Origin of the sequence: Bradyrhizobium sp. ORS 111 (assembly GCF_045571485.1) — a bacterium.
Classification (GTDB): domain Bacteria; phylum Pseudomonadota; class Alphaproteobacteria; order Rhizobiales; family Xanthobacteraceae; genus Bradyrhizobium.
On sequence record NZ_CP120701.1, the window covers coordinates 6553980 to 6609109 of the forward strand.

Below are 55130 nucleotides of genomic sequence, written 5' to 3' on the forward strand. Positions count from 1 at the left end.
AGCGCAAGCGCTGGAAAAATACATCGGCTCGCGCCACACGTTCGCAATTGGGGCGACCGACCCTCGTATCCTCTCGATAGCGGATATCCTGACCTTTTATGAGACGTTGAAACGACCCCGGTCGCAGGACTCCCGGAAACTCGCAGACCATGAGCTATTGCTCATTCGCTTGCTCGATCTGAACGCATTTTTCGGTGCGAAGAAGATCTCAGAGCTTAAGGCGCAGCTCTGCCGGGACTTTGTCGACTGGTCGACCGGCGCTCCGAACCAGAACAATAGAGCGGCCGGTATTACACCGCGCGCCGGAACTGTCTCGGATCAAACGGCGCGGCGGCGGCTAGAAGATCTGCGTGCCGCGATTAACGCCTACCATGCCGAGCACACGCTTAGCATCGTGCCAAAGGTTACGTTGCCGCCAAAGGCAGACGGCCGGCAGCGTTGGCTAACGCGAAACGAGGCCGCTCGTCTATTCGGTGCAGCGATGGGCTACGTTTGGGATGTCGCGCGTGGTCACTGGAAGAGCACTCTGAACGGGCGCCTGATCCGCCGTGAGCGCTGGATCATCAATCGGCGTCGGCCGGCAGCACGCTTTATTCTCATCGGGCTGTACAGCGCCAGGCGAGAGGAGACGATCCGCCGGACACAATGGATGGCGACCACTACGCATCCATGGTTGAACCTCAATGCCATGATCTATCAGGGTCGAGGCAGCGACGAACAAGCCACCAAGAAGCGGCGTCCTCCAACAAAAATTGCCAATCGACTACGACCACATTTGGTGCGCTGGCGTTCTATCGACGCGCGGCGTTCGGCCAAACTGCGCGCGGCGGGGCTGATGAAGGATGGCGAGGAAATCCGCTTCGTCGTCAACCGCATGCATGACGGCCAGCCTCTCGCTGGAAAGATCCGCTCCGCCTGGGAGGGAATCCTTGAGGATGCAGGGCTTGGCGATGAAGTCGTGCGGCACTCGCTCCGACATACCGCGGCTACGTGGCAAATGCAGGCAGGTACCGATCTGTGGGAAGCCGCTGGATGGCTTGGTATGACCGTCGAGCAGCTCGAGCAAAACTACGGCCATCATCATCCGGACTTCCAAGAGGAAGCGGCAGAGGCTTTCGGGGGACGCCGCTAGCTCAACATTCGAGCTTCGACCTCAAGCGTCGACGCGCGCGTCGCGGGCCTCCCGCCACCGAATGCCGATTATCACGACTAAGAGTTCCCGGACGTCGCCCCCACACCTCAAGGGGCGAGGACCGCCACCCTGATGATACTGCCAGCACCAGAAAGAATGGCATCAAATGGCCGCGCAACGGTGTAAGATGACCCAATTCGTTGCGCATTTCGTTGCGCCATCAGACCGGCGAAACTATAAGCCATTGAAAGAATGGTCGGAGTGGCAGGATTCGAACCTGCGACCCCTGCGTCCCGAACGCAGTGCTCTACCGGGCTGAGCCACACTCCGACTAAGAGGCCCGGCTTATAGCGTCGGGTTTCAGGGACCGCAAGCTACCCAGTTGAGGATTTAGTCACAGTGGATACAGGCCTGAAAACGCTCGTTCTGCCCGCCGGTGCGGCCGCAACCGCGACGGCCGCGGGGGTGTTGGCCGAGGGCGGCCTGGTGGCCTTCCCGACCGAGACCGTCTACGGGCTTGGCGCCGATGCCGGCAATGCGGCTGCGATCGCGCGCCTTTACCAGGCCAAGGGCCGGCCGGCCTTCAATCCGCTGATCGCCCATGTCGCCGATCTGGCCGCCGCCCGGCGGATCGCCCTGTTCAATGGGCAGGCCTTGCGGCTTGCGGAAGCGTTCTGGCCGGGCCCGCTAACCCTGGTGCTGCCGCGGGCCCTGTCCTGCCCGGTGGCGGAGCTGGCTACCGCCGGCCTCGAAACTGTCGCGATTCGCGTCCCGGCCCACAAGATGGCGCGCGAGATCATCAAGACCTTCGGCGGTGCCGTGGTGGCGCCCTCCGCCAATCTCTCCGGCCATGTGTCGCCGACCACGGCCGAGCATGTGAACGGCGACCTCGCCGGCCGTATCGATCTGATCGTCGACGGCGGCCCGGTCGAGGTCGGGGTGGAATCGACCATCGTCGGCTGCTTCTCGGACCCGGTGCTGCTACGGCCTGGCGGCCTGCCGCGCGCCGAGATCGAGCGCGTGCTCGGCCTTCCCCTGCAATCGCCACCGCCGGGCGCGGAGGGCGAGGATGGCCAGCCAGTCGCGCCGGGCATGCTCGCCTCGCACTACGCGCCGCGTACGCCGGTCCGGCTCAACGCCAGCGACGTCCATGTCGGCGAAGCGCTGCTGGCGTTCGGGCCGACCAAGGTCGCGCGGGCCGCATACGCTTCCGTCGTGATGAACCTGTCCGAGCGCGGCGATCTCGCTGAGGCCGCCGCCAACCTTTTCGGTTACCTGCGCACGCTCGACAGAATAAACGCCGATGCCATCGCGGTGATGCCGATTCCGGATGATGGCCTCGGCGAAGCCATCAACGACCGGCTGCGCCGCGCGGCCGTCGGCCGGGCATGACCCGAACACGGAACCGCCGCTCGGACAGACCCACAATCATGGAGATCAGCGCGTGATGCGGCTGCCGCAATGGCATCATGCTCGATATCGGGAGTGAAAGACCAAGAACAATGAATATCGTCCAGCCTGCCATGCCCCCGCTTCCATCAGACCTGATCCAGAAATTCCGCGCCATCGTCGGCGAGAAATATGCGGTGACCGATGCCGCCGATATCGCGCCTTACCTCACCGAGGAGCGCAACCTGTTCCAGGGCCGCTCGCCGCTGGTGCTGCGCCCGGGCTCGACCGCCGAAGTCGCCGCGATCTGCAAGCTCGCGAGCGAGCACCGCATCGCGCTGGTGCCGCAGGGCGGCAACACGGGCCTGGTCGGCGGCCAGACGCCGCACAATGGCGAAGTGGTCGTCTCGATGCGCCGCATGGACCAGATCCGCGAGGTCGACACTGAATCCAACACCATGACCTGCGAAGCCGGCGTGGTGCTGCAGGTCGCCCAGCAGAAAGCCGGCGAGGTCGATCGGCTGTTTCCGCTTTCGCTCGGCGCGGAAGGCAGTTGCACCATCGGCGGCAATCTCTCGACCAATGCCGGCGGCACCACGGCGCTGGCCTATGGCGTTGCGCGCGAGATGGCGCTCGGAGTCGAGGTCGTGCTGGCGGACGGCCGTGTGCTGAACGCGCTGTCCAAGCTGAAAAAGGACAACACCGGCTACGACCTGCGCAACCTCTTCATCGGCGCAGAAGGTACGCTCGGCATCATCACCGCGGCGACGCTGAAGCTGTTTCCGAAGCCACGCGCGATCGAGACTGCGTTTGTCGGGTTGAAATCGCCGGCCGCGGCGCTCAAGCTGTTGTCGATCTCGCGCAACGAGGCCGCCGGCGCACTGACCAGTTTCGAACTGCTCGCCGACATCGCGGTGGAGTTCTCGATCCGCCATGGCATCGACATCCGCGATCCGCTTCAGACCAAGCATCCCTGGTACGTGCTGATGGAGCTGTCGTCGTCACGCGACGACGCCCGCGACACGCTGGAGGCCATCCTCACCAAGGGCATGGAAGACGGCATCGTCGACGACGCCGTGATCGCCGCCAATCTGAGCCAGCGCCAGGCGTTCTGGAAGCTGCGCGACGAGATGTCGGGCGCGCAGAAGCCCGAGGGCGGCTCGATCAAGCATGACGTCTCGGTGCCGGTCGCCGCGGTCCCCGCCTTCATCGAGGAGGCAAACGCGGCGGTGGTGAAGCTGATCCCGGGGTCGCGGCCGGTGCCGTTCGGCCATCTCGGCGACGGCAACATCCACTACAATGTCAGCCAGCCGGTCGGCGGCAATGCGGCCGATTTCCTGGCGCGCTGGCACGACGTCAACGCCGTGGTGTTCGAGATCGTGCTGCGCATGGGCGGCTCGATCTCGGCCGAGCACGGCATCGGCGTGCTCAAGCGCGACGAGCTTCCCGACGTGAAGGACAAGGTCGCGATCGAGCTGATGCGGTCCATCAAGACGATGCTCGATCCGCTCGGCATCATGAACCCGGGCAAAGTGCTGTGACCGCGACCGCATCATTGCCCGCTCTTACCATTGCTCTGATCACAGATCACGACGTCGCCGACGTCGTCGCGCTGTGGCAGGCTTGCGGCCTGACCCGGCCGTGGAACGATCCCACGGCCGACATCGCGCTGGCGCGGCGCGGGCCGAATTCGGCCGTGCTGGTTGGCCGCGACGGCGGCGCGCTCGTGGCAACCGTGATGGTCGGCCACGACGGTCATCGCGGCTGGGTCTATTACGTGGCGGTCGATCCCGGCCGGCAGGGCAACGGCCTTGGCCGCACCATCATGGCGGCGGCGGAAGACTGGCTGCGCGATGCCGGCGTGCCGAAGCTGCAACTGCTGGTCCGGCGCGAGAACGCCAAGGCGGGCGCATTCTACCAATCACTCGGCTTTGAGGAATCGACCTCGGTGATGTTCGCCAAATGGCTTGACGGCCGCGAAGCGACGACATGACGGAGTCAGATCGACAAATGAGATGGGCTCCTGCCGCGTCGATGGGTCACCTCTCCCCTTGTGGGAGAGGTCGGATCGCATCGCAAGATGCGACCCGGGTGAGGGGTCACGGCGCGGTGATGCCCTCGCGCGAGGTGTACCGATGAGCATTGCCGACCGCGTTCGCGTCAAGGACGTTCAGCTTCTCTCGAAGCGTCGCTACGAGCTGAAGAGCGCGACGCTCGACTACCGACGCGCCAATGGCGAGTGGCAGACTCAGGTGCGCGAGGTCTACGACCGCGGCAACGGCGCGGCGCTGCTGCCCTACAATCTCAAGACGCGCACCGTCGTGCTGGTGCGGCAATTCCGCTACCCTGCCTTCGCCAACGGCTATGACGACCTCTTGATCGAGGTCGCCGCCGGCATGCTCGACGACGCTGAGCCGGAGCTGCGCATCCGCGCCGAGGTGGAAGAAGAGACCGGCTACCGGCTCGTGCACGTGCGCAAGGTGTTCGAGGCCTTCACAAGCCCGGGCGCCGTGACCGAGAAGCTGCATTGCTTCGTCGCCGAATATGACGCCACGATGCGGATCGGCGATGGCGGTGGGCTCGCCGACGAGGGCGAGGACATCGAGGTGCTCGACCTGTCGATCGACGAGGCGCTCGCCATGATCAGCGACGGCCGCATTGTCGATGCCAAGACCATCATGCTGCTGCAATACGCAGCGCTGCATCTGTTCAGGTGAAATGCCGGATTGCCGGAGCAGCGTCATCCCGTTTGTGGCGGGACGACATCACACCCGACGAGCGACGGCGTTGCGTTATCGCATCGTGATCGCAAGACCGCTCAGATCGGCGTTCGCCATCAGGCCCACCTGCTGGCCGGTCAGCTCGAGCACCGCGCCCTTCTGGTTGGTGAGCACGATTGCGCGGGCGCCGCGGCCAAGCGCCAGCCCGGCGCCCGCCGCGCCGTAGACGCCGGCGACGTCGGAGGGACGGTTGATGTTGCTGACGCGGCCGCGCAGCACGGTCTTCGAGCCGCCGAACACCAGGCCGTAGTCGAGCCCGCCGGTGGAGAGCGGATAGCTGCGGCCGCGGAAGGTCAGCATGCCCGTGCCGCCGGAGCCGCCGATGAACCATCCGGCCTTGTATATGGTGAGCTGGATGAAGCCGCTGTCGGCATGCGCTGCGGAGGACAAGGCGGCGCCTGCGAACGCCGTCAGTGCGACCAGCGCGGCACGAAGGGCGGATGACAATCTCACTGTGCGGACTCCCCAAAGTTTGCTCACGTCGCGACGCGGATACGAATCACCACGCGCCAACTGTAGCAATCGCGTATGGCGGTGCAATTTGGGGGGCGGCCGCGCTTGCGCGCAAGCCGCGTTGAACCTGCTTCCGGGGTTGCAACACTCACGGCCGCGGCGCCCGCCCGTACGTTATCCGGCATGGCGATGCCGCGTCAGTGATGCTTGATCAGTGCGTCGCGGGCGGCGGCAAGTTCGAGGAACGCCGGGCCGTTGCCGCCGCCATCCGGATGCACCGTCTTCGCAGCGCGCTTGAAGGCCTGATGAATCTCCGTCGCGGCCAGGCGCCGGCCGAGCGGCAGGCCAAGCAATTGCCGGTATTGGTCTTCCTGCGTCAAAATCTTCGGCGCGAGGCCGCGCCGGCCGAACTGCGGCGCGGACAGCATGTGCAGCGCATCGCTGATGATGCCGAGGCGACGTCGCGCCATCTCCTTGGTGCGGCGATCGGCCGATCTCGCCGCGGCGTGGCGCAGCACGGGCAGCACCTGTGCGGCCGCCTGCCGCAGCGTCTCATCGATGTCGGTCGCGGCGATGTCGGCCACCATCCGGACCATCGCGGCGTAGTCGGGATCGGACGCCGCACAGAAGCGTTCGATCGCAAGTCTCCACTGTCTGATACGCGGGTCCATGTTCGGGTCCGTGCCGTCATCCGAATCTGGATGACAGCAACGCGCAAACACCGCTTGGCGTTTCGATTGGCGCAGTTTTGAATAGTGTTGTCGACAACGCACAACAAACGAGGAACGCCATGCCCCTACTCGACAATCACATCGCCGTCGTCACCGGCGCGGGCTCCGGCATCGGCCGCGCAATCGCCGTGGGCTACGGCCGCGAGGGCGCGCGCGTCGTGCTGCTCGACATCGATGGCGACGCGGCGGCGGAGGCGGCCAAGGAGATTCGCGGCGCCGGCGGCAAGGCCGACAGCTTCGCGCTCGACGTCACCAATCGCGACGCCTGCATCGCGATGGCACAGCAGGTGGCCGACAAGATCGGGCCGGTCTCCATCCTGGTGAACAATGCCGGCATCGCACGCCGCAACGGCATGCTCGGCACGAACGAGGCCGTGATCAAGGATTGGGAGGACATCATCTCGATCAACCTCAACGGCGTCTTCAACGTGACACACGCCTTCCTCGCGCCGCTGCGCAAGAACAGAGGACGCATCGTCAACATCGGCTCGATCCAATCCTTCGTGCATCTGCGCACGCCGAGCTCGCCCGCCTATACCGCCTCCAAGCATGGCGTACTCGGCCTCACCAAGGCACTTGCCGCCGAGCTCGGCAAGGATGGCGTGCGCGTCAATGCGATCGGCCCGGGATTCATCGAGACGCCGCTGAACGAGAAGGTGCGCGCCACCAATCCGGATCTGGTGAAGGTTTTCATGGATCACACGCCGCTCGGCCGCCCCGGCAAGCCGGACGACATTGTGGGACCCGCGATCTTCCTGGCCTCCGATATGTCGGCCTACGTCTCCGGGTCGATCGTGATGGTCGACGGCGGCTATCGCACGTTGTGACGACGGGAACCCAATCGTGGCGATTTCGAGGTATTTTCCATGACGCCGCAGACGCTTAGTGGGTATTAAGGAGTTGTTAACCAAACTGGCACACCGTGAAACTACGGGCTTTGGGGTAGTTCGATTCTCGATGTTTCCGCTTCATCGGTGAGGCGGGCGTTGATCGGGAGGTGTCAATGTCCTACGCGTCCACCCTGCCTGCGCCGGAAGCTATGCTGCTGCCGTCGCTGGCTCCAAATGAAATCGTGCCACTGCTGATCGGTGCGACCGTCGATGAGGTCGAACGGGAGCTCGTGCTGCAGACGCTGGCACGCTGTGACGGCAACCGCACCCGCGCTGCGCGCGTGCTCGGGCTGTCAGTCCGGACTTTGCGGAACAAGATCCGCGAATACTCCGCCGACGGCATCGAGGTGCCGCCGCATTCCGACAACGGGGCGGGATAGCGGCTCAGATCGGCAGATCGATCGCAAGACGCCGCCAACGCGACAGTAGCGGGCTGTCATCGCGGCCGAGATAGCTTGCGAGGCAGACCTCGGTCGCCGCGGTCCGTTGCAGCGTCCGCGTCACCAGCGCGGTCGCGTAGTCCCAGTACGCCCGGCGGCCGCGAGGGTTCTCTTCGATCAGCGATTTTGCGAGGATCTCGACGTAGATCGTCGTAACGGTCTTCTGCCAGAGGCGGCCCGCCTTCATCGCCGGGCGGAGCACGCCGTTCCGGGCATGCCACATCAGCCAGTAGTCCTCTTCCACGCCGGCCCAGGCCGATGATGGTAACGACGGGTCAAGGCACGGCGAGCGGCATGGCAGCGGCTGCCTCGTGCGCGCGTCACAGAAGAACGAATAACCAAGCTTGTGATACCAGCCCACCCGCAGGAATTTTCGGATCGCCGCCTGTTCATGGGCCTCTAGCAATCGTCCGCCCGAACGTTCGAGATCGGTGATGAGCGACTCCAGCCTGTCGCGATCGAATGGTTCGACTTCGAGCACCACGCCGATATTGCGCGGAAACAATTCGTCGAGCATGTCGACCATCTCGCGATAGAATGTTCGCGCCAGGCCACCGCCACGCCACGCCCTGTGCACGCCGACATGATTGCAGAAGATCAGGCGGCTTGCATGGTCGTAGGTGAAGAAGCCGAACCCGATCGCGCGCTCCGCAGCGCGCAGGATGAAGAAGCGTGAGTCGAGACGGTACGACATTCTTCGACCGCCAACCACGAAGCCTCGCCGCTCGCCGATATCATCTGACAACACCCAGCGCACGATATCGTCCGAATCGTCGCGCTCGCTCGCCGGAAACAGCTCTTCGTAGAGTTCGAGGACGCCGCTGTCGCGGAAGGTCGAGTCGTCGACGACATCGTGTCGCGTGACCACGATATCGAGCGCAGGTCCGCCTGCGGCTTCGCCGGGCATGTCGTTCAGAATTCGCAACGCGTCCTCCGCTGCCCGCACACCGAATTATGACTGTTGATCGCTTGCATCAGCATCGGCCGCCAGAATTGAAGCTGTCATCCAACCTCTGTTACAACCGACTTGAAATCGCGACGGAGCATATCAGTGGCTGACGACACGACCTCCCGCCAGGGGCCGCGGGGACCACAGGGGCCGCAAGGCCGTCAGGGTGAGCCGGGACGTCCCGGTCCACAGGGACACCCGGGGCGGCCGGGACCGGAAGGGCCACGCGGCAAGCCGGGTCCACAGGGAAAGGCGGGAGCAGTCGGCAAGGCGGGACCACAGGGTAAGCCCGGGGCGCCGGGCAAGGCAGGCCCGCAAGGCGTCCGCGGCGAGCCCGGCCCGCAAGGTCCGCAGGGCCCCGCGGGTCCGCGCGGCGAAGCCGGACCGCCCGGTCAGTTGCCGTCGATTGATCAGGTGATGCCATGGCTACACATGATCTTCGACGCCTGGGAGGACTACAAGCGCACCAAGGAGCGCGAAGCGGCCGAGCAGGCCGAGCACGACGCAGCCGAACGTGCCGCTGCTGAGGCGATCGCCCTCGACGTCGACGCCGGGGATTTCGGCGATGATGATGATGACGACGATCGCAAGAAAAAGAAGAAGCGCCGCAAGGATAAGAACAAGTAACACGTCTCGTCCCCTTAAAGCGCGATGAGATCGGGAATCGTCATCGCGCTTCAGCTCCTTGTTTGAGCATGATCTCCGCGCAAACGCTCCGCGTTTGTCGCGAGGGGAAACAGCTTCGCACTCTTCCGGATCATGCTCTAGCTTCGCGGGCACTCCTTGTAGCCGAACCGGTCGATGATCATCGCGCCCGGGATCGCGTGGAATTCCAGCGTCTCCATGTAGTGATGCGCCAGCACGTACTGCCGCAGCGCGGGCTTGTAGGCATTCAGCATCCGCTGGGTCGATGTGGGATTGATGTTGCGCTGGCGATCGTGGCCGGCGTGAAATAGCAGCGTCGCGCTGCGCTCGACGCAAACATTGCGCAGCCCGAGGAATAGCGTGCAGTTCGACTGACAATGTCCTTTGATACGGAATAGCTCGCCGGTCGCGTTGGCCCGGTCGATCTCGGGCTGGAATTTTCCGATCCAGCCGCCCATGCCGTAGCCCTCGGACGTGCCGGCACAGGCGGCCGACGACGCCAACGCAACGACCAGTGCAATGATGATGCGCATGGCGTGCCCTCAGTTCGCAACAGACAACGCCCGTTAGAGCCGCTTTGCAAGCGCGCCGTGGCGCTCGGCGGTCGGCAGCGCGAAACGAGATGGATGAACCGGAAGACCCAGCGCATGGCGTAGCGCCAGGCGATGCTTGCGAACGCTCCGCAGATCGTCGGGATGAACGCCTGTGAATGTTCGCCTCAGCCGAACCGCAGACGGGAGCGCTCCCTCGCCTTTTCCGCCTCGATCTCGCGGTCGCGCGCCGGCGCCGTGGTCTGCAATGAGATCAAAAGCTTTCGCGCGGCTTCGGAGACCTCAGTCACGGCAAGGTTGAATGCGGCCTCGTTCGCCTGCGACGGCTTGTTGAAGCCGGACAGTTTGCGCACGAACTGTAGCGCCGAGGCGTGAATCTCCTCCTCCGTGGCAGGCGGCTCGAAATTGAACAACGTCTTGATGTTGCGGCACATGATGGTCTCCCTCACCCCCAAGCTGCTTGGGCGGCTGCCCTCAGGACGATCGGCTGCTGCAAAATACGACATCGTGGTTTATTCTGGCACCCCTCATCGTCCACGGTTTAGCGAGGTTCCCGATGAGCCACGTGATCTATAAGGTCGTACAGCACGACGGCGGCTGGGCCTATACCGTCAACGGGGTGTTTTCGGAACCGTTTCCAACGCGTGCCGCAGCGCTCGCGGCCGCGCGACGGGCCGCGACCGAACAGCGCGTCCCTGGGCGCACCGAGGCGATCCAGTACGAAACTTCCGACGGCAAGTGGATGACCGAGACCGCTGCCGGCAATGATCGCCCCGAGACGGATGTCGAGGAGGGCCGCTAAGGCATCTGCACGTCGTCAAAACGGAACCTGCACGCCAAGCCGATCGAAGAACGCCCGTCCCCGATCCGTGATCCGCAACGCACGTGGAATGCGATGCGGTGTGACACAGCGCGCCGCGAGCAGTCGCACGAGCACTGCATTGGCAAACGGACCGGCGAGATGCGGCACGCGCTCGGTCCAATCGTTGCAGAGCCGCAGATGGGGCTGCCGCGCGGGATCGAAATCGATCTCCTCGGCCCGACACCAGGCCAGCCCCTGCTCCGTGACCTGTCCGCTGCGGCCTTCGACGATGACGAGTCGGCGGCGGATCAGCGCGTTCGACAGCAGCACGCCGAGCTGACCCGCCAAATGATGGTAACAGGTGCGAGATCGCCTGAGCTGCTCGGCCGGCATTGCACGTCCGCGCGCGGCATTGGTTCTGGCGGCCAGATCGACCAAGGTCTCGATCAGCGCCGCCACGTCGTCGTCCCTGATCCGGTAGTATCTGAACCTGCCCTGCGCCCACACCGACAGCACGCGCGCATCGACCAGCTTCTGCAGGTGTGCACTTGCGCTTTGCGGTGAGATGCCGGCAATGACGGCGAGTTCGCCTGCGGGCAAAGCCTTGCCATCGGCGAGCGCACTGACCATCGCCTCGCGCGCCGGATCGCCGAGCGCCTCCGCGATCCGCGAAAATCCTGTCTGCACGGATTGCGATGAACCCATGGCATCGTCCTCCAGTTCGCTCAGCGTCCCAACCATACGACATGAAACTCATTTCAGATTTTCCTGAAACATCAGGACCGCCTGTTGGCCGAAATTGGTGCCGTTCAACAGAACTGCAAGGGAACAATCATGACAGCCGACAAGAACGACGCAGAACGCATCTACCGGCTCTGGGACGAAGCCCTCGGCAACAAGGACCTGGAGGCGGCGCTGGCGCTCTATGCACCGGACGCTTCGATCGAAAGCCCGCTGGTTCAGCACCTGATGCAGACGAACGAAGGGATCGTCCGCGGCAAGGACAGGCTGCGCGAGTTCATCACACGGGTGTTCCGGACCAGCCCGCCGCAGCGCAGGCGCTTCAAGCAGGGCTTCTTTACCGACGGCCGGGTCATCACCTGGGAATATCCCCGGCAGTCTCCGGACGGCAATCAGATGGATCTCATCGAGGTCATGGAAATCAAGGACGGCCTGATCCAGTCCCACCGGGTCTACTGGGGATGGTACGCGCTCAACATCTTGAAGGGAGGCTAGGTCGATAATTCTCGCCCGGTCGCGCGGCGCGCCACTCGGACGGATGCTTCCGCCATGATAGGCTTGCGCCCACGCGGCTGGACAAAGACGCCGCGCCCGGGGAGAAGCACGATGATCCGTTTGTGCGCGGCGCTTGTGGCCGCTCTCGTCTCGATGTCGGTATCGGCTGCAGACTATCCCGCGCCGCAGGACGGCGAGTGGACCGCGAGGGACTTCAAGTTTCACACTGGCGAGATCATGCCGGAGCTGCGGCTGCACTACACCACGATCGGCGCGCCGAGCGGACAGCCGGTACTGGTGCTGCACGGCTCCGGCGGCTCGGCCGTCAGCATGCTGACACCGACTTTCGCGGGCGAATTGTTCGGGCCCGGGCAGCCGCTGGACGCATCGAAATATTACATCATCATTCCCGACGGCATCGGGCACGGCAAATCGTCGAAGCCGTCGGATGCGATGCGGACGAGCTTCCCGAAATACGACTACAACGACATGGTCGACGCGCAGTACCGGCTCGTGACCGAGGGTCTCGGCGTCAAGCACCTGCGGCTCGTGATCGGCAACTCGATGGGCGGGATGCACACCTGGATCTGGGGCGTGCGCTATCCGCAGATGATGGACATCCTGGTACCGATGGCCTCGCAGCCGACCGCGATGGCGGCGCGCAACTGGATCCTGCGGCGGACGATGCTGGATACGATCCGCAACGATCCCGACTACAACAACGGCAACTATATGAGCCAGCCGCGAATGATGAAATTCGCGATCGCGGCCTACCGCTTCGCGAGCGCCGGCGGTACGCTCGCCTACCAGGCCCTGGCGCCGACCGCGACGCAGGCCGACAACATGGTCGATGAGCAACTGGCGCAGCCGGTGACATCAGATGCCAACGACTTCATCTATCAATGGGAAGCCTCGCACGACTACGATCCGTCCGCGGGAATGGAGAAGATCGAGGCGACACTGCTCGCGATCAACGCCGCCGATGACGAACGCAATCCACCGGAGACCGGCGTCACCGAGGCCGCTGTGAAGCGGATCAAGCACGGCAGTATCTATTTGATCCCGGCCAGCTCCGAGACGCGCGGTCACCTCACCACCGGCAGTGCCAGGTTCTATGCCCGGCAGTTGCAGGAGTTGCTGCAGACTGCGCCGCAGCGGACGATGTAACGATCGCGATCAGTCGATGATGCAGGACCGCTGCGCAAGATAGCGCTGCGCCTGCCTGACACGATTGGAGATGGCCGGCGGGCCCGCCGGTTTCGGCTTCGTCCGCGGAGCTGGAGCCTGGAATCACTCAAGCGCAGGATGACGCGGGCGGCTTCGGGTGTTACGCTGAGCTCAACATCACACCGGGAGAGCACCGTGACCGATCTTGCCGCAGCCGACCTCGCCGCGATCTATCCGCAGCCGACCGCGCGCGTGATCGCCAAAGCGCGTCCTAGCATCGACGCACATGCACGAAAATTCATCGAGATGTCGCCGTTCTGCGTGCTGGCAACGTCCGGCTCCGATGGCAGCGTCGATGCATCGCCGCGCGGAGGCACGCCTGGGTTCGTCAGCGTGACCGGACCAAACCAGCTCCTGCTGCCGGACCGCTCCGGCAACAACCGCATCGACAGTTTCCGCAACATCGTCGAAGGCTCGGGTCTGCTACAGTTGATCTTCTTCGTCCCCGGCATCGACGAGACGCTGCGCGTGGGCGGCATGGGCCGGCTGTCGGGCGATCCCGATCTGCTGGCGTCGATGATCGAGTTCGGCAAGCCGCCGCGTGCGGTGCTGCGGGTCGACGTCAAAGAAGCCTATTTCCACTGCGGCAAGGCGTTGATGCGCTCGAAATTGTGGGCGGCGGAGACCCGCGTCGAGCGCAAGGTATTCCCGAGCATCAGCCAAGTGATCCATGAGCAGACCGCGCTCGGCGAACCGGAGACCCAGGAGACCGTCTACGAGCGCTACAAGACCCAACTCTGACGCGACACGGGTCGCCTTCCGGGATTTTGAGACAAGTTTCCGTATTAAGATTACTTCTTAACTAATAATTAAGGATCGGTTTGCGGACGCAACGGGGCACGGCTTAGCGTCCGCACGAGTTCGTAACGCAAGAGCTGGTGCGTGCCATGACCTATAAAATCTATCGGGCGCTGGTTGCGTCCGCCGGCGTTGCCGCGCTGATGTTTGGGTGCGCGACCGAGACTTTCGCAAGATCAGGAGCGGCGGCGCGCGGCGCGTTTGCTGCACCCCATCCGGCCTTCCGTCATCATGGACGTATCCCCGGCGCGTTCTGGCCGGCCACGGTCGGCTTTGATTCCGGTCCGGCCGGGGAGCCACTCGTCGAGACCGCGCCGCCGATCTCGAACGACGTCCGTTACACCTACACCTATGACGTTCCCTGGGACTGGGCGCATCGCTATCCGCCGGCGGTGGTGCCGTCGGACCGCCCTTATGTCTCGAGCTGCCCGACCGAGAGCGTCACTGTTCCTGGACGCGGCGGAGACCATACTGTCAACATCACCCGGTGCTACTGACGCGCGGGGATCGAGCCGGCATCACAAGCAAAAAGGCCGCCCCTTTGGGCGGCCTTTCGCAATTCTGAGATTGATGTCGAGTCCCGCGGACGCCGGTCAGGACTCATCGCCCTTCAGATGGCCGACGTGCTTCTGGGTATAGAGCTCGAGGCCGATGCGCTTGATCAGGTCGAGCTGGGTCTCGAGGAAGTCGATGTGATCCTCCTCGTCCTTCATCAATTCCTCGAACAGATCGCGGCTGACATAGTCCTTGACGCCGTGGCAGTAGGTCGCCGCCTCCTGGTACAGCGCGCGTGCGGCGATTTCGGACGCGAGATCGCACTCGATGATTTCCTGGACGTTCTGGCCGATCTTCAGGGGATCGAGCACCTGCAAGTTCGGAAAGCCCTCAAGGAACAGAATGCGAGCGACGAGTTTGTCGGCGTGCTCCATCTCCTCGATGGATTCCTTGCGCCAGACCTTGGCCATCTCCAACAGGCCCCAATTGTCCAGCATCCGGTAATGCAGCCAGTACTGGTTGATGGCGGTCAGTTCGCTGCGCAGCCCCCTGTTGAGATAGTCGATGACTTTCGGGTCGCCTTGCATGATCCACTCCACCTGTCGCGGCCAAAATCGGCCAGAATCCAATTTAGAATGCTTCTAAGTCAGATCGCTGACAAGGGCAACCCTCCGCAGAAGGCGTGGATAATCCTGACGGCAGGCGATTTGGCGAGGGATCAGCAGGCCGCGAGCGCGAATTCGGCTGGCTCGGTGGTCTCGTCGTTGGCCGCGTGCGGGCAACCGGCACAGCAGGCCTTGGCGCAGGGGCCAAGCGCCTCATCGATAATGGCCTTGATCGTGCGGGCACACCGGCCGCATTCGGCACTGCAGCCGAGACAGCCGTACATCTGCTTGGCATTTCGCGTCAGGGACCCGCCGGCATTTACGGCGTCGCGGACATCTTGGTCGCTGAGGACGTTACAGGAACAGACAATCATCAGGAAAGGCAGGTCCATCGGTGATGCTTGCCATTATCGATATTGTCGGCATCGCCGGGATGCAAAAGGAAAAAGCGCTTTTTGAAGCAATTCCAAACTGATGCGGGATTCATATTGGAACGAGTCTAAACCGGGCGCGACCTCCACGAGCTTCGTGGCCGTCGCAAAGGCTCGGCGTGCTCAATCGCTGCTTCCACCGCTCCCGCCATCGCCACCAATTGAATCGCCGCTTGTGCCGAGGGGCGCCCCTGTGAGCCCCCCTCACCGCCCGAGCCGCAGCTCGACCCGTCGAACACGTATTCGTGGCCAAATGAGGCGGCTCCGTTCATTGATCGTTCAAGCGAAATATGGAACCTTCGAGCCGACAGATCGCTCACACGCTGTCCTTGCTCCCGAGAGGAAAGGTGAGGCCATGAAGAAGACTTTGCTGGCGCTTTGCGCCGCCGCCACCCTTGCGGTTTCGGCCGTGGCGGTCCCCGCCCCTGCCCACGCACAACGCGGTGTCGCCGCCGGCGTCGCTGCGGGCTTGATTGGCGGCGCCATCGTCGGCGGCGCGATCGCATCACAGAACGGCTACTATTACGGCCCCGGCTATTACGCGCCACCGGCCTATGTCGCAGGACCGGGATACTACGGCCCGGATTGCTATTGGCAGCGTCAGCGCTTCTGGGATGGCTACGGCTGGCGTGTCCGCAACGTCAGGGTCTGCGATTAATCCCCGTTCATCTCGATTAAATCGAACCAGACGTCCCGGAGAGCCGACTGTTTTCCGGGACGTCCGCTTTATGGGGCCCGAAAAAACCGCTTTCTTGGCCGATAGAGCGCCGGACGTTTACTTTCGATTGACTGTTCTGCGCTGTTTAGCAAGACAGCAGTTCGAACCAGCGTGTGAGTCACCTCAAACCCGGCGTCGGACCACGGCGCCCCCCTTCCAGGAGAGCCAAAGACATGAAGAAGACTTTAGCTGCCCTTGTCGCCGTCACCACGATTGCCGGTTCGCTGGCCGTTGCCCCGGCCGCCAAGGCTGGCGACGGCGCAGTCGCGGCCGGCGTTGCCGGTGGCCTGATCGGCGGCGCCCTGCTGGGCGGCGCCATTGCGGCGAGCCGTCCCGCCCCGGTCTATGTCGCGCCGGCGCCGGTTTATGTCGAAGAAGCCCCATGCCGCTGGGTTCGCGAGCGGTTCTGGGACGGCTACGGCTGGCGCTTCCGTCGCGTCCAGGTTTGCGACTGATCCAGCAACGCAGCTTCATTTGCTTCGAAAACCCGGCCTTGTCTGGCCGGGTTTTTCTTTGGTCACGGATGCGGTTCGGGAATTCCGTGCCGGAGGCTCAACACCCGCAGGATAGCGTCCCTACCTTCGACGAACCGGTGGCCATTCGCGCGGCCGGTTTCCAACCCGGCCTCGGCATCGTCTCCAAGCACGAGCACCGGAAGCGACTGGTTCTCGCCGCCGATCAATTCGGCAACCTCGCGCCGCGGCCGAGGCCAAGCGATCCGCTCAACGTCGATCGCAGCGGCCAGTTGCGGAAACGATGCAAGCACCCCTTCCAGCAACGCGCAGTGCCAGCAATAGAAGCGCTGCCCTGGGAAGGCCGGATCTTCGAAACCGGGCTTGAGAAGAAACAGCCTGTCGCGCACCGTGTTTCCCCCACGAGTGTCTATCAGAGTTAGGATCGAAACGGTTCGGCCACAGACACCATTCACCTCTCCCCGACGGGGAGAGGTGAACCTGCGTTGCCGCTCCAGCTCAACTTCATGTCATCACTCTCTAGTGTTGCCCCCGCATCGCGCGCAGCACCGTGTCGCTCGGCCAGCAATCGACCTTTAGTCCGGCCTGCTTCTGATAGGCGCCGAGCGCGGCGCGGGTCAGCATTCCGGCCTTGCCGTCGAGCTTGTCCTTGTAGAGGCCGATCCGCGTCAATTCACGCTGCATCGCCTCGACATCGGCGGAGCGCAGTTGCGTCGACGCCGACCACGGCGTCGCGAACGGCAGCGGGCTGGTCATGCGGTCGGCCAAATGGCCGACAAATAGCACGTAGAGGTCGGAGAAATTGTACTCCTTGATTACGAAGTAGTTCTTCGTGGTCAGGAAGGCGGGACCGTAGATGCCCTCCGGCTGCAGCAGCGAGGCGGGCTGCGCCTGCTCGGCGGCGCTGAGCTTCAGCCCGCGCACCGGCACGAAACCGGCATGGAGCCATTGGCCGATCGGCTTTGTCACCTCGGGCACGCCCATCGTGCAATCGACATCGGCCGGCGCCTTGACCTCGTAAGCCCAGCGCACGCCGGGCTGCCAGCCCTTGTTGACGAGCTGCTGCGCGGCGGAGGCGAGCGCGTCCGGCACCGAATGCCAGATGTCGACGCGGCCGTCGCCGTCAAGATCGACGCCGTGCTTGTAATATTCGGACGGCAGGAACTGGGTGTAGCCAGTCGCGCCGGCCCAGGAGGAGGTCAGTTCCTTGCGCCTCACCACCCCCTCGCCGAGGATCTTCAGCGCGAGGATGAATTCGCCGCGGTACTGATCCTTGCGGCGGCCGACATAGGCCTGCGTCGCGACTACGCGCAGCGTGTCGTAAGGCAGCGAATAGCGGCCATAGTCGGTCTCGCGGCCCCAGATCGCCAGCACGACCGGAGCCGGCACGCCGAAGCGCTTCTCGATCGCATCGAGCGCCGGGCGATACTTCTGCAGCAGCTTCTGCCCTTCCGTCGCAAGCCGCGCGATCGAGGCTTCCCTGACGTAATCGGCCGGCACCTGCACGAACTCGGCCTGCGCCGGCGCACCAGTCTTGGGACGCCCGGGCAAAATGAGGTCGGGCAGCTTGTAGTCGGGCTCGAGCCCACGGGTCTCGCGCTCGAAGGTTGCGCGCGACACGCCGGCGGCCTGTGCTTCCGGCCACAGCGAGGCAATGAACTGGGTGAAGGCGGCGTCGGCGGCGCGCGCGGGCGAGACGATCAGCCAGGAGAAAAGCAGAAGCCCGAAGGCAAGCGCGCGGAGAAAGGTCAAATCCAACAGCCTGTTCACGCAGCGGTCCAATGGGCACGCCGTCCGGCAACACCCGTCATGTTCGTACCGTGAGCCTTATCACGGCACCGGATGGCTGTGAACCGCGGGCCAGCCCGAGGACCGCGCTCAATGCGCGGCCTGCTGCTTGGCTCCCTCGATCGAGTCGTTCGACAGCTTGTCGACGATGGCGATGCCGATCGCCGACAGGATGAAAACGCAATGGATGATGGTCTGCCACATCACGCCGGTCTCGGTGTAGTTGCCCTTGCCCGACGTCAACGCGCCCGCCTCGATGAAGGTGCGCAGCAGATGGATCGAGGAGATGCCGATGATCGCCATCGCCAGCTTGATCTTCAGCACGCTGGCATTGACGTGGCTGAGCCATTCCGGCTCGTCGGGATGACCCTGCAGATTGAGGCGCGACACGAAGGTCTCATAACCGCCGACGATCACCATCACCAGCAGGTTCGAGATCATCACGACGTCGATCAGGCCGAGGACGGCCAGCATGATCTGCTGTTCGCTGAAATCGAAGGCATGGGCGAACAGGTGCCACAGCTCCTTCAGGAACAGCACCACGTAGACGCCCTGGGCAATGATGAGGCCGACATAGAGCGGCAATTGCAGCCAGCGCGATCCGAAGATCAGCATGGGAACAGGACGCAGCGACCGGCCCTTCAGGGGCGCGCGCACGTCGGAAATGGCGGACATGTCGTATAGCTCGCGGAATTTGGATTGCGGTGCGCTCTATCTACGCAATCGCGGGCCGTTGAAAAGCGACAACTGGCCGCAGATTGCGCCGCGATCCGGTCACGGTCTTACCGCCGCTTCAGCCCTTTCCGCCGGCCACAGGTCGGCAGCGCGGCATCGTCTTCACTTGTCGAGCTCAGCTCTGTGAACGAATGGCGACAACCATGTCCAATTCGATGGGCGCGCCTCGCGGTAGCTCGGCAACGCCGATCGAGGTGCGTGCGTGGCGCCCGCGCTCGCCGAGACGTTCGATGAGCCGATCCGAGGCGCCGTTCACGACTTGTGATTGCTGGGTGAATCCTGGCGCCGAGGCGACATACCCCGCGACCTTCAAGACTTGGACGATCTTGTCCTCGCCGCCCGCGGCGTGGCTGACGGCGGATATGCAGAGATCAGCGCACAACGCGGCAGCTTCCTGGGCAGCGTTAATATCGACGGCGGCTCCGACCTTGCCCGAGTAAAGAAGGTCTTCGCCGCGGCGAGGCAACTGACCACTCACATAGGCAAGTCCGCCATGGATCACGACCGGAACGTAGTTTCCTCCGGGCTTGTTCACGCCAGCAGGGCCATCCGTAGACATTCTGTGTCACCCTTCTGCCTCGTGCGGGGCATCCTCGACAGGTCCGACGACCGTCGCGGCCGCCCGATCACCGCGTCAGCTTCTTGTACTTCACGCGATGCGGAATGATGCTGTCCTGGCCGAGCCGGCGCATCTTGTCCTTCTCATAGTCCTGGAAGTTACCCTCGAACCATTCGACATGGCTGTCGCCCTCGAAGGCCAGGATGTGGGTCGCGATGCGGTCAAGGAACCAGCGATCGTGGCTGATGATGACGGCGCAGCCGGCAAAATCCTCCAGCGCCTCTTCCAGCGCGCGCAGCGTATCGACGTCGAGATCGTTGGTCGGTTCGTCGAGCAGCAGGACGTTGGCGCCCGACTTCAGCATCTTGGCGAGATGCACGCGGTTGCGCTCGCCGCCGGAGAGCGCGCCGACCTTCTTCTGCTGGTCCGCGCCCTTGAAGTTGAAGGCCGAGCAATAGCCGCGTGAATTGACTTCCTTCTTGCCGAGCAGGATCAATTCGTTGCCGCCTGAGATCTCCTCCCACACGGTCTTGCTGCCGTCGAGCGCATCGCGCGACTGGTCGACATAGCCGAGGTGCACGGTCTCGCCGACCGTGATGGTGCCTTTGTCCGGCGTCTCCTGCTTGGTAATCATCTTGAACAGCGTGGTCTTGCCGGCGCCGTTCGCGCCGATCACCCCGACGATGCCGCCGGGCGGCAACTTGAAGGTGAGATCGTCGATCAGCAGGCGGTCGCCGAAGCCCTTGCTGAGGCCTTCGAAGTCGACCACGTTGGCACCGAGCCGCTCGGCAACCGGAATGATAATCTGCGCGGCCTGGGTCTGCTTCTCGCTCGCCTTCTTGAGCAGTTCCTCGTAGCGCTGGTAGCGAGCCTTCGACTTGGCCTGACGCGCCTTCGGCGAGGAGGCGACCCATTCCTGCTCGCGGGCCAGCGTCTTCTGATGCGCGGCCTCCTCGCGGCCCTCCTGCTCGAGCCGCTTCTGCTTCTGCACCAGCCAGGACGAGTAGTTGCCCTCATAGGGAATGCCGCGGCCGCGGTCGAGCTCGAGAATCCAGCCGGTGACGTTGTCGAGGAAGTAGCGGTCGTGGGTGACGATCAGGATCGCGCCCGGATAGTTCCGCAGATGGCTTTCCAGCCACGACACCGACTCGGCGTCGAGATGGTTGGTCGGCTCGTCGAGCAGCAGCAGGTCCGGCTGGTCGAGCAGGAGGCGGCACAGCGCGACGCGGCGGCGTTCGCCGCCCGAGAGCTTGGTGACGTCGGCATCATCAGGCGGACAACGCAGCGCATCCATCGCCTGGTCGACCTTGCTGTCGAGATCCCACAGGCCCTGGGCCTCGATCTCGTCCTGCAGCTTGGTCATCTCGTCCGCGGTCTCGTCGGAGTAGTTGACGGCGAGCTCGTTGTAGCGGTCGAGGATCGCCTTCTGCTTGGCGACGCCTTGCATGACGTTTTCGCGAACCGAGAGATCAGGGTCGAGATGCGGCTCCTGCTCGAGATAGCCGACACGGGCGCCATCGGCGACCCAGGCTTCGCCGGTATATTCCTTGTCGAGGCCCGCCATGATCTTGAGCAGCGTCGACTTGCCCGAGCCGTTGACGCCGAGTACGCCGATCTTGGCGTCCGGATAGAAGCTCAGATGGATGTTATCGAGCACCTTGCGGGTCGGGTAGCTCTTGGTCAGACCCTGCATGAAATAGATGAACTGGCGCGCCATCCGCTGTCCCTGGAATTGATCCGATTTGTGGAAATTTTGCTGCCGCCGATGTAACGGCCAGCCCCCGAAAGCGCAACCGCGGGCCGGCGTTTTCCGCTCCGTCGCCACGCGCGGTTACCGGTTCGACACCATGTGCGAGCCGGACCACGACAATTGAAACTATCTTTTAATAAATCAGGCCAAAACTCGTTCTCAGGCGCCGGAAATGGCGTTTTTCGCGGCAAAACCGCGATCGAAAGAGTAGAGGCCGCGTCATGGCTACCATCACTTCGGCATCTTTCCGGCATCCGGCGACCAGAAGCGAGACCGGGCTGTTCAACGAATTCCGTGCCTTCTGGCGCGCCTTCATTGCCAAGGCGTTCGATCCCTATCGGCCGGAACTGCACTATATGCGCGGCCCCGGCCCGGCCTGGCGCGCCAAGCACGTCGCCGTGTCACCCGCGGTGCAATCGATGCTCGCCGAAATCCGGACCGCGAAGGCGCAGAAGTCCTCTCCGTCAGCATAACAGCCGTCACCACGGCCGCTTGCGCGCCCGCCGATTGCGCGCGACCATGGCGAACTGCCGGCGGCGCATTGTCGCCGTCGCCCTCGCCATGAACGGACCTGCCAATGACGCGGCTTAGCTGTGCAATCCTCGACGACTATTTTGATCTCGCGCTTTCGGTCGCCGACTGGTCTCGGATCAAGGATCGCGTCGACGTCACGACCTTCCACAAGCCGTTTGCCGGCGAGGCCGAGACGGCGGCGAAACTGAGGGATTTCGACATCATCTGCGCGATGCGCGAGCGCACACCGTTTCCGCGTTCGCTGATCGAGGCGCTGCCGAAGCTGAAGCTCTTGATCACCTCGGGCATGCGTAACGCCGCGATCGATATGGACGCCGTCAAGGATCGCAACATCACGCTGTGCGGCACGCAGTATAACCGCGATCCCACGGCGGCCCTGGCGATGGGCCTGATCCTGGAACTCACCCGCGGCATCGGCCGCGAGAATGCGCGGATGCACGCTGGCGAAGCCTGGCAGACCTTCGCCGGCACCGAGATCGAGGGCAAGACGCTCGGCATCATCGGCCTCGGCAAGCTCGGCAGCAAGGTTGCCGCCATGGCCAAGCCCTTCGGCATGAACGTCATCGCCTGGAGCCCCAACCTCACGCCCGAGAAGTGCAAGGAGGTCGGCGTCGGCTACGCCAGCAAGGATGAGCTGTTCGCGACGGCAGACATCATCACCATCCATGTCGTGCTGAGCCCACGCTCGCGCGGACTGGTCGGCGCCGCCGACCTCGCGCGGATGAAGCCCTCGGCCTATCTCATCAACACTGCGCGCGGACCGATTGTCGATGAGGACGCCTTGCTCGCGGCGCTGCGCGGGAAGAAGATCGCGGGCGCCGGCATCGATGTGTTCGCGGTCGAGCCGCTGCCATCAGACCACCCACTCCGCAAGCTCGACAATGTCGTGATCACGCCGCATCTCGGCTACGCGACGCGCGAAGGCTTACAGACGCACTATCAGCAGATGGTCGAGTGCATCGACGCCTTCACCAGGGGCGGCGAGCTGCCGCGACGCCTGGCCTGAGACGCGCCGGGCCTGCCGCGGCAGAGTTGCGAAAGCCGCAGCTCCCTCTACGACTTCAATATCCAGCGAAATGCGCGTTGGAACTCGGCAGTCCCGTCACGGTCATACCAGCGGCCGTGGGCGAGGATGATCCGTTCGGGATTCCATTCGATCATACGGGCAACGGCGGCCTTCACCACGGCACGATTCTTCGCGAAGGTCAGCCGCATATCGCGCGGCGTGCTGCCGTCGGGATCGCGCACGCCGCCGATCCAGATCAGAAATCGCATCAGTGGTGAGTTGATCCGGTCCGCCTCGAAGTTCTCGATCAGGTCGGTCAGCACCAGTGTCCGCGACGGGAGATGGAAGAACACGACCTCCGTCATATACGTCCCTGCCACCGGCAATGTCGCGATCGTGTCATCCCAGGGATAGCCCGATGGCCGATCCAGCGTCTCGCCATCGCAAGCCAGCCGCGCGCCGGCCTGCTGCCTGATCCCCGGCGCGAGATAGACGCGGGCCTCGGGATAGGCGGTCTGCCAATCCGGTATCCACCAATAGTGCAGCCGGTTTGGTCCGACGATCCAGCAGGGCTTGCCGAGGCGTGCAACTTCGGCCTTGAGCGCGGCATCCAGCGGCGTCGGTGAATGAATGAACAGCCTGTCCCTGTCGAGACGAATGATCGTCGCACGCGTCGGAAACGGCATCTCGAGCCAGCGCGGACCGAACCGGATCACCGGGCCGTCGACGATCCACACATCGTCGGCAACCGGCTTCGGCGTGTTCAGGGGCGGATAGATGAGGCGAGCTTCGTGCATCGCATTGCCTCGCGGCCGCAACGTCGAGATGCCCAGCTTGTTACAAAAAAGGCGCGCTCAACGCGCGCCTTCTTCGGTGAATTGTGAGCCGGCTAGCGGACCGTGACCGGTGCGGGCAGCGGCTGGACGGAGGTCGGCTGCGTGCCCGGGAGCGGCGCGGCCTGTGGCGCCGCAGCGGCCACGGACGTGCTGTCGGGGGTCGGCGCAGCGGATGCCGTTGCCGTTCCCGACGGCGGGTTGCCCGGCCAGACAACCACGCGGGTGCCGACCTTGACCCGATCGAACAGGTCCGAGACGTCTTCGTTCAGCATGCCGATGCAGCCCGACGAGACGAACTTGCCGATGGTCGACGGCTGGTTGGTGCCGTGAATGCGGTACACGGTCGAGCCGAGATACATCGCACGGGCACCGAGCGGGTTGCCCGGTCCGCCGGCCATGAAGCGCGGCAGATAGGGCTGACGCTCGATCATCTCCGGCGGCGGATGCCAATCCGGCCACTCGGCCTTACGGGTGATCTTCTGCACGCCGGTCCAAGTGAAGCCGTCGCGACCGACCCGGACGCCATAGCGGATCGCCCGGCCGTTGCCGAGCACGTAATAGAGGTAGGTGTGCGGCGTATCGACCACGATGGTGCCAGCCGGCTCCTTGGTCTGGAACGCCACTTCCTGGCGCCGCAAGTTCGGCGCCAGTTGCGCCGGGCCGTCTTCCGGCTGCTCCTCCGGCGGCAGGGCAGCAATCTGCACCGGCTTGCCGTCGGCGCCGATCGGAGCCGACTGCGGCGGCACCGTTCCGGTGACGCCGGCCGCATTGACCGCGCCCGGCGGACGCATGCCGCTGCGATCATCTCCGTTCGGATTGGCGGGATAGACGACGTTGGCGGCGGGAACGCCGCCGTCACCATAAGGCTGCTGCTGCGTTCCGCTCTGTGGGCGATCGGCATAGATCACCGGCGGCGGGCCCATCGGGCGACCGTAGCGCGGATCATCCGGCGACATCACCGGGCCTGTCGGCGCACGGTCGGAATAAGCCGGCTGGGCGTTCATTGGACGACCGTAACGCGGATCGTCCGGCGACATCACCGGACCGGGCGGCGGCAACGCGGCCGAATTCTGCGGCGCATCATCGTCGTCGATCGCGTCGAAGTTCGGCATATTGCCCGGCGAATAGGGTTGGGGCGCCGCCGAATAGGCGGGACCCTGGGGCGCCGGATAACCCTGCTGTGCATGCGCAAACGAGGTTCCTGCCACGCCGAGAGCCGCGGCAGCGCAAATCGTCAGAATGCGGTTGATCATCATTGCTCTTGTATAGACCCCAAGCCACACCGGACCGTTAACGGCCCAATGACGGAAGATAGCGGCGCATTCAAGACAAATCCGCGAAACCCGGCTCAATTCGGGCATTTTGTGATCCCGTGTGACTACGGCCACGGTCTCTCATGACATGGGAAAAACCGTCTACGTGCCCAAAGTCATCGATCGCCTGCATTTTGTAACAAACAGTCCTCAAGCGTTGCGATATCCTCGAATCAGCCTGATTCGCGCTCGCGAACACTGGCTTTCTCGAGTGATCACCGCGTTCCCTGTTCATCAAGACCTCCCGCAGAAGGGGGAACCCGCGTCCATGCTTCCCGGCCTCCGTTTCCTGTTCGCCGCGATCGTGCTGGCGACGTCGCTCCTGGTGTTCGGGTTGGGCGCCGCAGCGCTGCTTCGCGCCGCGCATGAAGAATTCGCCAGCATACCCGCCCGCCAGGTTCCGCCCGAGCCGCAGTTCGCCCAGCAGCCGGAAACCTCGCCGGTGCTGGCGATGGCCCGCGTGGACCCGCCACCACCCGCGAACGAGCCATTCGCCGACACGGTGACAGCCGACAGCCCACCGCCTTCGCTTCCGGCCGCGTCCGAGCCGATCATCGCCGCGGAGCCGTCGCCGGCCGCCGAGCCGGAGAAGGTCGCCACCGTGAAGACGGATGATCCGCCTCCGCCGGCCGCCCCCGCGCCTGATGCGCAGACCGCGGAGAGTCCCGCGCCGGTGCAGGCCGCTGAAGCCACGCCGCAGGCTCCGGTCATGGACCTCCCGCCGCCAGCCGAGGCCGTGCCGCCGCCTGCGGATGCTTCACCGACGTTGTCGCCTGCTCCGGCGGCCGCCGAAGCCACGTCCACTCCGCTCGAGCCGAATCCCGCCGAGCCGAAGGTCGCCGCAGTAGCCGAGCCGCCTGCCGCAAGCAGCGAGGCCGCGCCCGCCATGGTTGCGCCAGAGCCCGCAGTCGCACCAGAACCCGCACCGGCGCCGTCGCCCGAGGCGATCGCGGCCGAGAGCAGGATTGCGACGCTGGGTGGACCGGAAGTCGTGATCGAACAGCCCGCTCCACAGAAGTCTGCCGAGACGAAGCAAGCGACCGTCGAGACGAAGCAGAAGGCGGACCACAGCGCGAGCAGCAAGCCGGCGCCGCGGAAGCAGCCCCGTTGGGCGAGCCGTGCGCGAGCGGCCCGGCAGGCGGCGGTTCAGCCGCAGGTGCTGGATCCGTTCGGCAACCCCGTGCCGGTGACCCGGCGATAGCGCCGTCGTCAGGCCGGCCCAGTTGCGATCGACGGGCCGTCGGCCTGTCCCCATTCCGACCACGAGCCGTCATACAGCGCCGTGTCGGTGACGCCGAGCCGGTAGAGCGCGAGCGTCAGCACGGCGGCCGAGACGCCCGAGCCGCAACTCGTCACGATCGGCGCGTCGAGCTTCACGCCGGCCCCCGTAAATGCCGTGCGCAGATCGTCGAGCGGCTTCATCGCGCCGGTGGCAGCATCGAACAAGAGGTTGTAGGGGACGTTGCGGGCGCCGGGGATGTGGCCCGCGCGGATGCCCGGCCGCGGCTCCGGCGCGCGGCCCTCGAAGCGGTCGGCGGCGCGCGCGTCGATCACCTGCTCTTTGCGATTTTCGACATTGGCGATCATCTGCTCGATGTTGCGCACGCGGTTCGGATCGTAGCTCGCCTTGAAGCTCGCAGGCTTGGGGTTGACCTCGCCGCTCTCGACCGGCCGGCCCTCGGCGCGCCACTTCTTCAAGCCCCCGTTGAGGATGCGAACATCGCGGTGGCCGTAGGAGAGGAACATCCACCAGGCGCGTGGCGCGGCGACCCAGCCGCCGGCATCATAGATCACGACCGTGTCAGCATTGCTGATGCCGAGCGCGCCGACATCGCGGCCGAACTGCTCGGCGCTTGGGAACATATGCGGCAGCGGATTGGAATGATCCGACACTGCATCGACGTCGAAGAACACAGCGCCCGGCAGATGCGCGGCGAGATAGTCGTCCTTCGGCAGCGGCAGCACACCGGGCAGCTTGAAGGTCGCGTCGAGCACCTTCACCTTGGCGTCGCCGAGATGCGCGGCCAGCCATTCGGTTGAGACAAGCGGATCGTCGGTGGCGGTCATGCTGTTAGCTCCTTCGTCATCCGGGGCGATGCGCAGTATCGAACTATGATGCGCAATTGCGCGTCTGAGAATCTCGCAAGACAACCTCTGGATTCCGGGTTCGCGCTCCACGCGCCCCGGAATGACGAGGATAGAGTCCCTCACCCCTTCTTCTTCGGCTCCCATGCCTCGATCGGCCCGCCGGCGTCACGCCATGCGGCGAAACCGCCGCCCATATGGGCGACCGGCTTCAGGCCCATGTCCTTTGCGGTCTTGGCGGCGAGCGCCGAGCGCAGGCCGCCGGCGCAGTGGAAGATGAACTTCTTGTCTTCCTGGAAGATCGGCTTGGCATAGGGGCTCTTCGGGTCGATCCAGAATTCCAGCATGCCGCGGGTGCAGGAGAAGGCGCCGGGGATCCTGCCTTCGCGCTCGATCTCGCGCGGATCGCGGATGTCGACGATGACGACGTCGTCCTTGCCGATCAGCTTGATCGCATCGGCCGCGCTGACCGTTTCGATCTCGGCATTGGCCTCGTCGATCATCGCCTTGATGCCGCGGTGGATGGTCTGGGACATGGGGGCTCTCCCTTACATCTTCTTGATCGTCATTCCGGGACGGTCCGAAGGACCAGACCCGGAATCTCGAGATTCCGGGTCAGCCGCTACGCGTCTGTCCGGAATGACAGCAACAACTATCGCACCAGCTCCCTCATCGCATTCTCCAGACCTTCGATCGTGATCGGATACATGCGCTCGGAGAAGATGCGGCGGATGATGGTGGTCGATTCCGAATAGTCCCAGTGCTTCTGCGCCACCGGATTGAGCCACACTGCATGCGGATAGGTGCGGATGATGCGGTCGAGCCAGACCGAGCCGGCCTCCTCGTTGACATGCTCGACCGAGCCGCCGGGGACCATGATCTCGTAAGGCGACATCGAGGCGTCGCCGACGAACACCACCTTGTAGTCGTGCGGATATTTGTGCAGCACATCCCAGGTCGGCGTGCGGTCGGTGAAGCGCCGCTTGTTCTGCTTCCAGACGCCCTCATAGAGGCAGTTGTGGAAGTAGAAATACTCCATGTGCTTGAATTCGCTCTTGGCGGCCGAGAACAATTCCTCGACCTGCTCGATATGCGAATCCATCGAGCCGCCGATATCGAAGAACACCAGCACCTTGACCGCGTTGCGCCGCTCGGGGCGCATGTGCACGTCGAGATAGCCGTGGTTGGCGGTCTCCTTGATCGTGGTGTCGAGATCGAGTTCATCAGGCGCGCCGGTCCGCGCGAATTTGCGCAGGCGTCGCAACGCGACCTTGATGTTTCGGATGCCAAGCTCGACATTGCCGTCGAGATCCTTGAACTCGCGCTTGTCCCACACCTTCACGGCGCGGTTGTTGCGGTTCTTCTCCTGCCCGATGCGGACGCCTTCGGGATTGTAGCCATGGGCGCCAAACGGAGACGTGCCCGCGGTGCCGATCCACTTGCTGCCGCCCTGGTGGCGGCCCTTCTGCTCCTCGAGCCGCTTCTTCAGCGTCTCCATGAGCTTGTCCCAGCCCATGGCCTCGATCTGCTTCTTCTCTTCCTCGGTGAGATATTTCTCCGCGAGCTTCTTCAGCCACTCCTCGGGGATCTCCGCCTTGTCCATGGCATCGAGCAGGCTCTCCAGCCCCTTGAACACGGAGCCGAACACGCGATCGAACTTGTCGAGGTTGCGCTCATCCTTCACCAGCGCTGAGCGCGACAAATAGTAGAAGTTCTCGACCGACTGTTCGGCGAGATCGGCGTCGAGCGCTTCCATCAACGTCAGATATTCCCGTAGCGTCACGGGGACCTGGGCGTCGCGCAACGATGTGAAGAACTGCAGGAACATACTCACCTAGATCGCCCGCTGGGCCGGTGCCGTCAAGAGGCCGAGACCGTGCTTCCCCCCGAGATCAGCCATTCATGTCCAATCGTGTTGCCGCAACTTTTGGTCCAGCGGACGTGCTTGCACGGCGTCGGCCATTCCGCAGCGCGGAAACATGATGTCTGACATTCCATGCGGATACCGCTTTCGGCACCGCTGCAGTGCGGAATCCGCGCTAGACCGCCCCGCTATTTCAACTACAATTGCGCGTGACAGGACATTGAAGAGGACATCCGACCGCTGTGAGAGCGGTCGTTTCGTGTGGGCGCCCGCGCGACCACCGAACGAACCAAGGCAAAGAGATAGATGAAATTCACGGGTACCAAGGACTACGTCGCAACCGATGACCTCAAGGTCGCCGTCAATGCTGCCATCGTGCTCGAGCGCCCGCTCCTGGTGAAGGGCGAGCCCGGCACCGGCAAGACAGTGCTGGCCGAGGAAGTCGCCAAGGCGCTCGACTCGCCGCTGCTCACCTGGCACATCAAGTCCACCACCAAGGCGCAGCAGGGCCTCTACGAATACGATGCCGTGTCGCGCCTGCGCGACAGCCAGCTCGGCGACGCGCGCGTGTCCGACATCAAGAACTACATCAAGCGTGGCAAGCTGTGGGAAGCCTTCACCAACCAGAAGCGCCCAGTGCTGCTGATCGACGAGATCGACAAGGCCGACATCGAATTCCCCAACGACCTGCTGCTCGAGCTCGACCGTATGGAGTTCCACGTCTACGAGACCGGCGAGACCATCAAGGCGAAGCTGCGCCCGATCGTGATGATCACATCGAACAACGAGAAGGAGCTGCCGGACGCCTTCCTGCGCCGTTGCTTCTTCCACTACATCAAGTTCCCGGACTCCGAGACGATGGGCAAGATCGTCGACGTGCACTTTCCCAACATCAAGAAGCGGCTGGTGGAAGAGGCGCTGCGTATCTTCTTCGAAGTGCGCGAGGTGCCGGGCCTGAAGAAGAAGCCCTCGACTTCCGAGCTGCTCGACTGGCTCAAGCTGCTCCTGAACGAGGACATCACGCCCGAGATGCTGCGTGAGCGCGATCCGCGCAAGCTGATCCCGCCGCTGCACGGCGCGCTGCTGAAGAACGAGCAGGACGTGCATCTGTTCGAGCGGCTGGCGTTCCTCAGCCGCCGCGAGGTCTAGCTCCGATATCGGCGAGCGCCGGGACCATGGTCCCGGCGTCTTGCTTTCATAACTCAACAAACAAAAAGACCAGGGAACATGAACGTCCAGACCCAAATCCGCGCCGCCGAGCCCGTTACATCTGAACATTTCGACGTCCTTATCGCGGGCGCCGGCATCTCCGGCGTCGGCGCCGCCTACCACCTCACCACGCAATGCCCCGGCACCAGCTTCGTGGTGCTGGAGACGCAGAAGACGTTCGGCGGCACTTGGTCCACCCATCGCTATCCCGGCATCCGCTCCGACAGCGACCTGCACACCTTCGGCTATCGTTTCAAGCCGTGGACCAGCGCGCCGATCGCGACCGCGGCCGAAATCCTCAAATACATGGGCGAGGTGATCGAGGAGAACCACCTCGCGCCGCACATCCGCTATCGCCACACCATCACCGCGGCGAGGTGGTCGAACGAGACCAATCTCTGGACCATCGATGCCACGCGCATCGACACCGGCGAGAAGCTGCGCTTCACCGCCAATTTCTTCTGGATGTGCCAGGGCTATTACCGGCACGCCGAGGGCTATACGCCCGAATGGACCGACATGGCGAAGTTCAAGGGTCCGATCGTGCATCCGCAGAAGTGGCCCGAGGACCTCGACTACAAGGGCAAGCGCGTGATCGTGATCGGCTCCGGCGCCACCGCCGCCACGCTGATCCCGGCGATGGCCAGGGACGCCGGCCATGTCACCATGCTGCAGCGCTCGCCGACCTATTTCCGCACCGGCCGCAACGCGATCGAGATCGCCGAGGAGCTGCGCAAGCTGCAGGTCGACGAGACTTGGATCCACGAGATCACTCGCCGCAAGATCCTGTTCGACCAGGACGCCTTCACCCGCAAGACCTTCGCCGAGCCCGAGGCCGCCAAGAAGGACCTGCTGTCGGCGGTGGAGGCCTATCTCGGCAAGGACTACGACATCGCCACCCACTTCACGCCGCGCTACCGGCCGTGGCGGCAGCGCATCGCCTTCATTCCGGACGGCGACCTGTTCCAGGCGATCAAGGGCGGCAAGGCCTCGGTCGTCACCGACGAGATCGACCGCTTCACCGAGAAAGGCATCCTGCTCAAGTCCGGCAAGGAGCTCGAGGCCGACATCATCATCACGGCAACCGGCTTCCATCTCTCCGCCAACGGCGACATCGACTTCGAGATCGACGGCAAGCCGCTCGATTTCGCCGATACCGTGACCTATCGCGGCATGATGTTCACCGGCGTGCCGAACCTCGTCTGGGTATTCGGCTATTTCCGCGCCAGTTGGACCTTGCGTGTCGATCTCGTCGCCGATTTCGTCTGCCGCATGCTCAAGCACATGAAGGCAACGGGCGCCAGAAAGGTGACGCCGGCGCTGCGCCCCGAAGACCACAACATGCCGCTGCTGCCGTGGATCGATCCGGAGAATTTCAACCCCGGCTATATGATGCGCGGCATGCACTTGCTGCCGAAGCGCGGCGACAAGCCGGAGTGGCAGCACAACCAGGACTACTGGGCCGAGAAGGACGAATTCCCGGCGATCGACCTCAGGGACAAGGCGTTCGTCTACCGCTGAGCCGCTTCTCTTCTCCTTCGCCCCGCTTGCGGGGAGAAGGTCGGGATGAGGGGGACTCTCCACGAGTTCCGTGTGCGGAGAGTCCCCCTCACCCGAAATTCGCGTTCCGCGAATTTCGACCTCTCCCCGCAAGCGGGGCGAGGTAAGCCGAAGCCCTCACGCATACTCCTCGAGCTTGGCGGCCACGGGCGCGGTCTTGCCGCGGATCATGTCGGAGGCCTTGTCGGCGATCATCAGCGTCGAGGCGTTGAGATTGGCCGAGATCATTCGCGGCATGATCGAGGCATCGATCACGCGAAGTCCCTCCATGCCGTGGACACGAAGCTGGTCGTCGACCACGGCCCATGGCGCGTCCGCCGGTCCCATCCGGCAAGTGCAGCCGGGATGGAACGTGGTGGTGCCGCGCTGGGTCGCGGCGGCGAGGAATTCGTCGTCGCTTTGCACTTTGGGACCGGGAAAGTCTTCATAAGCGAAATACGGCTTCAGCGGCTCGGAGGCGAGCAGCCGCCGCGCCAGCTTCATGCCGGCGACGACGACGCGGCGGTCGATCTCCTCGGCGAGATAGTTGGTCTGGATGATCGGCGCCTGGAACGGATCGGCCGAGCGGATCCGGACATAGCCGCGGCTTTCCGGGCGCTGCTGCCACGACGCCACCGTCATGCCGGGCTCGTCCTCGAGCTGTCCCTGCACGCCTTCCTTGTAGCTCGCCGGCGTGAAGGTGAGCTGCAGATCGGAGCTTTCGGTGGTCTCGCCGGAATGCCAGAAGCAGTAGACCATGGTCGGCGACAGCGACAGCAGGCCGCGCCGCGTCGTTGCCCATTTCAGCGCCTCGACCCACAGGCTCATGCCGCGGCGAAGCTCGTTGATGGTCCTGATGTTCTTGACCCGCGCCACCGAACGCGGCGCGTAGTGGTCCTGCAGTCCCTCGCCGACACCCGGCAACGCGTGGCGCACCTCGATGCCGTGCGACTTCAACAGGTCGGGCGAGCCGACGCCGGAGAGCTGCAGGAGCTGCGGCGAGTTGTAGGCGCCGCCGGAGAGGATGACCTCCTTGGTGGCGCGGATCTCGAGCGGATCGCCGTATTTGCCGCCCCTGTTGTAGCGCACGCCGACGGCGCGCTTGCCCTCGAAGATGATGCCGGTGACATGCGCATGCGTGCGCACATCGACATTCGGCCGCCGCCGCGCCGGATGCAGGAAGGCGGTTGCGGCGCTGACGCGGCGGCCGTTCCGGATGGTGCGCTGGCAGTAGGAGACGCCTTCCTGGATCTTGCCGTTATAGTCCGGGTTGCGCGGAATGCCGAGACTGACGGCGCCGTTCATGAAGGCCTCGCAGAGCGGGTCCTGCCAGTCCATTGTGGTGACGGTGAGATTGCCGTCGCGGCCGCGATAGGTGTCGTCGCCCTCGCCGATCCGCTTCTCCATGCGCCGGAAATAGGGCAGCACGTCGGGGTAGCCCCAGCCGCGATTGCCGAGCTGCGCCCAGGTGTCGAAATCCTGGCGCTGGCCGCGGTTGTAGATGTGGCCGTTGATAGAGGACGAGCCGCCGAGCGTCTTGCCGCGCGGCGCGTAGATGCTGCGCCCGCCGGTGTAAGGACCCACCTCCTGCTGATAGGCCCAGTTCACGCTCTTCATATGGAAGGTCTTGATGAAGCCGGCCGGCAAATGGATGTAAGGGTGCCAGTCGCTCGGCCCCGCCTCGAGCACGCAGACGCGGGTGCCAGGATCTTCACTCAAACGATTGGTCAGCACGCTCCCGGCAGAGCCTGCGCCGATAATCACGTAGTCGAACGTTTCCATCATGTCGCTTCTCGCGCCGACTGCGGTGTCAGCGCGGCTTGTCGTTGAGTTGATAATTGAGGTGCGCCTTCACCGTCGGCCATTCGCTGGCGATGATGCTGTAAACCACCGTGTCGCGCAACGTGCCGTTGGGCGAGATCTGATGGCTACGCAGGATGCCATCCTGCTTGGCGCCGAGCCGCTCGATGCCGCGGCGACTCTGGTGATTGAAGAAATGCGTGCGGAACTCGACCGCGATGCAATCGAGCTTCTCGAAGGCATGGGAGAGCAGCAGCAGTTTGCACTGCGTATTGACCGCGCTGCGCTGCACACGCTTGGCGTACCAGGTCGAGCCGATTTCGACGCGCCGGTTCGGCGTATCGACGTTCATGTAGGTTGTCATGCCGCTGACTTGCCCTGCGGCGTCGAACACCGTGAACGGCAGCATCGAGCCGGCGGCCTGCAGGCCGAGCCGTCGATCGATCTCCTTGGTCATGTTCTCCGGCTTCGGAACGGCCGTGTACCAGAGTTTTGAGAGCTCGCCGTCCTTCACCGCTTCGGTCAGGCCGGCGAGGTGATCGTGCGACAGCGGCTCCAGCCGCGCATTTTCGCCGCGAAGGGTGACCGGTTCAAGCCAGGGCATTTTCGATCCTCTCTCCTCATCCTGAGGAGCGCTTCACTTGAAGCGCGTCTCGAAGGATGAGGCCACCGTTCGGGCCGCATGGTTCGAGACGGCGCTTCGCGCCTCCTCACCATGAGGGTCTATCATTTGCCTATCGTCACTTGTTCAAAAAGTTCAGCGGCAATCCCGGCCGCGACCAGTCCATCGCGATCAGTTCGCCCTTGCCCGACAGCGTGATGTAGGCGGTCTTCAGCTCCGGGCCGCCGAAGGCGATGTTGGTGGTCACGCGGTCGCCGGTCGGCACCTGCTCGACGAGTGTGCCGTCGGGCGCGATCACCGAGATGCAGCCCGAGACCAGCGTCGCGACGCACACGTTGCCGCTCGCCTCCACCGCGAGCGAATCGAACATCTGGTAACCGCCGAGGCCCGCGATCGGCTTGCCACGCTCGCCGCGATAGATCACGTCGCGCGGCTTGACGGTGCCGGGCTCGGAGACTTCGTAGGCCCACAGCCGCGCGGTCGGCGTTTCCGCGATGTAGACGGTCTTCTCGTCCGGCGACAGCCCGATGCCGTTGGCCGGCAGGATGCCGTGCACGGCTTCAACGATCTCGGTCATGCCGGGCTTCAGATAATAGAACGCACCGACATCCATGTCGCGGGCGCGGCGCTTGCCGAGGTCGGAGAACCACAGGCCGCCCTGCTTGTCGAACACCAGGTCGTTCGGCCCGCGCAGCTCGTGCTCGCCGCATTTGGTGACGACGGTCTCGACCTTGCCGGACTGCAGATCGACGCGCTGGATCGAGCCGCCGAGATAATCCTCCGGCTGCGGTCCCGGCATGATCATGTTGCGGGTCGGGATCCAGGAGAAGCCGCCGTTGTTGCAGACATACATCTTGCCGTCGGGACCGAGCGCGGCGCCGTTCGGGCCGCCCGGGACCTTTGCGACCACTTCCTTGCGCCCGTCGGGATAGACCCGGGTCAGGCGCTGGCCGCGGATTTCGACCAGCACGACCGAGCCATCGGGCATGACGACCGGACCTTCGGGAAACTCCAGATCGGTGGCGAGAACTCGAATATTGGCCATGGCATCCTCCCGGCTCTTGGGCTGCAGGCGGATTCCCTCGCGGTCCCCCATGCGCACCGTGTTGTTTCGTCCCGTTATGGCAAAGCGGATTTGGCTTGCCAAGCAATCGGGGCGCAACGCTGCCCGGCGTTGATGTGGCAGTGTTGTCGGCAGAGGCTGAGCCCGATGTCGCGCCACATCCAGTGCCGTCGTCCCTGCGAAAGCAGGGACCCATACTCCGCGGCCAGCGTCATCGGCAGGACTCGTCGTTCCAGCATCGCGCGGCAATTTACGATCGGGGTTTTGGGTCCCTGCTTTCGCAGGGACGACACTGAATTTGTTGCACCACTTGTGGGTCGCACATCCGCATTCTCGCGACATGACTTGCCCGAGTCTTGCCCTTCGTCCCGCCCTTTCCCTTGACAGAGGGCGCAGGGAAAGCCGGGCGCCGATCGCACCCAAGGGCCCCGAGCAATGGTAGAAAGCTCGGGGGTAGGACCACAGGTGTAACCGGAGCAAGCCCGGCTTTCCCTGCGCGATGGGTTACGGCTTATACGTGCTCGCCCCGGCGAGACTGGGCTTGGTTGTCACCGTCTTCAGCGAGAGACCTTGCCTCTGACTGATAAGACACCTGCCACTAGGGCGTCAGGCCTGCACGACTTCGCCGTCCGCCTCATGCGCGCTCGTCAGTTGCGCAAGCGGCGTCCACCGCATCTCACCCGACACTCGTGACGATCGCGAAGCGCCCCTCAGGTGGATGAGACAGCGTCATTGGACGTCTGAGTTGGGTCAAACGCGAAGCGAAATTTTGCCCGTCGGGGTGATTTGTCGCAGCCCTCAGGACGAACCGCTCAGCTCAGCGTGCCCGCATGCACCCACCAGCCGGGGTGCTCAGCGCGCAGTTTCTCGCCGGCGGCCTGGGCGTCGGTGTCGTTACCGAAGATCGCGAAGCACGTCGCACCGGAGCCGGACATTCGGACGAGGCGAACCTTCGCGGTCTCGCGCAGCGCAGACAGCACGTCGCTGATGACGGGCTCGATCCGCGCCGCGGGCGCTTCGAGATCGTTGGTGCCGAGCGCAAGCGCTTCGATCCAGTCGTCGATCGCACCGCCCGCCTCCGGCCAGGATGGTGCCTGGATCACGACGTCAGTGGCGCCGACCAGAAGCTCGCCGTGGCGCAGGCCAAGCGCATTGAAGACGTCCTTGGTCGCAACCGGAACACGCGGATTGACCATCACGCAAGGCAGCTTCGGCAAATTGAGCGGCAGCAGCGTCTCGCCGACGCCAGTCATGTCGCAGGCGCGCGAGCCGATGCAGACAGGCACGTCGGCGCCGGTCTGCAGCGCCACGTCCATGATCCTGGTGTCGTCGAGCGAGAGCTCGTTGAGCCGCGCCAGGAGGCGCAGCGCGGCCGCGGCATCCGCCGAGCCGCCGCCGATGCCGGCCGCGACGGGCAAGACCTTTTCCAGCGTGAAATGGCCAACCCTGAGGTCCGCCACACGCTCGCCGAGCAGGCGCGCCGCCTTGAGCACCAGATTGTCCGAGGTGTCGCCGCAGGCGTCGGCCAGCGGTCCTTCCATCGTCAGCGCAAGCTCGGAGCCGGGCTTGAGCGTGAGACGATCGGCGCAATCGGCAAACGCGACGACGCTCTCCAGGTCGTGAAATCCGTCGACGCGCCGCCCGACCACCTTCAGCGTCAGGTTGACCTTGGCACGCCCCTCTTCAACAAGCGCCGGCACGGCGATAAACCCCTAAAAACAAAGATCGTGTGCGATTAGCGTAAATCGCATCATGATCCTATCCCTTTGTTTGGGCAGAAATTCCGTCACCGCTCGTCATGCCCGGGCTTGACGATGAGAAAACGTCGATGCCCGGGACATCTTGCGCGAAGACGCGCGTCTGCCCGGGCATCACGGTGTTCTCTGGAAATGCGTGAGATCGGCTCAGCCGCCCTTGTCGTCTTCCTTCTTCTTGTCGGCGGACGCGGCGGCCGGCGACGGATCGTCGGGCAGACCGTTGTCGATCTTGGCCTGGATCTTCGGCAGCTCTTCCGGCTCGGGCTTGAGGTCACGCGCGTGCGCCCACTGGAACTTGGCTTCCAGCTTGCGGCCGACGCGCCAATAGGCGTCGCCGAGATGGTCGTTGATGGTCGGATCCTCGGGCTTCAGATCGATCGCGCGCTCGAGATTCTTCACCGCCTCGTCGTAATTGCCGATCCGGTAATAGGCCCAGCCCAGCGAGTCGACGATGTAGCCGTCGTCGGGACGCTGATCGACGGCACGCTTGATCATCTTCATGCCTTCGTCGAGGTTGATGCCCTGATCGATCCAGGAATAGCCGAGATAGTTCAGCACATGCGGCTGCTCGGGCTGCAGCTCGAGCGCCTTGCGCATGTCCGCCTCGGCCTTGCTCCACTGCTTGGAGCGCTCCTCGCAGATGCCGCGATAGTAGTAGGTGACCCAGGCGTTCTTGTCGCCGCCGTCGGCGGCCGGCAGCGCGTCGATTGCCTGCGAGTAGGTCCCGACGCAGTCGGCGAACTTCTTGCGGCCGCGCTCGATGTTGCCGAGCGCCATGATGGCCTCGATATCCTGCGGCGATTCAGCCGTCACTCCCTTCAGGATCTTGATCGCCTCGTCGCTGCGGTCGGCGGCGTCGAGGTTGGTCGCGAGCTGGATCTGCGCATTGCGCTTCAGCGGCGACGACGCGGGCATCCGCTCATAAACCTTGATCGCCATCTGCGGCTTCTTCACCGACTCGTAGAGATCGGCGAGCGAGAGCAGCGCCAGCGGATGGTTGGGCTGCAGGTACAGCGCAAGTTGCAGATAGACCAGCGCGAGATCCTCGCCGCCGCGCCGCGTCAGCGTCGCACCGATGCCGTAGAGCGCCTCGGCTGCGCCGGCCTGCGCCGTTTCGACCAGTGGCGGCAGCTTCTTGCCGGCCTTGGTGTCCCTGATCCCTTCCAACACCAGCGGATGCCGCGGCAGCTTCTTGTCGAAGGCCTCGTAGAGCGCGGTGGCGGCGGCCGCATCCTTGTTGCGCGAGGTCCAGCGCGCATATTCGTCGACCGTGCGCAGCATCGAATCGTCGAGCTTGTAGGCGCGCTCGAAGCGTGCGCCAGCATCCTTCTCCTTGTTGGCGAGCTCGAGGATCATGCCGGCGTGCAGATCCTTGAAGATCGGATACCAATCCGGCCCGGTCAGCTTGTCGATGCTGGCGACCGCGCCCTTCGCGTCGCCGGCGCCATAAGCCGCCCAGGCCGACAGCAGCGTCGCCACCAGATCGGTGATCGGACCGCGCACCGACTGATTGATGTTGGACTGCGCGGCTCCGTACTTCTTCAGCTTGAGGTCGCGTACGCCGATCACGAGTCGCGCAACGCGGTTGGCCTTGTCCTGGGTCAGGATCCGCTCGGCGAGCTTGACCGCCTCGTCGATGTCGCCATCGGCGAGCGAGGAGATGAAGGCGCGATCGAGCAATTCGGAGTTCTTCGGATCGGTGCGCAGTGCCGAGCGGTAGAACGCCGCGGCGGAGTTCGCATCGCGCTCGACACTGGCATGGCGGGCCGCCAGATAGCTGCCGGCCGTCGTCAGTGACTTCAGGTCGTTCCTGGTCGGAAACTGCGCTGCGTTGTCGGCGGGATGATCGGGCGTCTGCGCCGAGAGCTGCGCGGGCGCGGCGAGCGCGGCAGCGGCGATGAGGGCAATCGTCAGGCGGTTGAAACGGGTGGACAGCATCACGGTCGCCTTGCTCCAGGGATTTACGGCCACGATCTTGCGATCAGTCTCACATGCGAACCCAAGCGGCGGCATCGCGGCCAGGGACAATGCCGCTTTTGGCCTTCAACCGCAAGGATGCGCGTGACGAATCGATAGGCAGATTAAGCCTTTAGGCCCGCCGATCCAGCCAGCCACCGCAAAACGCTTCCAGTATGGCGGTATCGTGGCCGGTCCGGGCACAATCGCGTTGGGAAACAACTGTATCGGCAAGTGGCTGCCAAAACGGCGGTTCCCACCTCTCCTCTTGTGGGAGAGGCGAAGCGGAGCACGTGGCGACCGCGCGGCCCGCTCACGCAAACGTGGTCCAGACTTTTATTATCTACATCGCCTCGTAGTTCGGGCCGCCGCCACCCTCGGGGGGAACCCAGGTGATGTTGCCGTTCGGGTCCTTCACATCGCAAGTTTTGCAGTGGACGCAGTTCTGGGCGTTGATCTGGAAGCGCGGACCGGAGGCTTCCTCGACCCATTCATAGACGCCGGCCGGGCAATAACGGTTGGAGGGTCCGGCGAACACGTCGTGCTCCGAGGTCTTCTGCAGGTTCATGTCGGCGACCTTGAGATGGACCGGCTGGTCCTCCTCATGGTTGGTATTGGACAGGAACACCGACGACAGCTTATCGAAGGAGATCTTGCCGTCCGGCTTCGGATAGGCGATCGGCTGGTGCTGCTTGGCGGCGTCCAGCGTCTTGCGATCGGGCTTGGCGTGCGACTGCGTGCCGAACAGCGAGAAGCCGAGCGTGTTGCACCACATGTCGAAGCCGCCGAGCGCGACGCCGACGATGGTGCCGAACTTCGACCACAGCGGCTTGACGTTGCGGACCTTGTGCAGGTCCTGCCCGACGGCGGAGGAGCGCCAGGCGTTTTCATACTCGACGAGCTCGTCATTGGCGCGCCCGGCACCGAGCGCGGCGGCGACATGCTCGGCGGCGAGCATGCCTGACCCCATGGCGTTGTGCACGCCCTTGATGCGCGGCACGTTGACGAAGCCCGCCGCACAGCCGACCAGCGCGCCGCCGGGAAAGGTGAGCCGCGGCACCGACTGGTAGCCGCCTTCGGTGATCGCGCGCGCGCCATAGGCGAGGCGCTTGCCGCCCTCGAACACGCCGCGGATCGCAGGATGGGTCTTGAAGCGCTGGAACTCGTCGAATGGCGACAGATAGGGGTCGTCGTAATTCAGATGCACGACGAAGCCGACCGCGACGCGGTTGTCGTCGTAGTGATAGAGGAACGAGCCGCCACCGGTGGAATTGTTCAGCGGCCAGCCGAAGGAGTGCTGGATCAGGCCCTTCTGGTGCTTGGCCGGGTCGATCTGCCAGACTTCCTTCAGACCGATGCCGAATTTCGGCGGCTCGCTCTTGGCGTCGAGCTGGTACTTCGCGATCAACTGCTTGGACAGCGAGCCGCGCGCGCCTTCGGCGAACAGCGTGTACTTGCCGAGCAGTTCCATGCCGCGGGTGTAGGAATCCTTGTGGCTGCCGTCCTTGGCGATGCCCATGTCGCCGGTGGCGATGCCGCGCACCGCGCCGTTATCGTCATAGAGCACTTCCGCCGCAGCAAAGCCCGGATAGATCTCGACGCCGAGCGCTTCAGCCTTCGGCGCCAGCCAGCGGCAGACATTACCGAGCGAGCCGATGTAGCAATGATGATTCTTCATCAGCGGCGGCGTCATGAAGTTCGGCAACCGGATCGCGCCGCCCGCGCTCATCCAGTAGAAGCGGTCATCCTTGACCTGCGTCTTCAGCGGACAGTCGGCGTCGTCCCGCCAGTCCGGGATCAGCTTGTCGAGCGACACCGGATCGATCACCGCGCCCGACAAAATGTGCGCGCCGACCTCGGAACCCTTCTCTACCACGACGATCGAGAGCTCGGGATTGAGCTGCTTGAGCCGGATCGCAGCCGACAGGCCCGAGGGGCCGGCGCCGACGATGACGACGTCGAATTCCATGGACTCGCGCGGGGGAAGGTCTTCAGCACTCATGATCTGGTCTCAGCCCGTTGAGAACGCTTCTAAGCTTTTCAGGGGTCGTTGTTTCCGATTTTTAGCGGAAGGACAACCATGGAATTGCAATCGGAGGCGTTTCGCGCGGCCCCATGCGGGTTTGAGCGTGATGTTTTTCGGAAAACCGGTCTCCACTTTTCGCCGTCATGCTCTAAATTGCGCTCCATCATGGCCGTGATGCCCGAACCCGTCCCTACACTGCAGCAATTGCTGGCCTTTTACCTCGAGGCCGGGGTCGATTGTGCGCTCGGCGACGAGCCGATCAACCGGCTAGAGGAGCCTGACGCTGTTCCCGCGCCGGCCCAGCCGCGGCCGGTCGCCGCGCCCAATCCACTGCGTCCCCTCCCCGCCGCAATGCCAGCCGTTCCGCGCAGCGAAATCACCGTCGCGCCAGACGCCGCGATCGCCTCCGCGCGCGAGGCTGCGCGCACCGCGCCGACGCTCGCTGCCTTGCGCGAGCTGATGGAGACGTTCGACGGCTGCGCGCTGAAGCACACTGCGACCAAGCTGGTGTTCGCCGACGGCAATCCGCAAGCGCGCGTGATGTTCGTCGGCGAGGCGCCGGGCCGCGACGAGGACATCGAGGGCCTGCCCTTCGTCGGCCGCTCCGGCAAGCTGCTCGATCGCATGATCGCGTCGATCGGTCTCGACCGCAGCAAAGCCTATATCGCCAACATGATCCCATGGCGGCCACCTGGCAACCGCACGCCGACGCCGCAGGAGACGCAGGTTTGCCTGCCCTTCATCCAGCGCCAGATCGAGCTGGTGAATCCCGACGTGCTGGTGACGCTCGGCAATCCTTCGACGCAGGCGCTGCTCGGCACCCGCGAGGGCATCATGCGCACGCGCGGCAAATGGCTCGATTTCGACACCGGCACGCGCACGATCCGCGCCATCGCCACCTTCCATCCGGCGTACTTGCTGCGCTCGCCGTCCTACAAGCGGCTGTCATGGCAGGATTTGCGCGCGATCGCCAAGGTGCTGCAGGGGACCACGGCTTCGCAGATGGGGTAACGGGCCCCGTCCCCCATCTACGGCTCCCCATCAATCTACGCCCCCTTCGGCCGCACGATCGCCCAGCCGATCCTCAACACGCCCTGCCGTCCGTTGACCAGCCGGTCGAACGAGCGCGGCACTTCCGGCACCAGGCCGGGAAAGCGCTGCGCGATCTCGGGCGGCGGCGTGCCGCCGGTATCCCGCGCGCGCCACACCACGACGCCGCCGGTCTCGTTGAATTTCGCGATCGACAGCCACGGCGTCCGCTGCGGCGTGGCGTCGAGCAACAGATGCGGGCGGCGCGCATTCATTGCGATCAAGCTGGCGAGTTCCGGATCGCCCGCCACGGCACGCAGGCGCTGGTTGGTGCGGCGCTCATAGCTATCGTCGAAGAAGCGGCCGATCGCAGCCGCTGGCAGCGAGGTCGGCACCTCCCTGGTGCTGGTCCATGGCATGAACAACACCATGGCCAGCGCGGCCAGCGCCGGCGCGGCAATGGCGAGCGCCCAGGCCGTGCGCAACAGCCGCTGGTGCCGGAGGCGGATCAGATCCCCGGCGGCGACCACAACGGCAAGCCCCGACATCAACAACGCAACGCCCGCGCCGCCGAACACGCGGTTAATGTTGAACAGGCCCGAGACAAAGCTGCCCACGATTGCCGGCGCGAAGGCGAAGAAATAGACGAACTGCTGCCCGAGCGGTCCGACCGGCGGACGGTGGATGATCGGCGCATTCTCGCTGTCGCCGGCGAACCAGCGCGAATCGAGGATCACCAGCAGCACGACAGCGCCCATCGCCACGACCAGGCCGCCGAGCACGACGCCCCAGCGCAGCGCGCGGGCCTTGAGATCGGCAATCTCGGGCAAGGGTGGAAAGACGATCGCGTCGGCGCGGATCAGCCAGATCAGATAGGGCAGCGCCAGCACGACGATGACGAGCAGCGCATAGAGCGGATCGACCGACATCAGCGTACGCCGACCGCGCGCGCTGGTGACGGCAAAGACGGCGACCAAGAGGATCATGCCGATCGCCGCCGGCGTCGTCAGCAACAGAAGGCCGCAATCGATCGACCAGGCGAACCAGGCGCTGCGCCGGTTCTGTCCGATCAACTGCCAGGAATGCAGCAGCAACAGTGCCCAGAGCGGCCGCGCCAGGATCAACGGACCGAACTCGACGCTCGGCGACGAGAACACCACGACCGTCATGGACAGCAGCACCGCGAGCACCGCATGCGGGCCACCGACGATCGCGCGCGCCAGATGGTAGAACGCGATGAAGGTCGCGACCTCGCAGGCCTGCGCCAGCAAATAGACGCCGAACACGTGGTTGCCGGCGGCGCGAAAGGCGATGTCGGCGAGCCAGAACGACAGCGGCGGCCCCATGTCGGTGCCGACCTGATATTCGCGACCGAATGCCAGCACGGTCGCGAGATTGCCGGGCGGGCTGCCGTAGAAGATCACCGGCAACAACAGCCAGATCGCCGCCTGCGCCAGCACCACGACCCAGACCACCAGCCGTGGCCGGGCGCGGATCAGTTCGACAACCAGCGAGGTGAACCGCATGAAACGCCTGAATGCCCCAGCCACCAGCGTCGGCGGCTCAATCTCATCCCGTGATAACGGCCGACAGCGGGAGAGGCAATGCTGGTGAACCCACGCGACAAATCCAAATTCCGCCCTCATGCCCCGCGAATGCGGGGCATCCAGTACGCCGCGCCCTCTCGGGCTGAATTACCATGGCCTCTGGAATACTGGATCGCCCGGTCAAGCCGGGCGACAACAATCGAGATTGTGGCTCGCGCTATCTGCGCTACGCGGCCGCCACCGCTGCGGCCTCGCTCTCCGGGTCCACCGTGAACAGGTCGGGCTCCGCTAGTTCGGGGAAATGCTTCGCGCGCGCGGCAACGACCGGGGCGAAGAAGCTGCGGTGATGGACGCTTGGCCCGAGCCGGTCCAGCGCCTCGAGATGTTCCGGGACGGCATAGCCTTTGTGCTGCTCGAAGCCGTAGCCCGGGCAATCCAGCGCCAGCGCGCTCATCAGCCGGTCGCGGGTCACCTTGGCTATGATGGACGCCGCCGCGATCGACACCACAAGGCCGTCGCCACCGATCACCGCCTCGCAATCGCAGGCCGTGACGAGCTTGTCGCGTCCGTCGACGAAGACGTGCTTCGGCATTTCCGGCAGCGCGTGGACGGCGCGGGCCAGCGCCCAGAGCGAGGCGCGCAGGATGTTGTCGCGGTCGATGCGCGCAGGCGAGGCCACCGCGACCGAGAAGGCGGCCGTGGCGCAAATCTCCTCGAACAGTTCCTCACGGCGCTCGGCGGTCAGCCGCTTGGAATCATCGATGCCCTTCGGGATGCGATTGGGATCGAGCACCACCGCGGCCGCGACCACAGGCCCGGCCAGCGGGCCGCGCCCGGCCTCGTCGCAGCCGGCGATCGGCCAGACGCCACGCTTGATCAGCGCTCGCTCACGCCGGAAGCTCGGCCGCGCCACCGCGATCACGCGCTTCTCTGGCTTGGCCGGCTCGACCGGCTTCTTCTTCACTGACTTGTCCCGAATCATGCGCGGATCGTGATCAAGCGCGGCTCGCCGCGCAACCGGGAACCTGCCATCGTCCCCGCTATTCATTATACTATTGATATTATTGGTCGCAGCCTAATCCGGCATCGACACCCGCCGGTCGTCGCCGACCTCGAAACCCGGCGCGCGGACCACTTCCCAGGCGTGGCCATCCGGATCGGCGAAATAGCCGCAATAGCCGCCGTAGCTGGTCGGCTGCGCGGGCTTCAGCAGCTTGGCGCCTTTCGAGAGCGCAAAGGCCATGACGGTATCCACTTCCGCATCGTTGTTGCAGTTCCAGGCAATCGCGACACCGCGGAACGCCGCCGGGCGCGGCTGATCGGGAAGCGCGGCGTCCGCAGCCAGCAGATGCCACGGGAACAGGCCCAGCACGCTGCCGCCGGTTTCGAAGAAGGCCACCTCCTCACCGGTCGCGCGGTATTTCCGCGCAAAGCCCAGCGACTCGTAGAACGCGATGCTGGTACGCATATCGCTGACGCCGAGGGTCAGGACCGTGAAGCGTGGGGTCGGGGCGGTGGCGGTGTTGCTCATGGTTACCTCTCTCCGTCATTGCGAGAAGCTCGCGACAAAATTGCAAAGCAATTTTGCGGTGAAGCGACAAAGCAATCCATCTATCCCGACGTGACATGGATTGCTTCGCTCGCGATGACGATCACAACAACCTTTCGAATCTAGAACAAGCTCAACTGCTGCCCGTTGCGCTTCGGCTTGGCGAAGTGGTCGGTGGTTAGCTTGGTGCGCCGCTTGTTGAGCCCGAGCTTTTCGCAGGCGATCTCGAAGCGGCGGCCGATCATCCAGGCCATCGGACCGGTGCCCTTCATCCGCGTGCCCCATTGCGAATCGTAGTCGCGGCCGCCGCGCATATCGCGGATCAGCGTGAAGACGTGGCGGTAGCGGTCGGGATAGTTCGACATCAACCATTCGCGGAAGAGATCGCGAACCTCGAGCGGCAGGCGCAGCAGAACGTAGCTCGCCTCTTTCGCGCCGGCATGCGCGGCGGCATCGAGGATGCGCTCAATCTCGGAATCGTTCAGCGCCGGGATCACGGGCGCAACCATCACCGTGGTCGGGATGCCGGCCTCAGCCAGCCGCCTGATCGCCTCGAGCCGTTTCGCCGGGGTCGATGCGCGCGGCTCCATGGTACGGGCGAGCTTCGGATCGAGCGTCGTCACCGACAGCGCAACCTTGACCAGGTTGCGCTTGGCCATCCGCGCCAGGATGTCAATGTCGCGCGTCACCAGCGCCGACTTGGTCACGATGCCGACCGGATGGCCGGCCCGCTCCAAGACCTCCAGGATGCCGCGCATGATCTTCCGCTCGCGTTCGATCGGCTGATAAGGGTCGGTGTTGGTGCCGATCGCGATCATCCGCGCTTCGTAGTCCGGCGCGGCGAGCTCCTTCTCGAGCAGCTCCGGCGCATCGGGCTTGGCGAGCAGCTTCGATTCGAAGTCGAGTCCCGGCGATAGGCCGAGATAGGCGTGGGTCGGCCGCGCGAAACAATAAACGCAGCCGTGCTCGCAGCCGCGATAGGGATTGATCGAGCGGTCGAAACCGATGTCGGGGGAATCGTTGCGGGTGATCACCTTGCGCGAGGTGTCGATCGCCACCGAGGTCTTGAACGGCGGCAGATCGTCAAGGCTCTGCCAGCCGTCGTCGAAGGCGACCCGCGCCTCGGCCTCGTAGCGGCCACTGGCATTGGACTGTGCACCCCGGCCGCGCCGCCGTTCGCGCTCGATCGCGACCGCAAGCTCGGGAAAAGGGGGAGCCGCACCCGCCGGGTTATCGGAGGGCGCCGTTACCGGCGGGTGCTTGAGGGCATGAGAGGATGCTCGGCTCATGCCGAGAAGCTAGCACAGCGCGAGAACAAATCAAGAACACGCGTCACAAAAATCCACAAGGTGCTGCCGCAAGAATCCGCAGCCGCAAAGGCTGCGCAGCATGTGACAAGGTGATAACACGGCTCAACTTTCCAACCGTTTGAGCCATCGAAGCCTCAACTCATGCTGAGCGTGATCATTCCGACCGACGGGGTCGAACGCACTGTGGTCGCGACCTTGGCGGCGCTGGTGCCGGGCGCGGCGGCGGGAATCATCCGCGAGGTGCTGCTGGTCGAGCGCACCAACAGCGAGGTGATGGAGCGCGTCGCCGACGTGGCGGGCTGCCGCTTTCTGCGTTTCCAGGGCACGCGTGCCGCCGCGCTGGCCGCGGGCGCCAGGCAGGCCCGCTCACCCTGGCTGATGTTTCTGCATCCGGGCGCCGTGCTCGACGCAGGCTGGATCGAGGAGACCAGCCAATTCGTCCAGATGGTGGCGGCGGGCGGCAAGGACCGCGCCGGCATCTTCCGCTACGCCCGTTCGCCTTACAGCGATCCCGGCCTGCGCGGCGGGCTCAAATTCGTCGCACGGATGATGACGGGACCGACAGCCGAACAGGGCCTCCTCATCGCACGCGATCATTACGAGCGGCTCGGCGGCTACCAGCCGGACGCCCGCCGCGCCGAGGCGCGCCTGCTGCGCCGGCTCGGCCGCTCCTCCCGCACCATGCTGCGCAGCCGGATCACGGTCGCGTAGAAAGTCCTTGCAGATCGTTTGATTCCGTCAAATAATATGTTTGATGAAATCAAATATACCGGACGAGACCCTCGAAGGCCAGGTCGCCGCGGTTCGCGGCTTCAGCCGATTCTATACCCGCAAGCTCGGCATCATCGAGCCGAAGCTGCTGCACAGCCCGTTCACGTTGCAGGAGGCGCGGATCATCTACGAGCTGGCGCATCGCGAGGACTGCACCGCCACCGACCTAGTGCGCGAGCTCGACCTCGACGCCGGCTTTGTCAGCCGCACGCTGCAGGCGCTGCAGCGCCGCCAGATCGTGACGCGCAAGCCGTCGAAAGCCGACAAGCGCGTCAATGAGGTGACGCTGACCGCCAAGGGCCGCGCCGCCGCGTCCGATCTCGACAGCCGGTCGCGCAGCGAGGTCGCCGCACTGCTCAAGCAGATGGACGGCAGCCGGCGCGCCGCCGTGGTGCGCGCGATGAGCACGATCGAGCAGTCGATGGAGCCTGCCGCGCCCAAGCCGGCCGGCTTCCTGCTGCGCAGTCACCGCGTCGGCGACATGGGCTGGGTCATTTCGCGACAGGGACGCGCCTACGCGGAGGAATATGGCTGGGACATCAGCTACGAGGCATTGGTGGCCGAGATCTGCGCGCAATTCTTGAGGTCGTTCGATCCGACGTGCGAGCATTGCTGGATCGCGGAGGTCGACGGCGAGCCGGTCGGCTCGATCTTCCTGGTCAACGGCGGCGACGGGATCGCCAAGCTGCGGCTGTTGCTTGTCGAGGAGAAGGCACGCGGGCTCGGCGTCGGCCGCGCCCTGGTCGAGCAGTGCATCCGCGCCGCGCGCGAGAGGGGCTACAAGAAGATGACGCTCTGGACCCAGAGCATTCTGGTTGCCGCCCGCAGCATCTACGCCCGCGCGGGCTTCCAGCGTGTGAAGGAAGAGAAGCACCACAGCTTTGGTGTCGATCTGGTCGGCGAGACCTGGGAATTGGAGTTGTGAAGCCGCAGCGCCGCGGACCTGCCCGGCGCGTGACGGCTGAGCTCATTACATTCTATACGCGCAGAGCCCACGCTCTTCGCGCCGAGGCGTATCGCAAAGCCGCGTGGGCGTTGTGGCGTGCCTTGGCTGGATTCGTCAGCCGCGGTTGATAATCCGTCGCTCGCGCAACCTGGGCTGCGTAGCCCGGATAAAGCGCAGCGCAATCCGGGAACGGCGCCGCCGCGGGAACGACCGCCCCGGATTCGCTTCGCTCCATCCGGGCTAGGGGAGCTTGGTTCGAGATTCCGGCTTGATCGCTGGCGCGATGCCCCGCAATGACCGTCAGGCACTCGCGCCCTTTGCCTTCGCGCGCCGCAGATGCTCGTCGAGCCGCGGCATGATCTCGACGAAGTTGCAGGGCCGCGTGCGGTAGTCGAGTTGCGCGGCCAGAATGCCATCCCAGCCGTCGCGGCAGGCGCCGGGCGAGCCGGGCAGACAGAAGATGAAGGTCGCACCGGCGACACCCGCGGTGGCGCGGCTTTGGATCGTCGACGCCCCGATCTTGGCGTGGCTCAGCATGTGAAAGGCGATCGAGAAACCGTCCATCCGCTTCTCGAACAATGGCTCGATCGCCTCCGGCGTCACATCGCGGCCGGTGAAGCCGGTGCCGCCGGTGGTGATAACAGCGTCGACGCCTGGATCCGCAATCCAGCGCCTGACCACGGCACGGATCGCCTCGACATCGTCGGTGACGATCTCGCGCGCCGCCAGCTTGTGACCGGCTGCCGTGAGGCGCTCAGCGAGCGTGGTGCCCGACTTGTCATCGGCCAGCGTGCGGGTGTCGGAAATCGTCAGCACCGCGATATTGAGCGGAATGAATTGTTTGGATTCGTCGATCGAAGACATCGTGTACACCTCACACACTGACGTCATCCTGAAGGGCGCGCGTAGCGGGCCTCGAAGGATGCGCCGCGGGCTCCGCCATCCTTCGAGCTCGCCAAGAGGCGAGCACCTCGGGATGACGCCATCGGACAAGAACCACCGTGCCGTCGGCGGTCGCCGGCTAACCGCTGCCGAACGTATTGCAGGCCTGCACCGTGCCCTGCTGGTAGCCGGTCATGAACCATTGCTTGCGCTGCGCGGCGGAGCCGTGCGTGAACGAGTCGGGCACCACCCTGCCCGTCGCCTGCCGCTGCAGCGTGTCGTCGCCGATCGCGTTCGCGGTGGTCAACGCGGCATCGATGTCTCCGGCCTCGAGGAAGCCCGGCCGCTTCTTCTCCTCGCGGTTGACCCAGACGCCGGAGAGGCAGTCCGCCTGCAATTCGACCCTGACCTGCAATGCGTTAGCTTCCGCCTTGCTGCCGGCCTGCTGCTGCAGCCGCGTCACACGCGGGATGATGCCGAGCAGGTTCTGGATATGATGGCCCGCTTCATGCGCGATGATGTAGGCCGCGGTGAACTTGCAGGCATTGCCAGAGCAGCCGCGGAACCGCGTCTCGACCTCGCGGAAGAAGCCCGTGTCGAGGAAGATGGTCTTGTCCGGCGGGCAATAGAACGGTCCCATCGCCGACTGCGCCATGCCGCAGCGCCCGCCGTTGGTGGCGTTGCGGAACAGCACGATCTTCGGACCGGTATAGGTCTGGCCGCTTGCCCGGAAGATCTCGCTCCAGCGGTCATCGATCTCGCCGAGGATACCGGCGATCATGCTGCCCATCTCGTCGGTCGGCGCGCCGCGCTTGGCTTGCCCTCCCGACGCCTGGCGATCGGTCTGATAGGTCGGCGCCTGGCCGCCGCCGGTGAGGATTTCCGCGCCGCCGATCAGGATGCGCGGGTCGATGCCGAAGGCATAGCCGAGCAGGCCGAGCACGATGATGGTGCCGATGCCAAGCCCGCCACCGCCGCCCATCGGAATGCCGAAACCGCCGCCGCCTCCGCCCATCCCGCCTTCGTCGCGACGGTCTTCGATGTCGTCGCTGCGACGGAAATCATCATAGCGCATGGCGGCTTTCCTTCATTCCGGTCGGCGACCCAACACGTGGGCATTCCAACGTAAAATTTCCATTCTGTTAATCAATAGCGCGCCCGGCAAAAATTGCCTAGTCCAGACTGGCACCTTGCAGCGGGCGCGGCTTGCCGAATGTCGGCCAATCTACCGGTCGAATCGTGCCGGTTTGATGATCTCAAGATTTTTTGCAGAACACACTGACGCTGCAGCACAACGCGAACGACGATGCGTCACGTCGTTCAAAAGGTGCTGCAATCTTTTGCGTGAAGATTTCCAATTAAGTCGATTTTTACTTTGGCCGGTCAATGTGTCGCCAGTCGGTTGTTTAGTCCCGCGTCGCCGACAGCGTCGCCTGAGTCAGAGTTCTTGAGTCATGGTTGTGTCGCGTCGCGGGGCGTCTGCAAGGGCGCCCCGCACCAAATTTGAGAGCACTCCGTCGAGCCGAATCGTCATTGGCGATTGTGTGGCCGAGATGTCGAAGCTGCCGGCCGGTTCGGTCGACCTGGTCTTCGCGGATCCTCCCTATAATCTGCAGCTCAAGGGCGATCTCAAGCGTCCCGACGAATCGCATGTCGATGCCGTCGACGACGAATGGGACAAGTTCTCGTCCTTCGCGGCCTATGACGATTTCACCCGCGCCTGGCTGCTCGCCTGCCGCCGCCTGATGAAACCGTCGGCGACGCTGTGGGTGATCGGCTCCTATCACAACATCTTTCGCGTCGGCGCGATCATGCAGGACCTCGGCTTCTGGCTCCTGAACGACATCGTGTGGCGCAAGTCGAACCCGATGCCGAACTTCCGCGGCCGCCGCTTCACCAACGCGCACGAGACCATGATCTGGGCCGCGCGCGACGAGAAGGCCAAGGGATACACATTCAATTATGAGGCATTGAAGGCGGCCAACGAGGACGTGCAGGCACGTTCCGACTGGTTGATCCCGCTGTGCACCGGCGAAGAGCGCCTCAAGGACAACGACGGCAAGAAGGTGCACCCGACGCAGAAGCCCGAGCAGCTTCTCGCCCGCGTGCTGTTGTCGTCGTCCAAGCCCGGCGATCTCGTGATCGATCCGTTCAACGGCACCGGCACCACCGGCGCCGTCGCCAAGCGCCTCGGCCGCAACTATATCGGCTTCGAGCGCGACCGGACCTACGCCGCCGCGGCGGAAGCGCGCATTGCCGCGATCGAGCCGCTGCCGAACGCAACGCTGGCACCGTTCATGACCGCCCGCGACGCACCGCGTGTCGCGTTCTCCGAATTGATCGAGCGCGGCATGATCGTGCCAGGCGCAAAGCTGGTCGACGCCAAGAAGCGCCACGGCGCGCTGGTCCGCGCCGACGGCGCCATCATGCTCGGCGACAAGGTCGGCTCGATCCATCGCATCGGTGCGGTCGCGCAGGGCTCCGGCGCCTGCAACGGCTGGACCTTCTGGCACGTCGAAACCAAGAGCGGCTTGCGGTTGATCGACGAGCTGCGCGCCGAGATTCGCTCCGAGATGGCGCAGGCGAGCTGACGTTTTCGAGCATTGCAGGTAGGGAACGGCGCGATGCGCCGCGCCCACGATGTCTTTCGTGGCCCGGCATGCGAGTGGCGCGCAGGTTTCGGTCTGCTCAGCCGACGGCTTGCCGAATAGCTCCCTCCCGCCGGCACACGCGCCTTTTTCACAAACTCGTCGCTTGCGCATTGCAGTAAAGTTTGCACATGAAGGCCGGCGCGCGGCTTTCCCCCGCGGCGTCCCGATTCCATCGGTCACAACATCAAAGGGAGTCTCTTCATGCTCAAATTCTATTTCAACGGCGCGCCGAACCCGAACAAGGTCGCGCTGTTTCTCGAAGAGTCCGGCCTGCCCTTCGAGGCGATCCCGGTCGACACGCGGAAGGGCGAGCAGTTCGCGCCCGACTTTCTGAAGGTCAACCCGAACGGCAAGGTTCCGGCGATCGACGACAACGGCACCTTCGTGTTCGACTCCAACGCCATCCTGCTCTACCTCGCCGAGAAGACTGGCAAGTTTCTGCCCGCCAACACTCAGGCCAACCGCGCCGCGACGCTGTCCTGGCTGATGTTCATCGCGACCGGGCTCGGCCCGTATTCCGGCCAGGCGGTGCACTTCAAGCATTTCGCGCCGAAGGATCTCGACTACGCCAACAACCGCTACCAGTATGAGGCGCATCGCCACTACAAGATCCTCGACGATCACCTCGCCAAGTCGCGCTACATGGTCGGCGACGCCTATTCGATCGTCGACATGGCGTTCTGGGGCTGGGCGCGGATGGCGCCGTTCGTGCTCGGCGAGGAAGGCTACGCGAAATACCCGAACGTGAAGCGGCTGGTCGACGAGATTTCGGCGCGGCCGGCAGCGGCACGGGCGATCGCGCTCAAGGACAAGCACACCTTCAAGGCCGAAATGGACGATGCAGCCCGCAACATCATGTTCGGCCACCTCAAGACCAAGGTGGCGTGATCCGATCCACACGATGAGAAAACGGCGCCCTACCGGGCGCCGTTTCGCTTCTGCCACTTTGCTGGTGGAGCTCGGCTATCTCGCCGGAAACGCACCGAGCACCTTCTCGGTCAGCACCGAATCGCAATATTCCCTGACCTCCTTGATCTTGCCGCCGTCGAACCGCAGCACCAGGCAATAGTCGTTGTCGTAGCGCTGGCCGGCCTTGGTAAGGTTGTTGCCCTTGGCCTCGACCACGACGATATCGCCATCGGCGATGAAGCGGTGGGCGACGGTGCGGCCGCGCTCGACCAGCTTCGAGCGGACATGGCCATGCAGGTCGGTGAGGATCGATTGCCTGCCGGTGAAGCTGCGCGACCAGGAATATTGCCCCGTCACGGTCCAGGTCGCGTCGTCGGCGAGGCTTGCCATGAACAGGGATTTCTCGCGCACGGCGGGATCGGGGTCACCCGCGATCGCAAACATTTCCTGCACCAGTTGCTTGTTGTCGGCTGCGCTCATGATGGCACTCCTGCGATTGATCGACTCTTTGAATCACGCGTCTTGACGCGAAGCGAACCCGCTCCGTCCGAAACGCCTGCCAATCCTGCGGTGCTGGCGCTCATTCTTCCAATCGATAGCCGGCATGATATATATCCACCCCATGAATTTGAATTCGCTTGACCTCAATCTGCTGGTCGCGCTCGACGCGCTGCTGAGGGAAGCCAATGTGAGCCGCGCCGCGATGCGGCTGCATCTGTCGCAGCCGGCGACCAGCCACGCGCTGCAGCGGCTGCGCGATTTGATCGGCGATCCGCTTCTGGTGCGCAACGGCGCGCGGATGGAATTGACGCCGCGAGCGCTGGCCCTGCGCGGACCGCTGGCGCAGGCGCTCGAGCAGGTACGCGCGTTATTCGTCCCCGATGACTTCGACGCTGCGCGCAGCGACCGGCATTTCCGGCTGATGATGCCCGACCTCGCGGTCGAACTGATGATGCCGCGCCTGATGGAAAAGGTGACGCGGGCCGCACCCAACGTCACCATCGACGTGGTGCCGTGGCGGGGACCTGCGATCTTCACGCCCGAATTCGCCCGCACCATCGATCTGGTGATCTCGATCGGCGACGCCTTCAAGGGATTTCACCGCCAGAAGCTCTATACCGACAGCGATGCGCTGGCGGTGCGGCGCGGGCATCCCGTCGGCGCGAAGCTGAAAAAGCGCGAGGCGTTCCTCGCCGCGCGGCACGTCGCCGTGGTGATCCGCGGCCAGAGCGAGGATCTGATCGACACCTGGCTGCGCGCAAAGGGCATCGAGCGGCGGATCGCGCTGGTGGTGCCGGGCTATATCGAGGCGCTGCACATCACTGCGCGTACCGACCTCGTCGCCTTCGTACCGCGCCGGCTGATCTCGGCCCTGTCGAAGCAGCTCTCGTTGGTCACGGTGACGCCGCCGCTCGATCCCGGGATCGACGAGCAGCACATGTTCTACCCGACCCGCGCGCAGATGGACCCCGGATCGATCTGGCTGCGCAAGCTGATGCTGGAAACCGGGCGGGAGATGGAGACGCGGAAGGCGCCGTAACGCAAATTCCATCCGCATGTCGTCCCTGCGAAAGCACTATGGCATCTACACGTTTGCGGTGCCGTATACGAGGATTTGGAAGCGAGCCATCCCGATGTGGAAGGTGATTGGTCCAGGTGGGCGATGCGAGGCGTAGCCGGTCCATCCGCCGAGCTTTGCGATGATCCACGCCGCCCAGGCGACAGTGTTGGGGCGATGGTGGTTCTTCTGGAGCTCGGTGCGGCCTTTCAGGGTTTTATTGATGGCCTTGAGCGCGTCGATCTCGTCCGGCGTGAACACAAATTCGGCCGGCAATTCTTCACCGCCATTGCGGGCTTGGACAAGCTGGATGACGGGACATGCCACTCTGGTGGCGATCGCCACCAGTTTGATCAGGCCTTCAGCGCTGTCGAGCTGACTATCCTCGATGCGCAGACCCTGGCTCTTCAGCGAGCGGAAGAGCTGCTCGATGATCCAGCGCTGCTTGTACCAGGAGACGATCCGCCAGGCATCGGCGGCGGTGGCGACCGGATGGGTGGTCAGGAGCAACCAATGAATGGGCTGGGCGCCCTTCGGGGGGTGCAACTCGACGACTTCGACGAAGCTGACTTTGACGCCCTCCGCCAAGTCTTTCACGCCGGGGCGCTGCGGCCGTTTGAGCACAACGGTTCCAAAGCACATGGAGAGGTGGGCCTGGCGAGCGCTGCGATCCATCCGCTGCGGCAGATCGATCACCGCCTTGCCGCAGAAGCCGGCCCGCCCGACTGCCTGATAAAGCGTGCCGCCATCGACCAGCGCATGGTCGTGCATGGCGCGCGACAGAAGGTGGA

58 protein-coding genes and 1 tRNA gene (2 of these 59 cut by a window edge) are annotated in these 55130 nt (G+C 64.4%); 26 read left to right on the plus strand and 33 right to left on the minus strand.

All coding sequences use genetic code 11. The annotated features are described in order from the left end of the window. Positions 1-1132: the 3' portion of a hypothetical protein gene (locus P6U30_RS30085; protein ID WP_280976143.1), read on the plus strand. The gene continues 134 nt to the left of window position 1, outside the view; the window shows 1132 of its 1266 coding nt (coding positions 135-1266); its start codon lies beyond the left edge, outside the window; its stop codon occupies positions 1130-1132. Positions 1133-1385: 253 nt separating this feature from the next. On the opposite strand, the gene P6U30_RS30090 is transcribed toward P6U30_RS30085, so the two are convergent. Further along, positions 1386-1462: transfer RNA gene (locus tag P6U30_RS30090), tRNA-Pro, on the minus strand. A gap of 69 nt (positions 1463-1531) precedes the next feature. On the opposite strand from P6U30_RS30090, the gene P6U30_RS30095 reads away from it, so the two are divergent. The 4 genes from P6U30_RS30095 (at position 1532) to P6U30_RS30110 (ending at position 5238) form a co-directional block, all read left to right on the plus strand. Continuing rightward, a complete protein-coding gene (locus P6U30_RS30095; protein ID WP_407166411.1) occupies positions 1532-2524 on the plus strand; it encodes an L-threonylcarbamoyladenylate synthase in 993 nt (330 codons plus the stop codon). Between the two features lie 110 nt (positions 2525-2634). Next, complete coding sequence (locus tag P6U30_RS30100) at positions 2635-4062, plus strand: FAD-binding oxidoreductase (RefSeq protein ID WP_407166412.1); 1428 nt, start codon at positions 2635-2637, stop codon at positions 4060-4062. 14 nt (positions 4063-4076) lie between these two features. After that, complete coding sequence (locus P6U30_RS30105) at positions 4077-4514, plus strand: GNAT family acetyltransferase (protein ID WP_407166413.1); 438 nt, start codon at positions 4077-4079, stop codon at positions 4512-4514. Between the two features lie 142 nt (positions 4515-4656). Further along, the gene (locus P6U30_RS30110) at positions 4657-5238 is read left to right on the plus strand and encodes an NUDIX domain-containing protein (protein ID WP_407166414.1); all 582 of its coding nucleotides are present in this window, start codon (positions 4657-4659) and stop codon (positions 5236-5238) included. Positions 5239-5313: 75 nt separating this feature from the next. Here the strand turns inward: P6U30_RS30110 and P6U30_RS30115 are convergent, their stop codons facing one another. Further along, the gene (locus tag P6U30_RS30115; RefSeq protein WP_407166415.1) at positions 5314-5754 is read right to left on the minus strand and encodes a hypothetical protein; all 441 of its coding nucleotides are present in this window, start codon (positions 5752-5754) and stop codon (positions 5314-5316) included. 197 nt (positions 5755-5951) lie between these two features. Next, a complete protein-coding gene (locus P6U30_RS30120) occupies positions 5952-6425 on the minus strand; it encodes a hypothetical protein (RefSeq protein WP_407166416.1) in 474 nt (157 codons plus the stop codon). Positions 6426-6544: 119 nt separating this feature from the next. Here P6U30_RS30120 and P6U30_RS30125 point away from each other — a divergent pair, with 119 nt between their 5' ends. Beyond that, positions 6545-7312 (plus strand): SDR family NAD(P)-dependent oxidoreductase, encoded by a 768-nt coding sequence (locus P6U30_RS30125; RefSeq protein ID WP_407166417.1) that lies wholly within the window; start codon positions 6545-6547, stop codon positions 7310-7312. Positions 7313-7488: 176 nt separating this feature from the next. Then, positions 7489-7755 carry a helix-turn-helix domain-containing protein gene (locus tag P6U30_RS30130; protein ID WP_407166418.1) on the plus strand — a complete coding sequence of 89 codons (267 nt, stop codon included), beginning with the start codon at positions 7489-7491 and terminating at the stop codon, positions 7753-7755. Positions 7756-7759: 4 nt separating this feature from the next. On the opposite strand, the gene P6U30_RS30135 is transcribed toward P6U30_RS30130, so the two are convergent. Then, the gene (locus tag P6U30_RS30135) at positions 7760-8740 is read right to left on the minus strand and encodes a GNAT family N-acetyltransferase (RefSeq protein WP_407166419.1); all 981 of its coding nucleotides are present in this window, start codon (positions 8738-8740) and stop codon (positions 7760-7762) included. A gap of 126 nt (positions 8741-8866) precedes the next feature. Here P6U30_RS30135 and P6U30_RS30140 point away from each other — a divergent pair, with 126 nt between their 5' ends. After that, the gene (locus P6U30_RS30140; protein WP_407166420.1) at positions 8867-9391 is read left to right on the plus strand and encodes a collagen-like protein; all 525 of its coding nucleotides are present in this window, start codon (positions 8867-8869) and stop codon (positions 9389-9391) included. A 137-nt stretch (positions 9392-9528) separates the two neighbouring features. On the opposite strand, the gene P6U30_RS30145 is transcribed toward P6U30_RS30140, so the two are convergent. Beyond that, entirely contained in the window at positions 9529-9942 is a 414-nt protein-coding gene (locus P6U30_RS30145) for a hypothetical protein (RefSeq protein ID WP_407166421.1), read from the minus strand. A gap of 185 nt (positions 9943-10127) precedes the next feature. Next, on the minus strand, positions 10128-10394 hold the full coding sequence (locus tag P6U30_RS30150) for a DUF2277 domain-containing protein (protein ID WP_407166422.1): 267 nt from the start codon (positions 10392-10394) through the stop codon (positions 10128-10130). A gap of 122 nt (positions 10395-10516) precedes the next feature. Here P6U30_RS30150 and P6U30_RS30155 point away from each other — a divergent pair, with 122 nt between their 5' ends. After that, complete coding sequence (locus tag P6U30_RS30155) at positions 10517-10762, plus strand: DUF2188 domain-containing protein (protein WP_407148175.1); 246 nt, start codon at positions 10517-10519, stop codon at positions 10760-10762. 15 nt (positions 10763-10777) lie between these two features. Here P6U30_RS30155 and P6U30_RS30160 read toward each other — a convergent pair whose 3' ends face one another. Continuing rightward, entirely contained in the window at positions 10778-11467 is a 690-nt protein-coding gene (locus P6U30_RS30160) for an ArsR/SmtB family transcription factor (protein WP_407166423.1), read from the minus strand. A 129-nt stretch (positions 11468-11596) separates the two neighbouring features. On the opposite strand from P6U30_RS30160, the gene P6U30_RS30165 reads away from it, so the two are divergent. From P6U30_RS30165 to P6U30_RS30180, 4 genes are all read left to right on the plus strand, one after another. Then, on the plus strand, positions 11597-11998 hold the full coding sequence (locus P6U30_RS30165) for a nuclear transport factor 2 family protein (RefSeq protein WP_407166424.1): 402 nt from the start codon (positions 11597-11599) through the stop codon (positions 11996-11998). 111 nt (positions 11999-12109) lie between these two features. Then, positions 12110-13165: an alpha/beta fold hydrolase gene (locus P6U30_RS30170; RefSeq protein WP_407166425.1), complete on the plus strand. Its 1056-nt coding sequence runs from the start codon at positions 12110-12112 to the stop codon at positions 13163-13165. Between the two features lie 195 nt (positions 13166-13360). After that, positions 13361-13966: an MSMEG_1061 family FMN-dependent PPOX-type flavoprotein gene (locus P6U30_RS30175; protein WP_407166426.1), complete on the plus strand. Its 606-nt coding sequence runs from the start codon at positions 13361-13363 to the stop codon at positions 13964-13966. A 146-nt stretch (positions 13967-14112) separates the two neighbouring features. After that, positions 14113-14520: a hypothetical protein gene (locus tag P6U30_RS30180; protein WP_407166427.1), complete on the plus strand. Its 408-nt coding sequence runs from the start codon at positions 14113-14115 to the stop codon at positions 14518-14520. Between the two features lie 96 nt (positions 14521-14616). Here the strand turns inward: P6U30_RS30180 and bfr are convergent, their stop codons facing one another. Continuing rightward, positions 14617-15105, minus strand: coding sequence for a bacterioferritin (bfr, locus tag P6U30_RS30185; protein ID WP_407166428.1), 489 nt, complete (start codon positions 15103-15105; stop codon positions 14617-14619). 131 nt (positions 15106-15236) lie between these two features. After that, positions 15237-15497, minus strand: a complete 261-nt coding sequence (locus tag P6U30_RS30190) for a bacterioferritin-associated ferredoxin (protein WP_407170571.1) — start codon at positions 15495-15497, stop codon at positions 15237-15239. 412 nt (positions 15498-15909) lie between these two features. On the opposite strand from P6U30_RS30190, the gene P6U30_RS30195 reads away from it, so the two are divergent. Both P6U30_RS30195 and P6U30_RS30200 read left to right on the plus strand, forming a co-directional pair. Next, positions 15910-16212, plus strand: a complete 303-nt coding sequence (locus tag P6U30_RS30195) for a hypothetical protein (RefSeq protein ID WP_407166429.1) — start codon at positions 15910-15912, stop codon at positions 16210-16212. A gap of 233 nt (positions 16213-16445) precedes the next feature. Continuing rightward, on the plus strand, positions 16446-16727 hold the full coding sequence (locus P6U30_RS30200; protein WP_407166430.1) for a hypothetical protein: 282 nt from the start codon (positions 16446-16448) through the stop codon (positions 16725-16727). Positions 16728-16789: 62 nt separating this feature from the next. On the opposite strand, the gene P6U30_RS30205 is transcribed toward P6U30_RS30200, so the two are convergent. The 5 genes from P6U30_RS30205 to ettA form a co-directional block, all read right to left on the minus strand. After that, positions 16790-17134 (minus strand): DUF3088 domain-containing protein, encoded by a 345-nt coding sequence (locus tag P6U30_RS30205; RefSeq protein ID WP_407166431.1) that lies wholly within the window; start codon positions 17132-17134, stop codon positions 16790-16792. 130 nt (positions 17135-17264) lie between these two features. Then, complete coding sequence (locus P6U30_RS30210) at positions 17265-18464, minus strand: lytic murein transglycosylase (RefSeq protein ID WP_407170572.1); 1200 nt, start codon at positions 18462-18464, stop codon at positions 17265-17267. Positions 18465-18623: 159 nt separating this feature from the next. Beyond that, positions 18624-19208 carry a TIGR00645 family protein gene (locus P6U30_RS30215; protein ID WP_280976116.1) on the minus strand — a complete coding sequence of 195 codons (585 nt, stop codon included), beginning with the start codon at positions 19206-19208 and terminating at the stop codon, positions 18624-18626. A 175-nt stretch (positions 19209-19383) separates the two neighbouring features. Beyond that, a complete protein-coding gene (locus P6U30_RS30220) occupies positions 19384-19827 on the minus strand; it encodes a RidA family protein (RefSeq protein WP_407166432.1) in 444 nt (147 codons plus the stop codon). A 67-nt stretch (positions 19828-19894) separates the two neighbouring features. Continuing rightward, positions 19895-21544, minus strand: a complete 1650-nt coding sequence (gene ettA / locus P6U30_RS30225; RefSeq protein ID WP_407166433.1) for an energy-dependent translational throttle protein EttA — start codon at positions 21542-21544, stop codon at positions 19895-19897. A 254-nt stretch (positions 21545-21798) separates the two neighbouring features. Between ettA and P6U30_RS30230 the strand changes: the two genes are divergently transcribed. After that, positions 21799-22050, plus strand: coding sequence for a hypothetical protein (locus tag P6U30_RS30230; protein WP_407166434.1), 252 nt, complete (start codon positions 21799-21801; stop codon positions 22048-22050). A gap of 104 nt (positions 22051-22154) precedes the next feature. Then, positions 22155-23117, plus strand: coding sequence for a D-2-hydroxyacid dehydrogenase family protein (locus P6U30_RS30235; protein WP_407166435.1), 963 nt, complete (start codon positions 22155-22157; stop codon positions 23115-23117). Positions 23118-23164: 47 nt separating this feature from the next. Here P6U30_RS30235 and P6U30_RS30240 read toward each other — a convergent pair whose 3' ends face one another. Both P6U30_RS30240 and P6U30_RS30245 read right to left on the minus strand, forming a co-directional pair. Then, positions 23165-23914 (minus strand): DUF4336 domain-containing protein, encoded by a 750-nt coding sequence (locus P6U30_RS30240; RefSeq protein ID WP_407166436.1) that lies wholly within the window; start codon positions 23912-23914, stop codon positions 23165-23167. 92 nt (positions 23915-24006) lie between these two features. Continuing rightward, the gene (locus P6U30_RS30245) at positions 24007-25206 is read right to left on the minus strand and encodes a L,D-transpeptidase (protein ID WP_407166437.1); all 1200 of its coding nucleotides are present in this window, start codon (positions 25204-25206) and stop codon (positions 24007-24009) included. A 328-nt stretch (positions 25207-25534) separates the two neighbouring features. Between P6U30_RS30245 and P6U30_RS30250 the strand changes: the two genes are divergently transcribed. After that, positions 25535-26467, plus strand: a complete 933-nt coding sequence (locus P6U30_RS30250; RefSeq protein ID WP_407166438.1) for a hypothetical protein — start codon at positions 25535-25537, stop codon at positions 26465-26467. An 8-nt stretch (positions 26468-26475) separates the two neighbouring features. Here P6U30_RS30250 and sseA read toward each other — a convergent pair whose 3' ends face one another. The 3 genes from sseA to P6U30_RS30265 form a co-directional block, all read right to left on the minus strand. Then, positions 26476-27333 carry a 3-mercaptopyruvate sulfurtransferase gene (gene sseA / locus P6U30_RS30255; RefSeq protein WP_407166439.1) on the minus strand — a complete coding sequence of 286 codons (858 nt, stop codon included), beginning with the start codon at positions 27331-27333 and terminating at the stop codon, positions 26476-26478. Between the two features lie 140 nt (positions 27334-27473). After that, entirely contained in the window at positions 27474-27887 is a 414-nt protein-coding gene (locus P6U30_RS30260; protein WP_407166440.1) for a rhodanese-like domain-containing protein, read from the minus strand. A gap of 116 nt (positions 27888-28003) precedes the next feature. Then, a complete protein-coding gene (locus P6U30_RS30265) occupies positions 28004-29179 on the minus strand; it encodes a vWA domain-containing protein (RefSeq protein WP_407148193.1) in 1176 nt (391 codons plus the stop codon). A 342-nt stretch (positions 29180-29521) separates the two neighbouring features. Here P6U30_RS30265 and P6U30_RS30270 point away from each other — a divergent pair, with 342 nt between their 5' ends. After that, positions 29522-30364, plus strand: a complete 843-nt coding sequence (locus tag P6U30_RS30270) for an AAA family ATPase (RefSeq protein WP_407166441.1) — start codon at positions 29522-29524, stop codon at positions 30362-30364. 78 nt (positions 30365-30442) lie between these two features. Further along, positions 30443-31945 carry a flavin-containing monooxygenase gene (locus tag P6U30_RS30275; protein WP_407166443.1) on the plus strand — a complete coding sequence of 501 codons (1503 nt, stop codon included), beginning with the start codon at positions 30443-30445 and terminating at the stop codon, positions 31943-31945. A gap of 156 nt (positions 31946-32101) precedes the next feature. Here the strand turns inward: P6U30_RS30275 and P6U30_RS30280 are convergent, their stop codons facing one another. From P6U30_RS30280 to P6U30_RS30305, 6 genes are all read right to left on the minus strand, one after another. Then, the gene (locus tag P6U30_RS30280; RefSeq protein ID WP_407170573.1) at positions 32102-33745 is read right to left on the minus strand and encodes a GMC family oxidoreductase; all 1644 of its coding nucleotides are present in this window, start codon (positions 33743-33745) and stop codon (positions 32102-32104) included. 28 nt (positions 33746-33773) lie between these two features. After that, a complete protein-coding gene (locus P6U30_RS30285; RefSeq protein ID WP_407166444.1) occupies positions 33774-34367 on the minus strand; it encodes a GNAT family N-acetyltransferase in 594 nt (197 codons plus the stop codon). Between the two features lie 136 nt (positions 34368-34503). Continuing rightward, entirely contained in the window at positions 34504-35430 is a 927-nt protein-coding gene (locus P6U30_RS30290) for an SMP-30/gluconolactonase/LRE family protein (RefSeq protein WP_407148198.1), read from the minus strand. Between the two features lie 830 nt (positions 35431-36260). After that, entirely contained in the window at positions 36261-37148 is an 888-nt protein-coding gene (locus P6U30_RS30295; RefSeq protein WP_407166445.1) for a 4-(cytidine 5'-diphospho)-2-C-methyl-D-erythritol kinase, read from the minus strand. 204 nt (positions 37149-37352) lie between these two features. Continuing rightward, positions 37353-39143 carry a tetratricopeptide repeat protein gene (locus tag P6U30_RS30300; RefSeq protein WP_407170574.1) on the minus strand — a complete coding sequence of 597 codons (1791 nt, stop codon included), beginning with the start codon at positions 39141-39143 and terminating at the stop codon, positions 37353-37355. Between the two features lie 361 nt (positions 39144-39504). Then, on the minus strand, positions 39505-41163 hold the full coding sequence (locus tag P6U30_RS30305; protein ID WP_407166446.1) for an electron transfer flavoprotein-ubiquinone oxidoreductase: 1659 nt from the start codon (positions 41161-41163) through the stop codon (positions 39505-39507). Positions 41164-41358: 195 nt separating this feature from the next. On the opposite strand from P6U30_RS30305, the gene P6U30_RS30310 reads away from it, so the two are divergent. Further along, complete coding sequence (locus tag P6U30_RS30310; protein WP_407170575.1) at positions 41359-42198, plus strand: uracil-DNA glycosylase; 840 nt, start codon at positions 41359-41361, stop codon at positions 42196-42198. A 35-nt stretch (positions 42199-42233) separates the two neighbouring features. On the opposite strand, the gene P6U30_RS30315 is transcribed toward P6U30_RS30310, so the two are convergent. The 4 genes from P6U30_RS30315 to P6U30_RS30330 all read right to left on the minus strand — a co-directional run bounded on the left by P6U30_RS30315 (position 42234) and on the right by P6U30_RS30330 (position 46601). Next, entirely contained in the window at positions 42234-43742 is a 1509-nt protein-coding gene (locus P6U30_RS30315; RefSeq protein ID WP_407166447.1) for a glycosyltransferase family 39 protein, read from the minus strand. A 247-nt stretch (positions 43743-43989) separates the two neighbouring features. Continuing rightward, on the minus strand, positions 43990-44745 hold the full coding sequence (locus P6U30_RS30320) for a ribonuclease HII (RefSeq protein WP_407166448.1): 756 nt from the start codon (positions 44743-44745) through the stop codon (positions 43990-43992). 93 nt (positions 44746-44838) lie between these two features. Beyond that, positions 44839-45294 (minus strand): VOC family protein, encoded by a 456-nt coding sequence (locus P6U30_RS30325; RefSeq protein ID WP_407166449.1) that lies wholly within the window; start codon positions 45292-45294, stop codon positions 44839-44841. 140 nt (positions 45295-45434) lie between these two features. Beyond that, positions 45435-46601: a PA0069 family radical SAM protein gene (locus tag P6U30_RS30330; RefSeq protein WP_407166450.1), complete on the minus strand. Its 1167-nt coding sequence runs from the start codon at positions 46599-46601 to the stop codon at positions 45435-45437. Between the two features lie 162 nt (positions 46602-46763). Here P6U30_RS30330 and P6U30_RS30335 point away from each other — a divergent pair, with 162 nt between their 5' ends. After that, the gene (locus tag P6U30_RS30335; RefSeq protein ID WP_407166451.1) at positions 46764-47333 is read left to right on the plus strand and encodes a glycosyl transferase; all 570 of its coding nucleotides are present in this window, start codon (positions 46764-46766) and stop codon (positions 47331-47333) included. A gap of 43 nt (positions 47334-47376) precedes the next feature. Beyond that, on the plus strand, positions 47377-48318 hold the full coding sequence (locus P6U30_RS30340; RefSeq protein ID WP_407166452.1) for a GNAT family N-acetyltransferase: 942 nt from the start codon (positions 47377-47379) through the stop codon (positions 48316-48318). 321 nt (positions 48319-48639) lie between these two features. Here the strand turns inward: P6U30_RS30340 and moaB are convergent, their stop codons facing one another. Next, positions 48640-49203, minus strand: coding sequence for a molybdenum cofactor biosynthesis protein B (moaB, locus tag P6U30_RS30345; RefSeq protein ID WP_407166453.1), 564 nt, complete (start codon positions 49201-49203; stop codon positions 48640-48642). Between the two features lie 157 nt (positions 49204-49360). Then, the gene (locus P6U30_RS30350; RefSeq protein ID WP_407148209.1) at positions 49361-50296 is read right to left on the minus strand and encodes a neutral zinc metallopeptidase; all 936 of its coding nucleotides are present in this window, start codon (positions 50294-50296) and stop codon (positions 49361-49363) included. A gap of 379 nt (positions 50297-50675) precedes the next feature. Here P6U30_RS30350 and P6U30_RS30355 point away from each other — a divergent pair, with 379 nt between their 5' ends. Both P6U30_RS30355 and P6U30_RS30360 read left to right on the plus strand, forming a co-directional pair. Next, complete coding sequence (locus P6U30_RS30355; protein ID WP_407166454.1) at positions 50676-51812, plus strand: site-specific DNA-methyltransferase; 1137 nt, start codon at positions 50676-50678, stop codon at positions 51810-51812. 261 nt (positions 51813-52073) lie between these two features. Then, positions 52074-52760 carry a glutathione S-transferase family protein gene (locus P6U30_RS30360; protein WP_407166455.1) on the plus strand — a complete coding sequence of 229 codons (687 nt, stop codon included), beginning with the start codon at positions 52074-52076 and terminating at the stop codon, positions 52758-52760. A 75-nt stretch (positions 52761-52835) separates the two neighbouring features. Here the strand turns inward: P6U30_RS30360 and P6U30_RS30365 are convergent, their stop codons facing one another. Continuing rightward, positions 52836-53261: a nuclear transport factor 2 family protein gene (locus tag P6U30_RS30365; protein ID WP_407166456.1), complete on the minus strand. Its 426-nt coding sequence runs from the start codon at positions 53259-53261 to the stop codon at positions 52836-52838. A gap of 142 nt (positions 53262-53403) precedes the next feature. Here P6U30_RS30365 and P6U30_RS30370 point away from each other — a divergent pair, with 142 nt between their 5' ends. Further along, positions 53404-54321, plus strand: a complete 918-nt coding sequence (locus P6U30_RS30370) for a LysR family transcriptional regulator (RefSeq protein WP_407166457.1) — start codon at positions 53404-53406, stop codon at positions 54319-54321. 45 nt (positions 54322-54366) lie between these two features. On the opposite strand, the gene P6U30_RS30375 is transcribed toward P6U30_RS30370, so the two are convergent. After that, positions 54367-55130, minus strand: the 3' portion of a protein-coding gene (locus P6U30_RS30375) for an IS4 family transposase (protein WP_407166458.1). It continues 454 nt past the right edge of the window; the window shows 764 of its 1218 coding nt (coding positions 455-1218); the start codon falls outside the window, past its right edge; it ends in the stop codon at positions 54367-54369.

What these genes read in the sequence shown, in the direction of transcription:
- P6U30_RS30100 (WP_407166412.1), top strand. Translation starts at nt 2,635, where the DNA reads ATGAATATCGTCCAGCCTGCCATGCCCCCGCTTCCATCAGACCTGATC.
- P6U30_RS30110 (WP_407166414.1), top strand. Translation starts at nt 4,657, where the DNA reads ATGAGCATTGCCGACCGCGTTCGCGTCAAGGACGTTCAGCTTCTCTCG.
- P6U30_RS30120 (WP_407166416.1), bottom strand. Translation starts at nt 6,425, where the DNA reads ATGGACCCGCGTATCAGACAGTGGAGACTTGCGATCGAACGCTTCTGT.
- P6U30_RS30125 (WP_407166417.1), top strand. Translation starts at nt 6,545, where the DNA reads ATGCCCCTACTCGACAATCACATCGCCGTCGTCACCGGCGCGGGCTCC.
- P6U30_RS30130 (WP_407166418.1), top strand. Translation starts at nt 7,489, where the DNA reads ATGTCCTACGCGTCCACCCTGCCTGCGCCGGAAGCTATGCTGCTGCCG.
- P6U30_RS30145 (WP_407166421.1), bottom strand. Translation starts at nt 9,942, where the DNA reads ATGCGCATCATCATTGCACTGGTCGTTGCGTTGGCGTCGTCGGCCGCC.
- P6U30_RS30150 (WP_407166422.1), bottom strand. Translation starts at nt 10,394, where the DNA reads ATGTGCCGCAACATCAAGACGTTGTTCAATTTCGAGCCGCCTGCCACG.
- P6U30_RS30155 (WP_407148175.1), top strand. Translation starts at nt 10,517, where the DNA reads ATGAGCCACGTGATCTATAAGGTCGTACAGCACGACGGCGGCTGGGCC.
- P6U30_RS30160 (WP_407166423.1), bottom strand. Translation starts at nt 11,467, where the DNA reads ATGGGTTCATCGCAATCCGTGCAGACAGGATTTTCGCGGATCGCGGAG.
- P6U30_RS30165 (WP_407166424.1), top strand. Translation starts at nt 11,597, where the DNA reads ATGACAGCCGACAAGAACGACGCAGAACGCATCTACCGGCTCTGGGAC.
- P6U30_RS30170 (WP_407166425.1), top strand. Translation starts at nt 12,110, where the DNA reads ATGATCCGTTTGTGCGCGGCGCTTGTGGCCGCTCTCGTCTCGATGTCG.
- P6U30_RS30180 (WP_407166427.1), top strand. Translation starts at nt 14,113, where the DNA reads ATGACCTATAAAATCTATCGGGCGCTGGTTGCGTCCGCCGGCGTTGCC.
- bfr (WP_407166428.1), bottom strand. Translation starts at nt 15,105, where the DNA reads ATGCAAGGCGACCCGAAAGTCATCGACTATCTCAACAGGGGGCTGCGC.
- P6U30_RS30190 (WP_407170571.1), bottom strand. Translation starts at nt 15,497, where the DNA reads ATGATTGTCTGTTCCTGTAACGTCCTCAGCGACCAAGATGTCCGCGAC.
- P6U30_RS30195 (WP_407166429.1), top strand. Translation starts at nt 15,910, where the DNA reads ATGAAGAAGACTTTGCTGGCGCTTTGCGCCGCCGCCACCCTTGCGGTT.
- P6U30_RS30200 (WP_407166430.1), top strand. Translation starts at nt 16,446, where the DNA reads ATGAAGAAGACTTTAGCTGCCCTTGTCGCCGTCACCACGATTGCCGGT.
- P6U30_RS30215 (WP_280976116.1), bottom strand. Translation starts at nt 19,208, where the DNA reads ATGTCCGCCATTTCCGACGTGCGCGCGCCCCTGAAGGGCCGGTCGCTG.
- P6U30_RS30220 (WP_407166432.1), bottom strand. Translation starts at nt 19,827, where the DNA reads ATGTCTACGGATGGCCCTGCTGGCGTGAACAAGCCCGGAGGAAACTAC.
- ettA (WP_407166433.1), bottom strand. Translation starts at nt 21,544, where the DNA reads ATGGCGCGCCAGTTCATCTATTTCATGCAGGGTCTGACCAAGAGCTAC.
- P6U30_RS30230 (WP_407166434.1), top strand. Translation starts at nt 21,799, where the DNA reads ATGGCTACCATCACTTCGGCATCTTTCCGGCATCCGGCGACCAGAAGC.
- P6U30_RS30235 (WP_407166435.1), top strand. Translation starts at nt 22,155, where the DNA reads ATGACGCGGCTTAGCTGTGCAATCCTCGACGACTATTTTGATCTCGCG.
- P6U30_RS30240 (WP_407166436.1), bottom strand. Translation starts at nt 23,914, where the DNA reads ATGCACGAAGCTCGCCTCATCTATCCGCCCCTGAACACGCCGAAGCCG.
- P6U30_RS30245 (WP_407166437.1), bottom strand. Translation starts at nt 25,206, where the DNA reads ATGATCAACCGCATTCTGACGATTTGCGCTGCCGCGGCTCTCGGCGTG.
- P6U30_RS30250 (WP_407166438.1), top strand. Translation starts at nt 25,535, where the DNA reads ATGCTTCCCGGCCTCCGTTTCCTGTTCGCCGCGATCGTGCTGGCGACG.
- sseA (WP_407166439.1), bottom strand. Translation starts at nt 27,333, where the DNA reads ATGACCGCCACCGACGATCCGCTTGTCTCAACCGAATGGCTGGCCGCG.
- P6U30_RS30260 (WP_407166440.1), bottom strand. Translation starts at nt 27,887, where the DNA reads ATGTCCCAGACCATCCACCGCGGCATCAAGGCGATGATCGACGAGGCC.
- P6U30_RS30265 (WP_407148193.1), bottom strand. Translation starts at nt 29,179, where the DNA reads ATGTTCCTGCAGTTCTTCACATCGTTGCGCGACGCCCAGGTCCCCGTG.
- P6U30_RS30270 (WP_407166441.1), top strand. Translation starts at nt 29,522, where the DNA reads ATGAAATTCACGGGTACCAAGGACTACGTCGCAACCGATGACCTCAAG.
- P6U30_RS30275 (WP_407166443.1), top strand. Translation starts at nt 30,443, where the DNA reads ATGAACGTCCAGACCCAAATCCGCGCCGCCGAGCCCGTTACATCTGAA.
- P6U30_RS30280 (WP_407170573.1), bottom strand. Translation starts at nt 33,745, where the DNA reads ATGGAAACGTTCGACTACGTGATTATCGGCGCAGGCTCTGCCGGGAGC.
- P6U30_RS30285 (WP_407166444.1), bottom strand. Translation starts at nt 34,367, where the DNA reads ATGCCCTGGCTTGAACCGGTCACCCTTCGCGGCGAAAATGCGCGGCTG.
- P6U30_RS30290 (WP_407148198.1), bottom strand. Translation starts at nt 35,430, where the DNA reads ATGGCCAATATTCGAGTTCTCGCCACCGATCTGGAGTTTCCCGAAGGT.
- P6U30_RS30300 (WP_407170574.1), bottom strand. Translation starts at nt 39,143, where the DNA reads ATGCTGTCCACCCGTTTCAACCGCCTGACGATTGCCCTCATCGCCGCT.
- P6U30_RS30305 (WP_407166446.1), bottom strand. Translation starts at nt 41,163, where the DNA reads ATGAGTGCTGAAGACCTTCCCCCGCGCGAGTCCATGGAATTCGACGTC.
- P6U30_RS30315 (WP_407166447.1), bottom strand. Translation starts at nt 43,742, where the DNA reads ATGCGGTTCACCTCGCTGGTTGTCGAACTGATCCGCGCCCGGCCACGG.
- P6U30_RS30320 (WP_407166448.1), bottom strand. Translation starts at nt 44,745, where the DNA reads ATGATTCGGGACAAGTCAGTGAAGAAGAAGCCGGTCGAGCCGGCCAAG.
- P6U30_RS30325 (WP_407166449.1), bottom strand. Translation starts at nt 45,294, where the DNA reads ATGAGCAACACCGCCACCGCCCCGACCCCACGCTTCACGGTCCTGACC.
- P6U30_RS30330 (WP_407166450.1), bottom strand. Translation starts at nt 46,601, where the DNA reads ATGAGCCGAGCATCCTCTCATGCCCTCAAGCACCCGCCGGTAACGGCG.
- P6U30_RS30335 (WP_407166451.1), top strand. Translation starts at nt 46,764, where the DNA reads ATGCTGAGCGTGATCATTCCGACCGACGGGGTCGAACGCACTGTGGTC.
- P6U30_RS30340 (WP_407166452.1), top strand. Translation starts at nt 47,377, where the DNA reads ATGAAATCAAATATACCGGACGAGACCCTCGAAGGCCAGGTCGCCGCG.
- moaB (WP_407166453.1), bottom strand. Translation starts at nt 49,203, where the DNA reads ATGTCTTCGATCGACGAATCCAAACAATTCATTCCGCTCAATATCGCG.
- P6U30_RS30350 (WP_407148209.1), bottom strand. Translation starts at nt 50,296, where the DNA reads ATGCGCTATGATGATTTCCGTCGCAGCGACGACATCGAAGACCGTCGC.
- P6U30_RS30355 (WP_407166454.1), top strand. Translation starts at nt 50,676, where the DNA reads ATGGTTGTGTCGCGTCGCGGGGCGTCTGCAAGGGCGCCCCGCACCAAA.
- P6U30_RS30360 (WP_407166455.1), top strand. Translation starts at nt 52,074, where the DNA reads ATGCTCAAATTCTATTTCAACGGCGCGCCGAACCCGAACAAGGTCGCG.
- P6U30_RS30365 (WP_407166456.1), bottom strand. Translation starts at nt 53,261, where the DNA reads ATGAGCGCAGCCGACAACAAGCAACTGGTGCAGGAAATGTTTGCGATC.
- P6U30_RS30370 (WP_407166457.1), top strand. Translation starts at nt 53,404, where the DNA reads ATGAATTTGAATTCGCTTGACCTCAATCTGCTGGTCGCGCTCGACGCG.